The 57,671-nt window shown below is 42.8% G+C and carries 57 protein-coding genes, 1 tRNA gene and 1 pseudogene (1 of these 59 running past the window's edge); 40 read left to right on the forward strand and 19 right to left on the reverse strand.

What is annotated here, in order from left to right:
• Positions 1-253: 253 nt before the first annotated feature.
• Entirely contained in the window at positions 254-1,159 is a 906-nt protein-coding gene (locus tag G493_RS0116320) for a DMT family transporter (RefSeq protein WP_205623702.1), read from the reverse strand.
• A gap of 241 nt (positions 1,160-1,400) precedes the next feature.
• Positions 1,401-1,910 (reverse strand): pantetheine-phosphate adenylyltransferase, encoded by a 510-nt coding sequence (gene coaD / locus G493_RS0116325; protein WP_028581256.1) that lies wholly within the window; start codon positions 1,908-1,910, stop codon positions 1,401-1,403.
• Positions 1,911-2,205: 295 nt separating this feature from the next.
• Between coaD and G493_RS0116330 the strand changes: the two genes are divergently transcribed.
• The 6 genes from G493_RS0116330 (at position 2,206) to G493_RS0116355 (ending at position 7,216) form a co-directional block, all read left to right on the forward strand.
• Positions 2,206-2,394: a hypothetical protein gene (locus G493_RS0116330; RefSeq protein ID WP_028581257.1), complete on the forward strand. Its 189-nt coding sequence runs from the start codon at positions 2,206-2,208 to the stop codon at positions 2,392-2,394.
• Between the two features lie 378 nt (positions 2,395-2,772).
• Positions 2,773-3,540, forward strand: coding sequence for a M15 family metallopeptidase (locus tag G493_RS32370; protein ID WP_084813619.1), 768 nt, complete (start codon positions 2,773-2,775; stop codon positions 3,538-3,540).
• Positions 3,541-3,937: 397 nt separating this feature from the next.
• The gene (gene thiD / locus G493_RS0116340) at positions 3,938-4,747 is read left to right on the forward strand and encodes a bifunctional hydroxymethylpyrimidine kinase/phosphomethylpyrimidine kinase (protein ID WP_028581258.1); all 810 of its coding nucleotides are present in this window, start codon (positions 3,938-3,940) and stop codon (positions 4,745-4,747) included.
• 32 nt (positions 4,748-4,779) lie between these two features.
• Positions 4,780-5,520, forward strand: a complete 741-nt coding sequence (locus G493_RS0116345) for an ABC transporter ATP-binding protein (RefSeq protein ID WP_028581259.1) — start codon at positions 4,780-4,782, stop codon at positions 5,518-5,520.
• Positions 5,517-6,269, forward strand: coding sequence for an ABC transporter permease (locus tag G493_RS0116350; RefSeq protein ID WP_028581260.1), 753 nt, complete (start codon positions 5,517-5,519; stop codon positions 6,267-6,269). Before G493_RS0116345 ends, G493_RS0116350 begins: the two co-directional genes overlap by 4 nt.
• Entirely contained in the window at positions 6,266-7,216 is a 951-nt protein-coding gene (locus G493_RS0116355) for an ABC transporter substrate-binding protein (protein ID WP_028581261.1), read from the forward strand. The genes G493_RS0116350 and G493_RS0116355 overlap by 4 nt, the downstream gene beginning before the upstream one ends.
• A 176-nt stretch (positions 7,217-7,392) precedes the next feature.
• Here the strand turns inward: G493_RS0116355 and G493_RS0116360 are convergent, their stop codons facing one another.
• Positions 7,393-8,250: a hypothetical protein gene (locus tag G493_RS0116360; protein WP_028581262.1), complete on the reverse strand. Its 858-nt coding sequence runs from the start codon at positions 8,248-8,250 to the stop codon at positions 7,393-7,395.
• A gap of 252 nt (positions 8,251-8,502) precedes the next feature.
• Here G493_RS0116360 and G493_RS29690 point away from each other — a divergent pair, with 252 nt between their 5' ends.
• The 3 genes from G493_RS29690 to G493_RS29695 are packed head-to-tail and all read left to right on the forward strand — an operon-like array spanning position 8,503 to position 10,439.
• A complete protein-coding gene (locus G493_RS29690; protein WP_051309393.1) occupies positions 8,503-9,156 on the forward strand; it encodes a 3'-5' exonuclease in 654 nt (217 codons plus the stop codon).
• 13 nt (positions 9,157-9,169) lie between these two features.
• On the forward strand, positions 9,170-9,487 hold the full coding sequence (locus G493_RS35005) for a hypothetical protein (protein ID WP_028581263.1): 318 nt from the start codon (positions 9,170-9,172) through the stop codon (positions 9,485-9,487).
• Between the two features lie 34 nt (positions 9,488-9,521).
• Complete coding sequence (locus G493_RS29695; protein ID WP_232363781.1) at positions 9,522-10,439, forward strand: AEC family transporter; 918 nt, start codon at positions 9,522-9,524, stop codon at positions 10,437-10,439.
• 26 nt (positions 10,440-10,465) lie between these two features.
• Here G493_RS29695 and G493_RS0116380 read toward each other — a convergent pair whose 3' ends face one another.
• Both G493_RS0116380 and G493_RS0116385 read right to left on the reverse strand, forming a co-directional pair.
• A complete protein-coding gene (locus tag G493_RS0116380; protein WP_028581264.1) occupies positions 10,466-11,428 on the reverse strand; it encodes an NADPH:quinone reductase in 963 nt (320 codons plus the stop codon).
• Positions 11,429-11,521: 93 nt separating this feature from the next.
• Complete coding sequence (locus G493_RS0116385) at positions 11,522-11,908, reverse strand: RidA family protein (RefSeq protein WP_028581265.1); 387 nt, start codon at positions 11,906-11,908, stop codon at positions 11,522-11,524.
• A 204-nt stretch (positions 11,909-12,112) separates the two neighbouring features.
• On the opposite strand from G493_RS0116385, the gene G493_RS0116390 reads away from it, so the two are divergent.
• From G493_RS0116390 to G493_RS0116405, 4 genes are all read left to right on the forward strand, one after another.
• Positions 12,113-12,694: an isochorismatase family protein gene (locus G493_RS0116390; protein ID WP_028581266.1), complete on the forward strand. Its 582-nt coding sequence runs from the start codon at positions 12,113-12,115 to the stop codon at positions 12,692-12,694.
• Positions 12,694-14,028, forward strand: a complete 1,335-nt coding sequence (locus G493_RS0116395; RefSeq protein ID WP_028581267.1) for a nicotinate phosphoribosyltransferase — start codon at positions 12,694-12,696, stop codon at positions 14,026-14,028. The genes G493_RS0116390 and G493_RS0116395 overlap by 1 nt, the downstream gene beginning before the upstream one ends.
• Before the next feature lie 790 nt (positions 14,029-14,818).
• Positions 14,819-16,546: a hypothetical protein gene (locus G493_RS0116400; protein ID WP_028581268.1), complete on the forward strand. Its 1,728-nt coding sequence runs from the start codon at positions 14,819-14,821 to the stop codon at positions 16,544-16,546.
• 407 nt (positions 16,547-16,953) lie between these two features.
• Positions 16,954-17,202 (forward strand): hypothetical protein, encoded by a 249-nt coding sequence (locus G493_RS0116405; protein ID WP_153306553.1) that lies wholly within the window; start codon positions 16,954-16,956, stop codon positions 17,200-17,202.
• 171 nt (positions 17,203-17,373) lie between these two features.
• On the opposite strand, the gene G493_RS0116410 is transcribed toward G493_RS0116405, so the two are convergent.
• The 4 genes from G493_RS0116410 to G493_RS0116425 all read right to left on the reverse strand — a co-directional run bounded on the left by G493_RS0116410 (position 17,374) and on the right by G493_RS0116425 (position 21,414).
• Positions 17,374-18,348 carry a ParB/RepB/Spo0J family partition protein gene (locus G493_RS0116410; protein WP_028581270.1) on the reverse strand — a complete coding sequence of 325 codons (975 nt, stop codon included), beginning with the start codon at positions 18,346-18,348 and terminating at the stop codon, positions 17,374-17,376.
• Positions 18,349-18,393: 45 nt separating this feature from the next.
• Positions 18,394-18,684 (reverse strand): integration host factor subunit alpha, encoded by a 291-nt coding sequence (locus G493_RS0116415; protein ID WP_028581271.1) that lies wholly within the window; start codon positions 18,682-18,684, stop codon positions 18,394-18,396.
• Between the two features lie 81 nt (positions 18,685-18,765).
• Positions 18,766-20,061 (reverse strand): phosphopyruvate hydratase, encoded by a 1,296-nt coding sequence (gene eno / locus G493_RS0116420; protein ID WP_028581272.1) that lies wholly within the window; start codon positions 20,059-20,061, stop codon positions 18,766-18,768.
• Between the two features lie 141 nt (positions 20,062-20,202).
• Positions 20,203-21,414 (reverse strand): type II secretion system F family protein, encoded by a 1,212-nt coding sequence (locus tag G493_RS0116425; protein ID WP_028581273.1) that lies wholly within the window; start codon positions 21,412-21,414, stop codon positions 20,203-20,205.
• Between the two features lie 134 nt (positions 21,415-21,548).
• On the opposite strand from G493_RS0116425, the gene G493_RS0116430 reads away from it, so the two are divergent.
• Positions 21,549-21,854, forward strand: a complete 306-nt coding sequence (locus G493_RS0116430) for a PxxKW family cysteine-rich protein (RefSeq protein WP_232363782.1) — start codon at positions 21,549-21,551, stop codon at positions 21,852-21,854.
• A 630-nt stretch (positions 21,855-22,484) separates the two neighbouring features.
• On the opposite strand, the gene G493_RS0116435 is transcribed toward G493_RS0116430, so the two are convergent.
• Genes G493_RS0116435 through G493_RS0116445 form a run of 3 tightly spaced genes read right to left on the reverse strand, consistent with a single transcriptional unit; the run spans position 22,485 to position 25,315 of the window.
• Positions 22,485-23,795 carry a UDP-glucose dehydrogenase family protein gene (locus G493_RS0116435; protein WP_028581275.1) on the reverse strand — a complete coding sequence of 437 codons (1,311 nt, stop codon included), beginning with the start codon at positions 23,793-23,795 and terminating at the stop codon, positions 22,485-22,487.
• A 10-nt stretch (positions 23,796-23,805) separates the two neighbouring features.
• Complete coding sequence (locus tag G493_RS0116440; RefSeq protein ID WP_084813620.1) at positions 23,806-24,495, reverse strand: YggS family pyridoxal phosphate-dependent enzyme; 690 nt, start codon at positions 24,493-24,495, stop codon at positions 23,806-23,808.
• Positions 24,496-24,505: 10 nt separating this feature from the next.
• Positions 24,506-25,315 (reverse strand): TatD family hydrolase, encoded by an 810-nt coding sequence (locus G493_RS0116445; protein ID WP_028581277.1) that lies wholly within the window; start codon positions 25,313-25,315, stop codon positions 24,506-24,508.
• Between the two features lie 375 nt (positions 25,316-25,690).
• Here G493_RS0116445 and G493_RS29700 point away from each other — a divergent pair, with 375 nt between their 5' ends.
• The 3 genes from G493_RS29700 (at position 25,691) to G493_RS32375 (ending at position 28,102) form a co-directional block, all read left to right on the forward strand.
• Positions 25,691-26,185 (forward strand): hypothetical protein, encoded by a 495-nt coding sequence (locus G493_RS29700; RefSeq protein WP_028581278.1) that lies wholly within the window; start codon positions 25,691-25,693, stop codon positions 26,183-26,185.
• 56 nt (positions 26,186-26,241) lie between these two features.
• Entirely contained in the window at positions 26,242-27,462 is a 1,221-nt protein-coding gene (gene coaBC / locus G493_RS0116455; protein ID WP_028581279.1) for a bifunctional phosphopantothenoylcysteine decarboxylase/phosphopantothenate--cysteine ligase CoaBC, read from the forward strand.
• Positions 27,463-27,571: 109 nt separating this feature from the next.
• Entirely contained in the window at positions 27,572-28,102 is a 531-nt protein-coding gene (locus G493_RS32375) for a DarP family protein (protein WP_028581280.1), read from the forward strand.
• Between the two features lie 34 nt (positions 28,103-28,136).
• Here the strand turns inward: G493_RS32375 and G493_RS0116465 are convergent, their stop codons facing one another.
• The gene (locus G493_RS0116465; protein ID WP_028581281.1) at positions 28,137-29,054 is read right to left on the reverse strand and encodes an NAD(P)/FAD-dependent oxidoreductase; all 918 of its coding nucleotides are present in this window, start codon (positions 29,052-29,054) and stop codon (positions 28,137-28,139) included.
• A gap of 663 nt (positions 29,055-29,717) precedes the next feature.
• Here G493_RS0116465 and tolQ point away from each other — a divergent pair.
• From tolQ to G493_RS0116500, 7 genes are all read left to right on the forward strand, one after another.
• Positions 29,718-30,410 carry a protein TolQ gene (gene tolQ, locus G493_RS0116470; protein WP_028581282.1) on the forward strand — a complete coding sequence of 231 codons (693 nt, stop codon included), beginning with the start codon at positions 29,718-29,720 and terminating at the stop codon, positions 30,408-30,410.
• Between the two features lie 5 nt (positions 30,411-30,415).
• The gene (tolR, locus tag G493_RS0116475; RefSeq protein WP_028581283.1) at positions 30,416-30,844 is read left to right on the forward strand and encodes a protein TolR; all 429 of its coding nucleotides are present in this window, start codon (positions 30,416-30,418) and stop codon (positions 30,842-30,844) included.
• A gap of 4 nt (positions 30,845-30,848) precedes the next feature.
• Positions 30,849-31,841 carry a cell envelope integrity protein TolA gene (locus tag G493_RS0116480; RefSeq protein ID WP_028581284.1) on the forward strand — a complete coding sequence of 331 codons (993 nt, stop codon included), beginning with the start codon at positions 30,849-30,851 and terminating at the stop codon, positions 31,839-31,841.
• 31 nt (positions 31,842-31,872) lie between these two features.
• Entirely contained in the window at positions 31,873-33,159 is a 1,287-nt protein-coding gene (tolB, locus tag G493_RS0116485; RefSeq protein ID WP_035274847.1) for a Tol-Pal system beta propeller repeat protein TolB, read from the forward strand.
• A 133-nt stretch (positions 33,160-33,292) separates the two neighbouring features.
• Entirely contained in the window at positions 33,293-34,387 is a 1,095-nt protein-coding gene (locus G493_RS32380; protein WP_161629841.1) for a tetratricopeptide repeat protein, read from the forward strand.
• A gap of 295 nt (positions 34,388-34,682) precedes the next feature.
• Entirely contained in the window at positions 34,683-35,435 is a 753-nt protein-coding gene (locus G493_RS0116495; RefSeq protein ID WP_028581287.1) for a TlyA family RNA methyltransferase, read from the forward strand.
• Positions 35,436-35,465: 30 nt separating this feature from the next.
• Positions 35,466-35,924 (forward strand): SH3 domain-containing protein, encoded by a 459-nt coding sequence (locus G493_RS0116500; protein ID WP_051309396.1) that lies wholly within the window; start codon positions 35,466-35,468, stop codon positions 35,922-35,924.
• Positions 35,925-36,249: 325 nt separating this feature from the next.
• Here the strand turns inward: G493_RS0116500 and G493_RS29715 are convergent, their stop codons facing one another.
• Complete coding sequence (locus tag G493_RS29715) at positions 36,250-39,180, reverse strand: DEAD/DEAH box helicase (RefSeq protein ID WP_051309398.1); 2,931 nt, start codon at positions 39,178-39,180, stop codon at positions 36,250-36,252.
• A 148-nt stretch (positions 39,181-39,328) separates the two neighbouring features.
• Here G493_RS29715 and G493_RS0116510 point away from each other — a divergent pair, with 148 nt between their 5' ends.
• From G493_RS0116510 to G493_RS0116520, 3 genes are all read left to right on the forward strand, one after another.
• Complete coding sequence (locus tag G493_RS0116510; RefSeq protein ID WP_028581289.1) at positions 39,329-41,011, forward strand: prephenate dehydratase domain-containing protein; 1,683 nt, start codon at positions 39,329-39,331, stop codon at positions 41,009-41,011.
• Positions 41,012-41,331: 320 nt separating this feature from the next.
• The gene (locus tag G493_RS0116515) at positions 41,332-41,982 is read left to right on the forward strand and encodes a zinc ribbon domain-containing protein (RefSeq protein ID WP_028581290.1); all 651 of its coding nucleotides are present in this window, start codon (positions 41,332-41,334) and stop codon (positions 41,980-41,982) included.
• A gap of 60 nt (positions 41,983-42,042) precedes the next feature.
• Positions 42,043-42,119: transfer RNA gene (locus G493_RS0116520), tRNA-His, on the forward strand.
• An 899-nt stretch (positions 42,120-43,018) separates the two neighbouring features.
• Here the strand turns inward: G493_RS0116520 and G493_RS0116525 are convergent.
• Positions 43,019-43,219, reverse strand: a complete 201-nt coding sequence (locus G493_RS0116525; RefSeq protein WP_028581291.1) for a hypothetical protein — start codon at positions 43,217-43,219, stop codon at positions 43,019-43,021.
• 234 nt (positions 43,220-43,453) lie between these two features.
• Between G493_RS0116525 and G493_RS0116530 the strand changes: the two genes are divergently transcribed.
• Positions 43,454-44,236: an SIR2 family NAD-dependent protein deacylase gene (locus G493_RS0116530; protein WP_051309399.1), complete on the forward strand. Its 783-nt coding sequence runs from the start codon at positions 43,454-43,456 to the stop codon at positions 44,234-44,236.
• A 128-nt stretch (positions 44,237-44,364) separates the two neighbouring features.
• On the opposite strand, the gene G493_RS0116535 is transcribed toward G493_RS0116530, so the two are convergent.
• Positions 44,365-45,291: an ATP-binding protein gene (locus G493_RS0116535; RefSeq protein ID WP_028581293.1), complete on the reverse strand. Its 927-nt coding sequence runs from the start codon at positions 45,289-45,291 to the stop codon at positions 44,365-44,367.
• Positions 45,292-45,645: 354 nt separating this feature from the next.
• On the opposite strand from G493_RS0116535, the gene G493_RS0116540 reads away from it, so the two are divergent.
• On the forward strand, positions 45,646-46,806 hold the full coding sequence (locus tag G493_RS0116540; RefSeq protein WP_028581294.1) for an ABC transporter substrate-binding protein: 1,161 nt from the start codon (positions 45,646-45,648) through the stop codon (positions 46,804-46,806).
• A 208-nt stretch (positions 46,807-47,014) separates the two neighbouring features.
• A complete protein-coding gene (gene ndk, locus G493_RS0116550; RefSeq protein WP_028581295.1) occupies positions 47,015-47,431 on the forward strand; it encodes a nucleoside-diphosphate kinase in 417 nt (138 codons plus the stop codon).
• Between the two features lie 351 nt (positions 47,432-47,782).
• Here ndk and G493_RS0116555 read toward each other — a convergent pair whose 3' ends face one another.
• Positions 47,783-47,965, reverse strand: a complete 183-nt coding sequence (locus tag G493_RS0116555; RefSeq protein WP_028581296.1) for a hypothetical protein — start codon at positions 47,963-47,965, stop codon at positions 47,783-47,785.
• A gap of 34 nt (positions 47,966-47,999) precedes the next feature.
• Here G493_RS0116555 and G493_RS32385 point away from each other — a divergent pair, with 34 nt between their 5' ends.
• The 7 genes from G493_RS32385 to G493_RS0116595 all read left to right on the forward strand — a co-directional run bounded on the left by G493_RS32385 (position 48,000) and on the right by G493_RS0116595 (position 54,271).
• On the forward strand, positions 48,000-50,126 hold the full coding sequence (locus G493_RS32385; protein ID WP_332308221.1) for an ATP-binding protein: 2,127 nt from the start codon (positions 48,000-48,002) through the stop codon (positions 50,124-50,126).
• Positions 50,116-51,420: a response regulator gene (locus G493_RS32390; protein WP_051309403.1), complete on the forward strand. Its 1,305-nt coding sequence runs from the start codon at positions 50,116-50,118 to the stop codon at positions 51,418-51,420. Before G493_RS32385 ends, G493_RS32390 begins: the two co-directional genes overlap by 11 nt.
• A 194-nt stretch (positions 51,421-51,614) precedes the next feature.
• Entirely contained in the window at positions 51,615-52,097 is a 483-nt protein-coding gene (locus G493_RS0116575) for a hypothetical protein (RefSeq protein ID WP_028581298.1), read from the forward strand.
• 118 nt (positions 52,098-52,215) lie between these two features.
• Positions 52,216-52,740 carry an Hsp20/alpha crystallin family protein gene (locus tag G493_RS32395; RefSeq protein WP_051309405.1) on the forward strand — a complete coding sequence of 175 codons (525 nt, stop codon included), beginning with the start codon at positions 52,216-52,218 and terminating at the stop codon, positions 52,738-52,740.
• Positions 52,741-53,061: 321 nt separating this feature from the next.
• A complete protein-coding gene (locus G493_RS0116585) occupies positions 53,062-53,613 on the forward strand; it encodes a response regulator (protein ID WP_028581299.1) in 552 nt (183 codons plus the stop codon).
• A 105-nt stretch (positions 53,614-53,718) separates the two neighbouring features.
• Positions 53,719-53,904 (forward strand): indolepyruvate ferredoxin oxidoreductase subunit alpha, encoded by a 186-nt coding sequence (locus G493_RS0116590; protein WP_028581300.1) that lies wholly within the window; start codon positions 53,719-53,721, stop codon positions 53,902-53,904.
• Positions 53,905-54,064: 160 nt separating this feature from the next.
• Positions 54,065-54,271, forward strand: coding sequence for a cold-shock protein (locus G493_RS0116595; protein ID WP_028581301.1), 207 nt, complete (start codon positions 54,065-54,067; stop codon positions 54,269-54,271).
• Between the two features lie 61 nt (positions 54,272-54,332).
• On the opposite strand, the gene G493_RS0116600 is transcribed toward G493_RS0116595, so the two are convergent.
• On the reverse strand, positions 54,333-54,527 hold the full coding sequence (locus G493_RS0116600; RefSeq protein WP_161629843.1) for a KTSC domain-containing protein: 195 nt from the start codon (positions 54,525-54,527) through the stop codon (positions 54,333-54,335).
• Positions 54,528-54,921: 394 nt separating this feature from the next.
• On the opposite strand from G493_RS0116600, the gene G493_RS0116605 reads away from it, so the two are divergent.
• Positions 54,922-55,671, forward strand: a complete 750-nt coding sequence (locus G493_RS0116605) for an SAM-dependent methyltransferase (protein ID WP_028581303.1) — start codon at positions 54,922-54,924, stop codon at positions 55,669-55,671.
• 80 nt (positions 55,672-55,751) lie between these two features.
• Here the strand turns inward: G493_RS0116605 and G493_RS34390 are convergent.
• A pseudogene (locus G493_RS34390) lies at positions 55,752-56,012 on the reverse strand (IS5/IS1182 family transposase); the annotation flags it as partial.
• Between the two features lie 524 nt (positions 56,013-56,536).
• Between G493_RS34390 and G493_RS0116615 the strand changes: the two are divergent.
• Both G493_RS0116615 and G493_RS0116620 read left to right on the forward strand, forming a co-directional pair.
• A complete protein-coding gene (locus G493_RS0116615) occupies positions 56,537-56,977 on the forward strand; it encodes an acetyltransferase (protein WP_028581305.1) in 441 nt (146 codons plus the stop codon).
• A gap of 69 nt (positions 56,978-57,046) precedes the next feature.
• A protein-coding gene (locus G493_RS0116620) for a hypothetical protein (protein WP_028581306.1) crosses the window boundary here: on the forward strand, positions 57,047-57,671 show its 5' portion. Its footprint extends 74 nt past the window's final position; the window shows 625 of its 699 coding nt (coding positions 1-625); its start codon is at positions 57,047-57,049; its stop codon lies off the right edge, out of view.

Consider the following 57,671-nt stretch of genomic DNA (forward strand, 5'->3'; position numbering starts at 1 on the left):
GCATTGAGTGAGGATTTTCAATCGATTTGCCCGTTACCGAGGCAAAAGACGCAAAAATCTTTTGTCAGAACACTGCTACGCATGGTCGCGTAGGGGAATCTACTCATAGGTGAGACGAATAAGCTTGGAGATTTACTGCATTTGTAACTGGTACAGGGTGCCTGAAGTTTTTGCAAACAGGCTGGCTACGTATTGGGTCATATGTAAAGCCAGGCTGATCGCGGAAAGGTCTTTGCGCTGTGAGCAGTTACGTTTAATCAATAGATCTTGAATGAGTAGATGCTCCTTTGGCATAAAGAAGCAATCCCAATGAGCATCCCAATATGCCTATACCTTCGTGCAGGATAAGTGGTTCCTGCAGAAATATCCAGGCAAGTATTGATGTCATAACCGGTACTGTGGACATAAAGAGTGCTACAGTCATAGTACCGAGGTGACGGATGGCATAGGCCACGCAAGTTAACGCGATTATATTGACTAAAATTCCCTGATACAGAGATTGGCAGATGATATCGTTAATGTTGGCAGTGGTGAGAGATGTTGGCAGAAAAAACCATATCGGCAGAAAAAGGCCTACATTAATTACCGGCACGACAAGAAGAACATCTTTCCAGGTAAAATGCCAAAGTCTTACGCCTGTCATATGTATCGTATAGATTGAGGCTGCACCAAGGAGGAATACAATACCCGTGAGATGGTCCCTGGAAAAGATATCTGAACCGGCCATGATAAGATTGGCCAGGCATATTAATACAACCGCTGCCCACTGCCTGATGTATAGCTTTTGTCGAAATATACACCATGCAACTATTGCTCCCATAACAGGTAACATCCCGTTAACAAGTACGCCCGCATGGGCGGCCTTTATTTTCTGTAAACCATAAAATGATAACATGGTATACGGAAAGCCCACCCCCACTCCAACGAACAGGTATTGGTAAAAACGAAATTTTGCCCATGGATACGTCAACAGCCAGGGTGAAACACAGAGTAGTGCTGTACAATATCGGAGTAAAGTGATATCAGCCGGTAGCAGGTTGGTATGAACACCATAGCGTGAAATGGTAATCCAGCCAGACCAGATGCATACCACAAGGGTGGCTGCTAAATACGGAATTGCCTTATTTGTATTTTGATGGAAAGGGTACAGGGAAATCACATGGTATGTTTGGGTGGAATTTTTTCGTGTCTAGTTTGTACATGGGAGAGTCTGGAATAAACTGCCGTTCATAGAGCGATTCTCCGGTGATAGAAAAAATGTGCTTGAAATCAGAAGATGTATTTGTGATCAACTGCTGAGTGATGAGTTATCGTTTGTCTGCTGGAAGGGAAACCGTCCATAGCAAGAGCAGTTTGCGGCATGAGGCAAGTTGCTATTCTTGTGCAGTAATATATATGCATCAAAAGAGATGTCTGCTTCTTTGCCCGCCAAATTTTTTTAACATACGCCGGTACACAGGTTCTGGGACATATTGTTTGATAATTTCCTCCCAGCAGTCAGCTCCGACCAATCCTTTAACCAGACTGGAACTGACTTCCACCAGATCGCGGGGTGACATCATGAATATGGTCTGAATGTTGTTATTTATGTTGCTATTCACGTAGCGCATGCCACGTTCGTATGTGTAGTCCCCCTCGTTGCGAATACCTCTGAAAATATAATCTGCACCTACCGATTCGGCGTATTTTACTAAAAACTTATTTTCAATGGTCACTACTGTTACATTGGTGTGTCCCTCACACAGTTCCATAATCATTTCAAGACGTTCGTCTAAAGTAAATGAATAGTGTTTGTGTGCATTTTCTCCTACGGCGATGAAAAATTTATCAAACAGTTTCATCCCCTGTTCGAACATCCACAGGTGTCCATTGGTAGGAGGATCATAACTACCAGCGTAAATACCAATCATATCTGCGCCTGATCAAAATTTTTTTACTGAACAGATTTTCCCACTTCCCCAGGTGAGCCTTTTAGATGGTGAGCGAACCTACTCAGTGTTTTCACAGCTGTCAATGTTTACCCGGATATGTTGTGATTTTTTTAAAGTCATCTCAATGACAGGATCAAATATGAGAGTCTTTTGACTTGGGAAGAGGGAAGACGTACAATGTTATTGAGTGGGTTTTCGTCTTTGTCATTCTATCTGCTTTGTCTTTGTAAAAGGCAAAGATTCTCTTGGATCGTCGCTATATTGAGAACGTTCTATGGAAAAACCAGACTATCTCACCAATGAACACCTTGTCTACTTTGATAACCTGTTGGATGAAGCCAAAATGTCTTCATTTACGGCTAGTCAACTCTTTATGCACCGTTTTCCGACCTTGAGCCTTGACCAGGTCAATACCATCCTTACATATTGGCTCTATAGCTATTCAGAAAGAAAACATTTTTGATGTGCCTTTTTTAGGGAAGTGGCAAAAAATACTTGTCATATTTTGTCGGGTTCTCAACTCATTCTTGTAACTGTTTCAAAGGCTTACTGCAGTCAGTATGTAATCATTGCGGCAGTCATGCGAATGAGCCAGTATCTTGTGCACTTTTTTTGGATAATTAAGTTTTTCTGCAACTCTTAAAATCGGGAAAATTATGTTAGTTCTCTGGAACTTATGAAAAATATTATGTAAATTGGGTGGAGCCTAACTGGCCGAAGTAAAGAAGGTTATTGCTCCTTTGTGCATGGAGTTTTTTTGACATCGAGTATGTAAGATCTATCTTGGCATGTAGTAATGCCCTGGTGACTGACATTGTTTCGTAACATTCGGATTACCTATATGTTCTATTTATTAGTTTTTCTTGATCGGAAGCTAACGCATTTGTTTAGCCTATTTTTCCCTCTTTTATTGCTGTCTTGTACAGGTAGTCTGCAGCAATCCACCTCTCAGTCGGCATCAAAAGTTGTGCCCGAAATACAAGCACAGACCATTAAAAGGCAAGCTCCTCAACATGAAGAATTAACCAAGGAAACAATTCCTGAACTGGATTCTAGCACGGTTAAAAATGTTGCATCCGGAACAGACACGAAAGAACACCTCCTGCTTAGAGGGCAGGAATATGAAATTCCTAGGCAGTGGATGGGCAAAAGGCTTGCTTCCCCTGTTTTTACTGCTGCTGATTTGGAGATGATTCCCAAAGATTTGACCTTTAATGGTACAAAACTCTTCTTGCTTCCTGAAGCTAATGTGGCCCTGCAAAAAATGGCAGAGGCTGCATCTGCCAATGGTTTACATCTGAAAGTACATTCTTCGTATAGGAGTGAGTGGTTTCAGCGAAAAATTTTCCTTAAAATGATGAAAGAAGGGCGTCCTTTCGAAGATATTGTCAGATACGTGGCTCCTCCTGGATATTCTGAGCATATGCTCGGGACTGTTGTAGACTTTTATCCAAGTAATTGGGAGTTTGCCCAAACAGCAGCTTACAGTTGGCTACAACAACATGCTGAGGAATTTGGTTTTTATGAGAGTTATCCTCAAGACCAACCTGAAGATATGCCCTGGGAAGCATGGCACTGGCGATGGTTTCCGTCCGATCTCAGTAATTAAGGGACGCGGGAAAAGTGAGAATGAGTTGAGAGAGCAATAGGATAGGATACATTATTTTGTCCGTGACCCTAAAGCCTCTGAATAGGCATAATTGTTAGGAGCCTGTCGGAGAAAGCTCTTTTACCTTATATTTATGTTATTTTTCAGAAAATCAATGCTTGCAATATCCAAGTATATGGCTGTGCTTGATTGATTTCCTGAAAATATCTTAATCTGAGAAAAAATAGCAATTCTCCGACAGACTCCTAGGTTTAGTATTTTAAATATATATTCAGTGTGCTATTTCCTCCCTGACACAGTAGATGATGTGGAGTAAAAAAGGGATAAAGCAAATACTCCTGAAACCTGAATACGGCTGTTTCGTGTTTTCTTTCGAATAGCAGCCATGGATCTAACCATGACAAAGACATATCGACGAGTATTGACCATAGCTGGTTCTGACAGTGGAGGCGGTGCTGGAATTCAAGCTGACTTAAAAACCATATCTGCAAACGGCTGTTACGCCATGAGTGTTATTACTGCTCTGACAGCACAAAACACTGTCGGTGTAACGGGAATTCATCCTGTCCCGGTGGATTTTGTCTGTGAGCAGCTGGACGCTGTCCTTTCCGATATAGGTGTGGATGCCATTAAGATAGGCATGCTGTTTTCTCCTGAACTTATCATCGGTATAGCTGACAAGTTACGTTCATTTGAGGTTGATACAATAGTCCTTGACCCGGTAATGGTTGCCCAGAGTGGTGACAAACTGTTGCAGGATGAAGCCATTGATGCCTTAAAGCAGCATTTGATTCCAATGGCAACACTTATTACACCCAACCTTCCAGAGGCCTCTGAACTGCTCGGGTACCGCATTACTTCTTTGGACATGCCGGATCTGGCTGCCAGGCAACTTTGTGAGCTGGGATGCCGTCACGTACTGCTTAAAGGAGGACATTTGGAGACAGAAAATAGTGACGACTGTCTGTATAACGGTCTGAATAATGAGATAACATTTTTCCCTGCTAAGCGTATTACAACCAACAACAATCATGGTACAGGTTGCACGCTGTCTTCAGCCATTGCCTCGCAGTTAGCTCTTGGGAAAACAGTAGAAAATGCGGTTGCTGAGGCAAAACAGTATGTTCATGGCGCGATCCAGGCTGGCGCCGAATATACAATAGGTCATGGACATGGTCCTGTTCATCACTTCTATCGTTTTTATTGAAATGTTTGAAGTTGAGTTCTGGAATGTACAATATGAGTGCTCCTGCGGTACGTTTTCAAAAAGTTGGCCTTGTCTTAGGCAGGCAAACAATTTTTCGAGACCTGACTCTCGATCTCCCTGCCGGTAAATGCAGTTGCCTGTTAGGTCCAAGTGGGTGCGGTAAATCAACTTTACTCAGATTGATTTCCGGAGATCCTTCGTATGCGTATAGTGGAGACCTCATCATCGGCACAGATCCACATCAGCAGCATAAGGTGGCATGGATGAGCCAGAATGATCTTTTGCTGCCGTGGATGACATTGCAGGATAATGTTTTGCTGGGCAGCAAGTTGCGGGGTGAAGTAACTGAAGAGAGGCAGGCTCTCGCTGCAGAACTTATTGAAAAAGCGGGGCTAAAGGGGTGCGAACAGGCTCTTCCCAAGCAATTGTCTGGAGGAATGAGGCAACGCGGAGCTCTGTTAAGAACACTGATGGAAGAGTGTTCCATCTTGCTGATGGATGAACCATTTTCAGCATTGGATGCATTGACCAGAGTGAAATTGCAGAATCTTTCAGCTGAAATGATTAAGGGAACGACAACGGTGCTTGTCACCCATGACCCAATGGAAGCATTACGTATGGGGCAGGTTGTTCTGGTGCTGTCAAAAGCACCCGCATCTGTGTGCAGCATTCTTGAATTGGATGGAGAACCGCCCCGTGACCCGGATGATGTGGAAATTCATAAGCACTACGGCCCATTGCTTCATCAACTGATGCAGGAAAGCGTATTGTGAAGTTAGCTCGATTCATTATTCTTGCTTTCAGCAGCCTGTTGTTGTGGCAGGTCTTGGTTTGGAGCACGGGCATCCCCGTTTACATTCTGCCTGGCCCATGGGTAGTATACAAGGCAATTATTAGTCACTGGTCACCATTAATCCAGCATTTGGGCACCACTTTTATGGAAATTGTGCTTGGTCTGGTCTTTGGTATTGTTTTAGGCAGTTGTTCTGCACTTGCCATGACACTGCTGCCGGGGTTGCGAAGGTGGATGCTTCCAATGTTGGTAGTCAGTCAGGCTGTACCTGTGTTTGCCCTGGCGCCAATTTTAGTGTTGTGGCTTGGGTATGGCATGGGATCCAAAGTGGCCATGGCTGTGCTCATTATCTATTTTCCGGTCACCTCTTCTTTCTTTTATGGGATGCAGCGTACAAATCCTGACCTTCTGGAACTTGCCAGGGTTATGGAGGCCAAACAGCTTGCTGTTTTTCGCTTTATTATTATTCCTGCTGCAATGCCTGCCTTTGCATCAGGGGTCAGGGTTGCTGCAGCTGTTGCCCCTATTGGTGCCATTGTGGGAGAGTGGGTGGGATCCAGTTCCGGGCTAGGGTTTTATATGCTGCATGCCAATGCCCGAATGCAGGTTGATGTTATGTTTGCAGCATTGACCTTGCTTGCCGCAGTTTCCTTGACTTTATATTTTAGCATTGATTTTTTACTCTCTAAAATCCTCTATTGGGAATCAAAACAGGGATATATGATATGAAAAAATCCTTAATTGTATTTGTTTGCGGTATCTGGGCGCTGTGTACGATGAGTATGCCTGTACATGCACAAGAGAAGGTAACTGTTCTTCTCGACTGGTTTGTTAATCCTGATCATGCCCCACTTTTTATTGCTTTGGAACAAGGTTATTTTAAAGAGAAAGGCCTTGATGTCGAGCTCATTTCACCGTCAAACCCTAATGATCCTCCTAAGCTTGTAGCGGCTGGTAAGGCAGATATTGCTGTTTCCTATCAGCATCAGCATCAGATGCAGGTTGATCAGGGGCTCCCGTTGGTTAGAATTGCCACGTTGATAGCGACTCCACTAAATTCTCTGGTAGTGTTAGATGACGGCCCCATTAAAACCATTGCAGACCTCAAAGGTAAAACCATAGGGTATTCTGTAGGTGGTTTTGAAACTGTGTTGCTCAAAGTTATGCTGGAGAAACATAATTTGACCTTGGATGATGTCACTCTGGTGAATGTGAATTTTTCGCTTTCTCCGAGCCTGTTCACCGGTCAAGCTGATGGAGTCATTGGGGCTTTCAGAAACTTTGAGATTAACCAAATGGCGATAGAAAAGCGACCAGGGCGAGCATTTTATGTAGAAGAATATGGTATCCCTGCATATGACGAGCTTATTCTCGTGGCCAATAAGAAATCACTGGCTGATCCTAAATTGCGTAAATTTGTTGATGCTCTGGAGCAAGGCGTGCAGTATCTGGTCAACCATCCTCAGCAAAGTTGGCAGCTATTTATCAAGGGAAATCGTTCGGATCTGGATGACGAATTAAATAGACTGGCCTGGAAAGATACGTTACCGCGTTTTGCGCTGCGCCCTGGCGCACTTGATAAAAAACGGTATAAACGTTTTGCTGAGTTTATGCTTCAACAGCAGACAGTTAAAAATGTTCCTCCCATGGAAGAATGGGCAGTGGAACTCGATTGATGAATGGACAGAAAGGCAGAGATTTATCTGTTTTTCCTTTTTGAATTGTTTTTGTTTGTACCGCGTTTGAAAAGATTTCGGGCATAAAGTCATAGCTGCCATACTGCTGCTTTATGCCCGGATGAAGGTCAGGTTTTTGAGGTCTTTTTTTTAAGGTCATGAGAAAACTTGGGATGTTAAGAAGTGACCATGGCCTCAAAACAGTTTTTACAATGCTCTTCCATGTTCAGAATACACGCACGAAGGCCTTGTTGTATCGTGGTAAAATCATCATATTTCTGGCAAGATAATAACAACCCATACATACGGAGGACATTTTTTTCACCTAACCACTGGTCTAGAATTTGAACGGGGTAGTCTTCATCGATGGAAGATGGTGCAGGTTGATTCTGATAAAAGGCAAGTTCTCCCAAATAGGAGGCCAGGTCATTGAAGAGCTCCCATAGATTTTCACGCAAGGCCGGACTGTCTGTTGTTTTTGTTAACTGCTCCAGGCGGTTAAGTACAGGTGTTGTTTGAATATTGATTCCACTGAATGTGTAGTGACCATCTTTTGGTGATTCCTCTCCATGTGTTTCGTGCCAGTTCATCAGCAAGTATGTTCGTGTACTGATTTTACGTGCCTGAAATTTTGTCCATAAAAGAAATTCAAAATAATAGGTCTGGATGAGTTTATCTTGATTAAAGGTGTAGAGATGCCCGTGATCTTTGAAAAAACGAAGGAAGTTATACAGGTGAATGAGCTCTTTGCTCAATGAGTAAACATATGAGATGCCCTGGATAAGTTCTTTGTTAAGAATGATTTTATGTTTTGCTGTGCGGTTGTTAGGAAAAATTACCACCCCACGATCATTTTCTGTGCCCAGAATACGTTCCGGGTCAATAAACTCTTCGCATTCTGATTGAAAATTTTCTGTTCTAATGACAGGCAGATCTGTGGGAAGCGAAAAAATATCGAGCTCTTCTTGGGTAATAAACCGTAACGCCTTTTGAATCTTCTTTTTTTCTTGACTGGAAAAATTAAAAAACTCCATGTTCTTCCTCGTTAGTGGGTATCGATCCTGAGATGAGGGATACAATCTTGATTTTCAGAGGCTAAAGATGCCTTCTCTTAAGCAAGAGTCCTCATTATGGGCAGACTTGTATCTACAGGATTTAAAAATACTGCATTCACTGAAAAATTACACTGTCTTATTGAGAGGCTTGAGTTTGGCGCATTATAAGTTGTTTATGGTACAATTCGACATGATATTTACAATGTAACAGCTCTATGGATTGCTAATATAATGAAAACAGAATCGGTTATTGTCTTTGATTTTGAGACCACCGGTGGATCGATTTCTGGGGGTGACCGCCCCATTGAAATCGGTGCGGTACGAATTGAAAAAGAATGTATTGTGGAACGGTTTCAAAATATTATGAATCCGGGGTTCCCTATCACTTCGTTTATCGAATCCCTGACCGGAATTTCCAGTCAGGCTGTGGAAGAGGCTCCTGATTGCGAAGTGGTTATGGAAAAATTCGCCCGTTTTATTGGAGATCATCCTTTAGTGGCGCATAATGCCTCCTTTGATATAAAATTTCTCGATAATGAGATGTCATACCTGCAGCAATACAGGCAAAATGAATTTGCCTGCTCAATGCTTGTGGCAAGACGTATTTATCCGGATGCTCTCAACCATAAACTTCGATCCCTTGTTGAACACTGTGGAATACAGACTGATGACGTGTATCATCGTGCATTGGCAGATGCTGAGAAAACAGGTCTTCTCTGGATTGCTATGGTCAACTATCTGAAACAGATGTATGGTCTTCAAGATGTTCCATTCCATCTAATGCAAAAGGTTAGTAAGGTGTCCAGGCGTAAATTGGATTCTCTGATGGATACGTATAAGCAACAGGAAAAGCACACTGCGCTGTCCCTCTTTCCCAACAACTGATAGTACTATTGATATGAAACAGGTCCCTGTTGAGAGAAATCAAACAGTTCGTCAGCAGCTTCTGACATTATTAGAGGAAGATGTTCTCGGTGTTCGGGAGCTTTCACAACATCTTCAAATTACAGAAAAAGAGGTTTACAGCCATCTCGAACATATAGAACGAGGGGTGAAGGCAAGTGGCAAAAGACTCAGGGTAGAACCTGCCCGCTGCCTGTACTGTGATTTTGTTTTTGAAGACAGAACCCGTAAAAAAACACCTGGAAAATGTCCCGTCTGTCGAAAGACGAGAATTCAAAGACCACAATTCACCATTGTTAGTAGTAGTACATAATTCTTAAAATGATCTGTCAATCAAAAGGCATATTATGGTTCTGAACGCACTGTTTCCTGTATTTGCCCTGATTCTCACAGGTATACTCCTTCGTCGCATTGGAATCGTAGAAAAAACCTTTTTTAGAAACAGTGACCGACTTGTGTATTACGTTCTTTTTCCGGTCATGTTGTTTTGGAAAATTGGCGCTGCATCACTGGCGCAAGGGAGCGAGTGGCACTACCTGATTGCCTCGCTATGTGCTGTAACAGCAGTTTTTTTTCTCAGTCTCCTATTCATTCGCTTGACCAGGATGAATGCATATAAAGCTGGAACCTTCAGCCAAAGTTGTTATCGCTTTAATACATACATCGGTATGGCTGTGGTTATTAACCTGTTTGGGGAAAAAGGAGTTCAACTGTTTGCAATTTTGGTTGGAGTTCTCATTCCAATAATTAATGTCATGAGTGTGGGAGTTCTTGTCTGGCACGATAGCAGTGCAGAAAAGGTATCGTCTCGTTTGGCATCAACAATGAAGACGTTGATGACCAATCCCTTAATCCTGGGTTGCCTGGCCGGGATAGGCTATGCGCATTACATCGGAGGATTTCCACAATACATCGATAATTTTCTTCGGCTGCTTTCTTCTACCACTCTTCCTCTAGCTCTTTTCTCCATAGGTGGTGCACTTTCGTTTCAGAGTGCACGTGATAATGCCATTCTGGCTGGTTTGGGTGCTGTAATCAAACTGGTTTTTCTCCCATTAACAGGGTGGTTTTCTCTTTACCTTTTTCATGTGCAGGGGATAACCTGGCAGGTGAGTATGCTCTTTTTTTCTTTACCTGCTTCCACTGCCATATATGTGCTTTCTGCACAGTTGCATTCAGACACCGAGCTTGCTTCTGCTGCTATAGTTCTTTCTACCCTCAGTGCATTTTTTACCATGTCTGTTCTTATCACCTGGATCACATAGACAGATCCCTGTCAGCAGACATTTGGCTATGGAGTGAGGAGAATTTTACCACACTTACCGTTCGCCATAACCTGTTGATGTGCTTTACAGGCATCCTCAAGGGAGAAAACCCGGGCAATCACCGGTTTCAGGGTACCTGTTGTCAGAGCAGCCTGAATTCCTGCCTGTGCTTGTTTCAATTCCTCACCTGTACTGTTAAACAATGATAAGCCACGAATATCGAGTTCCGGTCCCATGGTAGATCTGGGGTCGAACGTAATTGTTCCGCGGCTGCCAATAACCACTACTCGACCACGTGGGGCAAGTAATTCCATGTCTCTAGAAAGGTTGACATTGGCAAGCATTTCCAGGATGAGGTTGAATCGATTATTTTGTAGTTCTTTCTGTAATGTACTTAAATATTCCTGTTCTCTATGATTCCATACGCCAGATATGCCAAGGCTTTTCAATCTGTCTATTCCTGCCTTAGTACCAGCTGTGCCGTAAACTTTTAGCCCTGCGGCTCTAGCCATCTGCACAGCGCACATGCCCACAGAACTGCTGGCGCCATGAATAAATACTTTTTCTCCCGCTTGGGCACAGCCCCTGATAAATAAGGCTCGCCAGGCAGTTGTGGCTGGTACACCCAGGGAAGCGCCTTCCTGAAAACTGATTCCATCCGGTAAATGAAAAACCTGGGATGTTTTGGCGGTTACCCGTTGCGCGTATCCACCGGAGATGGTTCCGCAGGTATATACACGAGTTCCACAGGTGAAAGACGGTTCTTGCGATCCACATTGCTCTATTATACCTGCAACATCGGATCCGGGAATGTACGGTAGACTTGGGAGCACAGGGTACTTTCCGCTACGTATATAGGTGTCAACAGGATTGACGCCTATTGCCTTAACCTTGATCAATACTTCGTCTATTGCAGGAGTCGGCCTGTCAATGTCTGTGTATTGTAGCACTTCTGGTTGGCCAAATTTAGAGACTTGAATTGCCTTCATCGGACCCTCCTTGATAATAGGAATTCTTCTCTTGAGAGAGGATCATTTATTTGCAAGAGACTGTTGATAAGACTATCCACGGATAGCCAAAGTTCATACTGTAAGAACGGCAATAGCTTCGATTTCTACCATCACATCTTTTGGCAGGCGGGAGACCTCTACACAGGATCGTGAGGGTGGATTGGAGTCAAAATATTTTCCATAAACTTCGTTAAATTCAGCGAAGTCATCCATGTTTTTCAAAAAGCAGGTTGTTTTAACGATGTTTGATAGATTCCCACCGGCATTTTCTACAATTGTTCGCAGATTTTTCATAACCTGTCTGGTTTGCTCTGTAATGGAAGTTCCTACAATTTCCATGGTTGCTGGATCAAGAGGAATCTGTCCCGATGTATAAAGAAAGTTAGTAACCAGTACTGCCTGTGAGTATGGGCCAATTGCAGCAGGTGCTGCATCTGTGGCCAGTATTTTTTTTTCCATGGTGAAACCTTATAGTACCTGATGGGTGATGGTGAGAGAATGGTTATTGTCAGAGTAACACTGAATTGTCTTCTGTACAAATACCAGTATGGTGGAGAACGGTTTTGAGTTCTCAGCAAAAGAGCTATTGGAAATTCTGTCTTATCGGGATACGTTAATTCCTGGTTTAAGTTTGTAAACCTTATAGCCTGAAAGGAGATAATTATGACAGGTACAACAGGTCCGAAAGATGCTTTACTTCTTGTCGACCTCCAAAATGATTTTTTTGAGCAGGGGCGTCTGGCTGTTCCCGGTTCGAATGCTTGTATTTCTACGATTAATTCTTACATAGATTTATTTACAACAAATCAGCTTCCTATCATAGCCACTCGTGATTGGCATCCTGCAGACCATTGTTCATTTGTTAGCCAGGGAGGAATTTGGCCGGAGCATTGCATAGCTGGTAGTTCTGGAGCAGCATTTCACGCAGAGCTCAATATTCCCTGTTCCATACACATCATTTCCAAAGCAACCAAAAAAGACGCCGATGCCTATTCTGGGTTTGAGGGAACAGATCTCAAAGACTACCTAAGTTCTCAGGGGATTCGACGACTGTTTATTTGCGGTTTGGCAACAGACTACTGCGTATTGGCGACTGTCAAAGATGCCTTGGCCAACAGGTTGCATGTTGTGGTGCTTGTGGATGCAATCAAAGCGGTAAACGTACAACCTGACGATGGTGATCATGCCTTACAAAGTATGCAGGAGCTCGGCGCTGAGCTGATTAGACGAGAGGAGCTGTTTTGATGGGGATTGAGTCGCCTTTGCTAACAGATTTATACCAGTTGACGATGATGCAGGCCTATCTTGATCATGGAATGCAAGACACTGCAGCTTTTGAATTTTTTGTGAGACGCCTGCCAAATGAAAGAAATGTTCTTGTTGCAGCTGGCCTGGAGCAGGTCATCGAATATCTGCAAGAGTTGCATTTTTCAAGTGAAGAGTTGGCGTATCTGGGCTCAACAGGTTTTTTTCATGAACGTTTTCTGGAGTATCTTCAAGGGCTGCGGTTTACAGGTGATGTGGATGCCATGGCTGAAGGGACCTTATTTTTTGCCGATGAACCAATTATACGTATAACGGCTCCTTTGCCTCTGGCTCAGCTTGTTGAAACCAGAATTATCAATCTGTTACAATTTCAAACAATGATTGCTTCCAAGGCCTTGCGTATGCAGCTTGCTGCTCCAGAAAAGCTGCTTGTTGATTTTGGGTTGCGACGGAGCCATGGCGCAGAGGCAGGGCTTTTAGCTGCGCGGGCTGGTTATATTGCGGGTCTTCACGGAACCGCCACTGTTCTGGCAGGTATGCGTTTTGATATTCCTATCTATGGGACCATGGCCCATTCCTATATCCAGGCACATCAATCTGAACAAGATGCCTTTCGAAATTTTGCAAACAGTCATCCTGACAATGTTGTTTTATTAATTGACACATATGATACTCTTCAGGGGATACAACGTGTCATTGAGTTAGCCCCGGCACTTGCGAAACAAGGCATTGCAGTCAAGGGGGTACGGATTGACAGTGGCGATCTTGCTCTTTTGAGTAAGCAGGTACGGCGGGCACTCGATGATTCAGGGCTTGACAAGGTTAAGATAATGGCGAGCAACAGCCTTGATGAGTATGCCTTACGGCAGCTCGAACAGCAAAATGCCCCAATAGATGGATATGGAATAGGGACCCGTCTGATTACTTCCTCAGACGCACCATATCTCGATTGTGCGTATAAAATGGTTGAATACAAAGGTCAGGGGAAAAGAAAAAAATCTGCAAGTAAGACAACTTGGCCAGGTCGTAAGCAGGTATATCGTTATTATGACGAAGACGGTTTCATGCAGACAGATACCCTGGATCTTGATACGGAAAGTCAATCTGGCAAGCCATTACTTGCACCGGTTATGCGTCAGGGCAAGGTAGTTGAGCAACAACCAGAACTTACAGAAATTCGTGATTATGTAAGCAAACAGATATCCACTATGCCAAAGGATATGCTGGCATTGGATAAAAGCACTGCCTATCCTGTTTGTGTTGCAGAAAATCTCCAAAGATTGGCAGCTCAGGTTGATCAGGAAATTGTATGAAGTTTTAACGGAAGTCCAATGCTTTGGTTGTGTTCACCTGATGGCCTGATAAATAGTGTCTGTCCACACATGGTATTCTGGACCAATTTTGGCATTATGCTCACAGTTTTTCAAAGGTAAGCGTAGGCTCCGATATGAGATATATGACTGCGGTAACATTTTTCATTTGCCTCGGAGGCTACGTTTACCTCAACTTAAGGGTCACGGAAAAAATAAATTATCCAATCTTGTTTGTCTCTCGACTCGGTAACGTAGTCGCGTCAATGGCTCAATACGGCCAACATGGAACCTTTGACGCTACGACGTTACCAAACCGATATCCTACGCAATTTTTGTATATTTATTATTTTCCGCGCCCCTAGGTAAACCATCTTTATTGTGGGCTCTGGCTAACTCTTTGTAATTCTATTTTTTTATCTTTTCCGCGCCCAACATATGGATTTTTGATTGCCCATAAAAATAACAATATGTTGCGATAAATGGCTGTGCTCCATCAGTATAATTGATCCCACTGTAGTTCGGTACAGTTGCATGCTGTGAAGCTATCAAGTTACAGCAAGATATACTGAAAAAGTCAGTGCTCTTTTCTCTGCCCCCCCTCCCATTATGATTTCACCAGTGTGTCAAGAGATTGCAATAATAAATAACCAACGGAAATATAACAAATTGTTAACAAGCGTTGGCTATGTAGTACAATATAAAGAGCCATTTCTTCCTGTAATATAATCTTATTTACTGCATAGAGTTACGCCTTTAACCATCATAATTTTCGTTAACAATCATATTTTGCATGGATATATTTCTCATAGATGCCATAGGTCCTTTTTTCAAAGGGTATAATAAGAAAAGGATTAATTGGTCAAAAATTCCCTTTCATTATTTGGATCTCCAGGATCCGCAAACACGGCAGGAACATTTTAAAAATATAAGAGAAGAGCTCAACAGATTTTCTGCAGCCGTGAGTCAGGAGGGCTATAATTATCTCAGCCTTGATGATGTCGCTCATCTTGCACCTGACAGGTTTCATAGCAGGGAAATTAACAGCCTTATAGGCATGTACCAGCAAGAATATGATCATTTGTTTGAGATCATTTACAAGTATGAACTGGGCTGCTTTCTGACTATGGACATTCTTTCCTTTTCATTAGACCTTCAAAAACAACTAGGGCATTCTTTTGAACTGCAACTGGAGTACATTTGCAGGCAAATTCATTCAATCTTTCTTCGTTTTCCATGCATATCTGGTGTTATCCTGCGGGTAGGAGAAAGTGATGGTACTGATGTTCAGGGTGTATTCAGAAGCGAACTTATTCTTAAAAAGCCAAGTCAGGTGAACAGGCTGCTACATCGTCTGCTACCTGTATTCGAACATTATGATAAACTCCTCATCTTAAGAACATGGACCGTTGGTGCGTATAAACTTGGAGATTTTATCTGGCACCGGCGAACCACCGCAAAGGTACTTGAGGGAATAGTCAGTCCTTGCTTTATTCTTTCAATGAAATTTGGAGAAACTGACTTTTTTCGATACCTTCCTCTAAATAAGCATTTTTTCAGGTTACCCCATGTCCAAAAGATGATTGAATTTCAGGCTCGTCGAGAATACGAAGGTTGTGGAGAATACCCCTCTTTCATCGGGTGGGATTACCATGATTATGCCGTGCAGTTACAGGAAGCAGAAAATCTCGCAGGCATCTGCGTCTGGTGTCAAACTGGTGGTTGGGTACCTTTTCGTCGATTGACTTATCTTGAACCTGAAGGGTTTTGGAATGAATTAAACAGCCACGTTACTGTACAGATTTTTAGATATGGTACATCTGTTGAGGCTGCTATTAGAAGTTTCTGTGTAAAAAAACAGATAACACAAGTAGAAGAATTTACACGTCTGCTACAACTTGATGATCTAGTTATTAAAGATTTGCTGTACATACGCGAGCTGGCTGGAAGAAAATTTTTTTTTCGCAGAATTCGTATTCCACCTCTTCTCTCTGTGTTCTGGAATACAATATTTATCAATCATTCTATCCGGAAGATTTTACAAGCACTGACAGTTTGTCCTCAACAATGCCTGATCGAGGCGGAGCAGGCGTTGCAAAATCTGGAAGAAATGGAGATTTGTGCAGAAAGGGCAGGAGTGTCAGTGGAAGATATCCTTTTTATGAAAGATACTTTTGCAATTTTAGCCCTGGCCCGGAGATATTATTATGAACCATATTCTGAGGATATCCGTGTACAGGTAAAAGAAGCAAAAAAAGCTTATAAGCGTAAATATCCTAAAAGCAGGCGGTATAGATACCGCATCAAAACGAATTATACCCCATTTCCTCTCCAGGGCAGGTATTTGAAGCTGCTGTTAAAATTAGCATTAAGAAAAAAACGGGGATACAGGCTCCTTGATCATTTGGTGATGTTACATTTTTTAGCTCTTCTTTTCCGCATACTCATTATGCATCGGCCAAAAATGATACCCAAATTTGCTCGTAAACATGCAATGGGGATTGAAACTATCTTTAAGTAATACTGTCTTTCAGTATGGAGAGTTCATGGTCGAAAGGAGTATTTGTAGCATGGGAAGGGTAGCTAAAAATACACTCGCATGAATTCACATACAGTATATATTATCAGACCATTTTGAAGACATTGTCGCAGATAATAAAAAAAAGATCACTTTTTTTTAAGCTTTGTCTGAAGCAACGAGCGTGTTGGCAATGCTCAATAATATAGTTTTTGTCTATGATGTTTTGGGGAGTCATTCCATTGATCATACGATTCTTTGTTTACAACAAAGCCATGATTTGATAGGGATATAGCGCGTTGCGCATCGCTTGGTTGACGTAACCTGAGGATAGTGAATTTTTTTAAAGTAAAAAAATAAATAAAGCAAACTGTCTCCAGGTAGATGTAAAAGGAAAAAAGGAGGAATGTATGAATATCAAATCACTTGCAGGCTATTCAATAATCTTGATTACTACGGTTGTTTTCATTGGTTGCAGTGTATCTGTTGCTGCGGATTGCAAAGGGCTGGAACAAGGAAAATGCGAGGATAGCAGTAGTTGCACGTGGGTTAACAGTTATACAACTCAATCCGGAAAGACAGTGTCTGCATATTGCCGGAAAAAAGGAGGCAAAAGCAATACTTCGACTGCTGGTAAAACATCAACTGATAAGAGTTAAGCGTTGTCTCCTGTTATGGAAAAAATATTGAATAATTACAAAAATATAGCTGTTTGAGTAAGGCGAGTGTCGTGTTTGTCGTATGCTGAACAGTGAATTTGTCATTTTCAATTTTCATAAATGCGGGCTGAGAATATATCGTTCATTATGCTTGGCCCGCACCTCATTTTATTACTTTGCGATCAAGGTTTTAGCCAGTTCTAAGTTTTTAATTAATTTTTTGCGATTTGCAAATTGTATCATTAAAGAGCAGCTGTCATTTTCAAATGATTGACAAGGGGACAGGTGCATGCCTGGCGGCAAATGAAGGCCATCCGCAAAGGCTTCAAATTCTTTTGTAGCTTCATAAAGATGAGGAGTATGGCGTTTTTCGATATATTCCAAAAATCTTTTGGCTAGTTGCGGAGTGTTTTTGGGATCAGTTTTCTTGGCAGTTTCTTCCCACTCTTGACATAGAATTTCAGCAGAAGTGTTTTCACGTCTGATCAAATCCATCATTCTACGTATCATTTGCTTTTGTTTTGAGCCGGAAAGAGTGTATTGCTCAATGTAGTGAATGAGTATAGAGGAGTTTGCTAAAGAAAGTGTACATAATTGCAGCGCAGAATGTGTAGAAAGTGTTCCGCTGTGGAGAGGGCGGAGAATCTGCCTGCCTGCAGAAGCGAGGGTCAAAAAATTTTTCAGCGTTCCTTTGCCTGGTTTGTACCCCATGGCAACCATCAATTGGTCAATTTCTTCTTTGTCTAGATGACGTGAAGCGTCTTGCAAAAGTAGTGCTTCCATAGCCGGAGTCAGCCCACGTTCTTTGAATATATGACAGAGAAACAAGTAATACTGTACTGGTATAAGTGAAGATGCAATGATGGCACACGGCAGCATCTGCAATCCTAATTCCTGTGTGGCTAAAAGTATTTCAAGGCCAAAGACGAGTTCATATTGGTTATGATTTGTTTCGCGAACCAGTGGCGGGTTGATAACTCCAAACTGAGCAATGCTATTTTGAACGTCTTTGGAAGGAGCATCAGGTATGAGCTGTGCAAAAATACAGGGCTCAACTGTAATTTTATTTAATGATAAATGTGTATAGTGCAACATTGATTGCAAAAATGTTAGTGTAGAAAAAAGAAAACAGGATCCATTTATCATGAACCCTGTTCATTACAGACAATAAAAATAGTGAAGAGTGTTTACTCAGGAAGAACCATTTATACGAGTTCGTAAAATACCTGATGGCTTAAAGGTTACCACTCTTCTGGCATCAAGAATAAGTTCGTTGCCTGTTTGAGGATTTCGTCCTCTTCTTGATTTTTTGTCTTTGATGTTAAATTTTCCAAAGCCACTTAGTAGCAGATCCTGTCCTTTTATCAAAGAGCTCTTGGAAAGATTGAGAAAAGTTTCAACAGAGTCAGTTGATTGTGACTTCGTGAGTGTAGGGTGCTTTTTGTACACTTGCTGCACTAAGTCAGCTTTTGTTAGCGTCATGGCTTGCCTCCAAATGAAACGACCAGCTAATAGTTCTCTTGTTAACTATATGATATGTCGTAAAGAGAGAACTTGTCAAATTCATTTGGTAAGAAAATGGAAGGCTTCAGCACCTGCATATTTAGCGGCATCACCAAGCTCCTCTTCGATACGGAGTAGTTGGTTGTATTTTGCTACTCTATCACTGCGAGAAGGTGCACCTGTTTTAATCTGTCCGGTGTTGAGAGCAACAGCAAGATCAGCGATGGTTGCATCTTCAGTCTCACCTGATCTATGAGAAATCACAGCAGTATAACCAGCTCTGTGAGCCATGTCGACAGCATCAAGAGTTTCTGTAACTGAACCTATCTGGTTGAGTTTTACCAGAATTGAGTTCGCTACCTCTCGTTGAATACCTTTTTTAAGGATTTCGGTATTGGTAACGAAAATATCGTCACCTACGAGTTGAATTTTTTTGCCAAGTTTTTTGGTCAGTTTTTCCCAACCTTTCCAGTCAGATTCGTCAAGACCGTCTTCAATGGTAATGAGAGGGTACTTTTTTACCCAGTCCTGATAGAATTCTATCATTTCCTCAGCGCTTTTTTCTGGTTTCTTTTCTGCATTCAGAATGTAAGTTTTTTTCTCTTCAGAGTAAAACTCACTGGAGGCAGCATCGATTCCTATGCATATATCTTTTCCAGGTTTATAACCAGCCTGAGTAATACCCTCAAGGATAGCCTCCATGGCCTCCTCATTTGAACGTAAATTTGGGGCGAAACCGCCTTCGTCACCGACCGCGGTCTGCAGCCCGCGATTTTTAAGAACTGCCTTTAAGGCATGAAATGTTTCAGTGCCCATACATAAAGCTTCTGCAAACGATTGTGCACCCACAGGCAGAATCATAAACTCCTGAATATCAACGTTATTATCTGCATGAGCTCCGCCGTTGAGGATATTCATCATGGGTACGGGGAGAACCTTCGCGTTTATGCCTCCTATATAATTATATAGGGGCAATTCAAGTTCTGCAGCAGTTGCTTTGGCGACAGCCATGGATACACCTAGAATGGCATTGGCTCCCAGTTTCTTTTTGTTCTTGGAGCCGTCAAGCTGCAACATGATATTATCAATAGCCACCTGCTGTGAAGACTCAAAACCGAGAATAGCAGGTGCAATGATTTCATTAACATTTTGAACTGCCTGTTGAACGCCTTTCCCACCATAACGTTTTTTACGTGTGTCTCGCAGCTCTAGAGCTTCCCTTTTTCCCGTCGAGGCTCCTGAAGGAACAGCTGCCCTGCCCACGGCACCGGTTTCAAGGTAGATTTCAACTTCTACGGTGGGATTTCCGCGGGAATCAAGAATTTCCCTGCCGACAATATCTATTATTTCGCCCATGACAATGGTTCTCCAATGTATAAAAGTAACAGCTATTAAGTGTGGAATTGTTTATCGGCCTTACGTATTTGATGCCAGAAAACAGATTTCCATTACTTGATTTTGGCTGGATAATTTGCCCAGCCGTGGTGATCGACTATTTTATCCGCCAACAACAGATGCCATCTTGAAAATTGGCAAATACATAGATATCACTAGTCCCCCAATCATACCGCCTAAAAATACCATCATAAAAGGCTCTATCATGGCAGTCAGATTTTCAACGGCCTGGTCAACTTCCTCATCATAAAAATCAGCAATTTTTTCCAGCATGGTATCCAATGCACCAACTGATTCACCGACATTGATCATCTGCACAACCATGGAGGGGAAAACGCCTGACTCCTCCAAAGGTTCGGCGATGGGTCGACCTTCGGCGATGGCATCAGCCGTTCGGAAAACGGCCCTTTCTATTACCTTATTTCCTGCAGTTTTGCCAACAACTTGTAGGGCATCTAGAATAGGGACACCACTTTGTAGCATGGTGCTCAGTGTTCGAGTGAACTTGGCAACAGCAATACGACGGGTAAGCGGGCCGATGACTGGAGCTTTCAGCATCAAGGCATCTATCTTCAATTTTCCTTTTTCCGTCGCATATATCTTTTTGATTATCCAAACCAATGCAAAGCCTGTAAGAAAGAACCAGAACCAGTTGGATTTGAAGCTGTTACTCATATTCACAACGATCTGAGTAGGAACCGGCAGAGCATTGCCAAAATCCTTAAACATTTTGTCAAAAACAGGGATTACAAAGAGAAGGATGACAACCAAGATGATGAGACTGATACCCAAACAGATGGCCGGGTAGGTCATGGCTCCCTTGATGCGTTTCTGAAGAGCCATTGATTTTTCCTTAAAAACCGCCAGGCGTGAAAGAATGGTATCGAGGATACCTCCAAGCTCACCAGCTTCAATCATATTTGAATAGAGATTGTCAAAGGCTTTTGGATGTTTACGCATGGAGTCTGCTAGGGTGGTTCCCGTTTCAACATCCACCTGGATTTCTGTTAGAATATTTTTAAAGGTTTTATTATCTTGTTGTTTGCCAAGTATCTGCAAGCATTGGACCAGGGGAAGCCCCGCATCAATCATGGTCGATAGCTGCCTGGTAAAAATGACAAGATCCTTTCCTGTAACCTTTGGTTTAAAAAATGTAACGTTTTCAAGAAGATCTTTCGGTTTTTCCTTGATAACAGGGTCATCTATTCGCAATCGCCTGAGTTGAGCTCTGGCCGATGATTCGTCTACTGCTTCGATTTCACCCTTGCGCTTTTCACCGAAACTATTTTTTCCTTTCCATACGTAAATTGGCATGCAGTATTCTCCAGACAGCAATAAAGATATTTTTGATCTAGGCCGAGTAAAGTGTTGACAGATCGCGTAATTGCTTATATAAAACCATTCCTTATTCTGTTTGAAGCAGACAGATTCGCAATCTGTAATATTGTATGGAAGTTTTTTTCTTGGTTCAAGAAAAAGTTTATATTTTTTCAGGAGTTGGCGTTATGCAAGTAGACAATGTAGAGAAGTTTTCTGAAGGCGGTTTTGAGCCCATTTCAGAGAAGTGTGAAGGGTGCGAAAGAATCGTAGAAGTAGCAGATGCAAAGTATTGTAATACTTATGTTAAACCTGATGCAAAATGGCGCCTTGGAATATGCAATTTCGCGACACATGCCAAGCCGGAGGTTAAAGTGGTGAAAGTCCGCGTTAACCCATTGAAAGCAGCAAAAAGGGCTTCAAAGCGTAAATCTTGATCATGTAGCTTTTAAGTACACGTCCTTGAAGGCATTGGGTGTGTAAGATAGACTTGTTTGCGTTTTAAACATCTCAGGGCTTCGAGCGTTTTTTTCAAAACAATGCGTTGCGTTGACAAGCGAGCGGCAACTGATTGTGTTGGATAGGTAGTCCTATCCTTCAACGGTGTAAGCAGTTCGTGAAGACGCTCTGTTTTGTCAAAAAAGGACTCATGCAGATATACCTGAAAAATACTGATTGTAGAGAAGCCAATTACCGGCTCCCTTATACGGGTGCCGGTTTTTTTTGTGTTACCTCGTAACCTTCATCGATAAACCTGTAACAATACAATATAGGCTCCACCCTTCATCTGCGTGCAGGTTGGCTGCCGTGATTAGATGGTTTCTCACCATAAATAAGGATGTCACTCAAGTTTAGGCAAGCGTAAATTCCAAGGCACAATATATCACAGACACAGCGTTGAGGTAGGAGAGGCGTCTGCGCTATCCTCTGAAGGTCTCATGGAGAGTAGAAGGCAAGAATTGGGTAAAAAGAGCGTTTGTGGTCGGCCTCCTGATCAATGCCCGGCAAGGTAACAGCTCCCTCATTCTCAATGAAGAAACCCGTGTACCTTGCCGGAAATATATTTTTCAGCAGGTTCCTACGCCTGTATATGTAAAACCTTGTTGGTTCATTTTATCAGGTTCGTAGACATTGCGAAGATCTATGAATATTGGCGAGGCCATGCTGTTGCGAATGCGCTCAAGATCCAGGGCGCGATATTGGTTCCATTCTGTCATAAGCACCACGCAGTCAGCGTTTTCAGCAGCTTCGTAGGCATTTTGCACGTATTCGATTTCCTCAGGTAAATAGCGTTTGGCCTCCTCCATCCCCTTGGGGTCATGGGCTTTTATTTTCGCCCCTTTTTCAAGGAGAGCAGGTAGGATCGTTATTGCCGGTGCATCCCTCATGTCATCTGTTTCTGGCTTAAAGGTTAGGCCGAATACACCAATTTTTTTACCGGCAATGGATCCGCCAAGGGCTTCACGTATTTTTTTGACCATGCGAGCTTTTTGGGCAGCATTGACTTCAACCGCTGCTTCAACGATACGCACATTTTCTCCATGCTCCTGAACTATGCGCAGCAGGGCCAGAGTATCTTTTGGAAAACAGGATCCACCATAACCTGGTCCTGGGTGAAGAAATTTATTCCCGATACGACCATCCATGCCGATAGCTTTTGCAATATCTGTAACATTTGCACCTACAGCCTCGCAGACATTTGCAATTTCATTGATAAAGCTGATTTTCACTGCTAAAAATGCATTTGCAGCATATTTTGCAAGTTCAGCGGATTCAATGGTTGTACAGACAATCGGTGTATCCCGGAGGTATAAAGGCTTGTAGATTTCTCTGAGAAGTTCCTCTGCTCGTTCATCTTCAACACCAATGACAACACGGTCAGGTCTCATGAAGTCGTTGATAGCTGCGCCTTCTCGTAAAAATTCAGGATTGGATGCTACGTTGAATTCTGCCTGAGGATTGGTCTCTGCTATAATTCGTCGTACTTGGCGGGCTGTTCCTACAGGAACAGTACTTTTATCCACCACGACCGTGTATCCCTTAAGATATTGGGCGATAGATTTGGCTGCTTCGTAAAGGTATGTTAAATCCGCATATCCGTCACCACGCCTGGAGCTAGGGGTCCCAACTGCAAGAAATACTGCATCGGCATCCGGTATGGATTCTGCAAGATCAGTTGTGAAATGCAGCCTGGCTTCTGTGGTATTTTTTTTCACCAGGACATCCAATCCGGGCTCATATATTGGAATTTGCCCTTTTTTAAGATCTTCTATTTTTTGCGTATTAGTATCAACACACGTTACAGTGTGACCGAACTCTGCAAAACAGGTACCGGTGACAAGACCTACGTAACCAGTGCCTATCATGTTGATTTTCATATAATATTCCTCAATACGTTCTGGCACCGAACAGTGCGGTGCCCACTCTGATTATAGTCGCGCCTTCTTCAATGGCGACTTCGAAATCTTGGGACATGCCCATGGACAATTCAACTCTTTCATTGTCGTAAAAGAGATTCTGCGCAGCAAAGCTCTGGCTGAGTTTTTTGAGTTCTCTGAAATATGGTCTGGATTTTTCAGGATCCTGGTTATAAGGTGGAATAATCATCAGCCCCTTAGCGCGCAGTTGAGGCATATCCTTGATGGCTTCAAGTAAAGCCGTTGCAGCTTCAGGGGCTATACCTGATTTTTGTTGTTCAGCCCCTATATTGATTTGTATCAAAACATCGAGTGTCCTGCTACATGCTGCAGCGTGGGTATCCAGTAGTCTGGCAAGTTTAACCCGGTCAACGGTTTCAATGACAGTAAAATGTTCTGCAGCCAGCTTGGCCTTGTTACTCTGAAGATGACCTATGAAATGCCACGTAATGTCTTTGGGTAGAAGTTGTGTTTTTGTGATAGCCTCTTGGAGGTAGTTTTCTCCGAATATTCTTTGACCAGCTTGATAGGCTTCAAGAATATTTTGATCAGTTTTTTTTTTGGAAACGGCAACCAGGCTGATCTCGTTGCTTTGCCTATCACATCTTGCAGCAGCTGCCACTATACGTTTGTTCAGGTTAGAAATATTTTCTGATATCATTAGGCTCATGTTAGGGGAGCTTGAAAAGATTTTTTGCGTTTACAGTTGTTGCTGTTGCGACTTCCGTCAAGGGAATATCTCGGAGCTCTGCTATTTTTTCCGCTGTATAAAGCAGTAGGGAAGGGGTGTTTCTTTTTCCTCTGTATGGAACAGGCGCAAGAAATGGGCCATCAGTTTCGATGACCAGCCTTTCAAGTGGAACCTGCCGGGCAACTTGTTGTAGAGTCGTAGCATTTTTAAAGGTAACAATACCAGGGATTGATACATAAAAACCCAGTTTTAAAATTTCCTCGGCAAATTGCCAGTCACCGGAAAAACAATGCATAACCCCGCCAGCAGGAAATGGAGCATGTTCTTTCAGCAGGGTTAGAATGTCTTCATGTGCGTCGCGGTCGTGGATAACAACCGGCAAATTCAATGCTTTGGCGAGCTGGAGTTGAGCTCTACATGCGGTTTTCTGAATATCGACAGGAGCATAAGCCTTGGCATAATCAAGCCCAATTTCACCGTAACCTACCACTTTGGGATTTGCGGCAAGTACGTTCAATTTATCTAGCGTCTCTTTTGTTGCAGTTTTTGCTTCATGGGGATGAATGCCTACTGTAGCATAAATTCTATCATGGGCCTGTGCCAGTTCAATCGCACGGGCTGAACTTTGCAGGTCAATGCCTATTGTGATGATAGTTGAAATATGCGACTCGTGAGCTAGCCGAATAACGGCGTCCAGGTCATCTGCATAATCTGACATGTCCAGATGACAGTGGGTATCTGTAAAGACAACGGACGGGCTTTGAGGGACAGGTAGTGGTTTTTTTTTCACTGGAATGGATACGACGAGTTAAAGGTTAAATAAATGAGAGCGGTTTGCCTGTGGAGGTTTATCACCTGTGAAAAATCGTTTCTTTGTAACAGGAGAATCTACTATGTTATACATTCGCGAATGTCATGTCTTCAGGAGCAAGACAGCATACCCTGTCGGTTTGCCTGGTAAGAAAGAAAAAACCATTCGTATGGTGTCCGCTCTATCATAGTGAATGTTTATTGACATTGAAACCTTAATTTTTTACAACCATAAAATTGATATTTTATCAGAGAGTTGGGAGGGGCAAGGCTGTCTTGTCTGTTTGTCATTCGACTTTACAAGATCGGATCGCACTCAATTATACTCAATTAAATCGCATGGAGGATCTGCCTGATGAAAAAAAATATCCTGTCTACAGTTACTTGTGTTGCAATGGTTGTGCTGGCATTAACCATGAGCAGCTGTACGATGAACAAAGGCTCTCTGTCATCATCGCCTGGAGACGCTGAAGGGCTTGCTCCCATACCTGGTAACGCTGGTGATATCCTTGATATTAATGTACCGGCAGAAATGGAGATGGATCGAACAAAAACCATGGGGATAAAAACCGAATCGTTTCGCGGCGGTGTGTATGTTTATAAAGGCAATGTGTCCATGCTTTCATTGAAAGATTATATGGTGCAGTCAATGCAGGGAAATAAATGGAAACAGGTTGGAGAGACTTCAGCCAAAGATATCATGCTTGCCTTTGTCAAGCCCAGCAAGACCTGTATGATGATTATCAGTGAAGGGGGCCCCTTGAGTAAAACCTCCCTTGCGTTCTATGTCACCATAGACCAGACAGCAGCTACTTCTCTCAATCCATTTGGTGAGGCGGTTACGCAATAGTACCGTTTTTAAAGTCATGCGTATATCGAGTATAAAAGGGTTCAACAGGTGCATATATGAATGACCTGACCGGAGTCCGCATCCTTTTAGGGACGAGCGGTTCTGTTGCCGTGTATAAGGCTGCCGAATGGGCCAGGGAATTAGTCAAGGAAGAGGCGATTGTCACAACTCTTATGACAGCTGCTGCTCAGCAATTTGTCACGCCTCTAACCTTTGCGGCACTGACCGGTAATTCTGTATATTCAAATATGTTTTCTATTGACCCTGACGGGGTCATGGCACATATCAACCTCTCCAGGGAAAACGATGTACTTTTGGTCGCACCAGCAACAGCTCAGACTATTTCTCGTTTGGCAACGGGCAGTGCCGAGGACTTGCTTTCTGCTGTAGTTTTGGCTGCAAAAATTCCGGTCGTAATCTGTCCGGCTATGAATACCAACATGTACACACATCCTGCGACTCAGGAGAACCTGCATAAACTTATCGGTTTTGGCTACCGTATTGTCAAGCCTGATTCTGGAAGTCTTGCTTGTGGGGAAACGGGTGAAGGGCGTCTTGCCGGTTGGGATACAGTTCGTGAATTACTGCTTTCCCTGTTAACTCCACAGGATCTCCTGGGGCAGAAGATTGTAATAACAGCAGGTCCAACACAAGAACCCATTGACCCGGCCCGTTATATCACCAATCGATCCAGTGGGAAGATGGGATATGCTTTAGCTCGCGTTGCTCAAAGACGTGGTGCAGAGGTGACGTTGATTACAGGCCCTGTTCATCTTCCTCCTCCTCCTGGGATCACGTGTGTTCACATTCTGAGCGCAGAGGATATGGAAAACGCTGTCATGGATGTTGCCGATAAGGCAACAGTCATTATTAAAGCTGCCGCAGTTGCTGATTATCGGCCCGCCGAGATCCATCAACAGAAAATGAAGAAATACAAAGAGCATTTTTCTCTGGAACTCGACAAAAATAATGATATTCTCGCTGAATTGGGCAAGCGTAAAAAAGATGAGCAGGTGCTGGTAGGATTTGCGGCGGAAAGTCAGAATCATGACCAGGAAGGGAGGCGTAAACTGCGTGAGAAGAACCTTGATCTCATTGCTGTTAATGACATATTGGGGAAAACTACCGGATTTGATGTCGATACGAATCAGGTCCTTCTAATTGATCGAGAGGATTCTACTTCTCTCCCCCTTATGAGTAAGGAAAATACAGCGTCTCACATTTTGAATAAAATTGTCGACCTGCTGAATCGGAAAGGTATGCTTGCAACTCTTTGATTTTTCTTGACAAAGTGTATCTTTCCCTGTGGTTGGAAGACTTCGGGCTCGCTTGATATTGGCGGGCCTTTGCTTTCTAAGGAATATAAAGTGTTTAAAGGTGGTTTTCATGCAGTTAAGCCGATCTGAACAGAAACGCCGTATCAAACAGGTGGAAAAACTCGTCCAGGAGTTGTCAACCCTTTCTCCGCAGGTAATTCGGCAATTACCATGTGACAGTGAAACGCAGGAGTTGTTGTCCGAGCTTGACGCATTGAAAGGCGGCGCCAAGAAACGACAGTTGAAATATGTTACGAAGCTACTCCGTGATCAACCTCTTGAAGAATTGTATGCCTTCATATCTGCACGTCGAGGTGAGCGGTTGCGGAAAAATAAACACATTCATGATGTCGAATACATGCGCGATCAGCTTATAGACGAGTGTCTGGCTAAGAAAAAATATGTTGAAGAAGAAGGTGGTGAGTGGAGTGAACAGTGGCCAAGTGAGGTTGTGGAAATGATTGCCAGGGAAATGCCCGGCATAGAAAAACCTTCTCTGCTGAGATTGGCCTATCTTTTTGCTCAGACAAGAAATCCCAGGCACAGCAGGGAGATGTACAGGTATCTTTTGGCACAGAAAGAACAGGAGCAATACCGTTAGAGCACTGCTCCCCTGCCTGTTTTTTTGCCGACTGTTACTGTGATTCAGATTTCCTTTTTTTTCTCGCATAGGTAGCTGCCTCCATGCCGGCAACACATCCTTCGCCTACTGCCTTGGCCATCTGATACGGAGGTCCGACAATATCTCCAGCTGCATAGATACCCTCTATGTTGGTTTCTTGTTTTTTGTTTGTCTGGATATATTTAAAAGACTCACTGTCCAGCATAACTCCAATCAGGGTGGCCAATTGCAATGCACCTTTGGAGCCAAGCTCGATAAACAGTCCTTCGGACTCTATGTGTTTACCGTTGGCAAGCTGGAGGGATTGTACGGCATTCTCTCCTTTAACAGCTACTATTTCACTTGCTATATACTCTACATTGCTGTTGTGAAGTTTGTTGCGAAGTTCTTCTGATACATCAAGGTTTTGAGCAATAAGGTAGACGTGAGATGCATAATCAAGCAAGGTCAATGCTCCGTCAACGGCCGCACTGCGATTTCCAGTGACAGAAACAACAGCACCCCGGTAAAAGTTAGCATCGCAATCCACACAATAACTGACTCCGCGGCCGGATAATTCCTTTTCTCCTGGTACGCCGAGTTTGGTTTTTGAAACTCCCATACTGAAGATGATGGTTCGTGATTGAATTTGGCGACCATTTTCCAGTAACAGTTCAAAGAGAGTGTCTGTTTGTGATATTTTTAATACATCTTCCGGGGAGTATTCTGCGCCAAAGTGTCTGGCTTGCTCAAGTCCGGTTTCCAAAAGATCCTTACCATTGGAAACACCTTTTATGCAGGCATAATTTTCGATATGTGCACCATATAATGCAGAATTTTCTATACGGCCTAGCATTATAACCCGGGTTTTTCTTCGAGAAGCATGAATTGCTGCCTGGATTCCAGCCGGACCAGATCCGATTATAACCACATCGTAAAGTGAATCGCTCATAGCGTACCTCGAGAAAGATTTCGAAAAGGGGTAAAACCCGACACACAGCCCCTCAGGTGCCGGATAATTTTTGTCAATATTTGTACACCATACCTAGATCGAGGTCGACAGATTTATTGATTTCATTTATAGTCACATAACATATATTGGACAAGCTACCACGGGATGTTGGACAGTTTATTGTGCTGTATGGTTAAGTGCTCTTTACCAAATCATTATTTCGTGAAGAGCTTTTCTATCCCTGCTACAAGAGTATTGGGCCAGATTTTCTGGTGTAAAGGGGCTACAGCTCTGCTGCTTCCAAAAGGTCCACTATACAGGCATCTCTACACTTGTTCGGATTACTCACCTGTCCAAAAGCATATTTTTTTTATTGCGGCGCGCAAATTGCTTGCTCTCTGTGTTGCTCAAATGAGATAGTGCCTGTCCATAACTGAGGCTTTTTGCTCAAATTCAAGTCCTGCGATACATTGTATTGCAGGCATATAGATGATATCGGAGCCTACGGTTTATCTTTGGAGATGTTTTCAGATTTAACGAAGATATGGGTGGGAATAACATTATCGAACAGCTTCCTGGTTATGCGTTATCTCTGCCTTAGGGTGTAGGCTTGTTATTTGTCAGCTTTTTCATTTACTTTATAATTTCGTAGAAAGGTATATTGTGACTCTCTCAATTATTGAAATGATTTTTAATGCAGGAATGATGGTAAAGGCCGTCATGCTTACCCTGTTTTTTTTCTCACTCATATCCTGGTCCATTGTCATTACCAAATATTTAATGTTTAGAAGATCTTCAAAGGCTTCACGTATTTTTCTTGATGTCTTTTGGAGATGCAAAAATTTAAACGAGGCATTTTCCGCTGCGCAACAATACACGCAAAGCCCTGAAGCTGCGGTGTTTGTAACAGGATACAATGAATTGAAAAAACTGAATGCCAGTAGAGCGGGCGGGGAATCACAGCCTCCTCTTGAAATGCAGTTGGCAACCATGGAAAATCTGAAGAGATCTGTTCGTAAAGCCCAATTGTTGGAAAGCGACAGGATGTCGAAATCCCTGGGCTTCCTTGCTACCACAGGTAGTTCCACGCCCTTTATAGGATTGTTTGGAACTGTTTGGGGAATCATGACTTCTTTCCAGGACATCGGGGTCCGTGGATCTGCATCCTTGGCTGTTGTAGCGCCAGGTATATCCGAAGCCCTTGTAGCAACTGCAGCAGGCCTTGCCGTAGCTATCCCAGCTGTCATCTTTTTCAATCATTTCTCCAATACAGTAGCCGGGTGGGAATCTGATATTGACAACTTCAGTTCAGATTTTCTTAATCTCATTGAACGGGATATTCTTTCACGGGCTTGAATGTTATGGGACCATTAGGAGGACGAAATAAAAAAGGACTGGTTGCGGAAATCAATGTCACACCACTGGTTGATGTTATGCTCGTACTGCTCATCATCTTCATGGTAACTGCACCTATGATGACTCAGGGGCTGGAGGTCGACCTGCCAAAAACAACTGCCAAGGCTCTTCGCCAGCATGAAGAACCCATTGTAATAACCATAAAACAAAGCGGTGAGGTTATGCTTGGTCAAATACAGGTTAGTGCCTCTCTTCTCAGGCAACAATTGGGAACGCTGTCTGAAGAAAAGAAGAAAGAGCCTGTGTATCTCCGTGCTGATGAAAAGGTGCCCTATGGTGTAGTGGTCGCAACCATGGCAGATATTCGGGCATCGGGTTTTGAAAAAGTGGGGATGATTACCCTGCCGTCTGATAAGGAAAAACAGGGGCAATAGTATTGTGTCGTACAGAAATTTTTCTGAAAAGGATTTTCTCCTTCAACAGGAATACGAAGACAATAAGTGGAAATTAGCCATAGTCCTGGCACTTGTGTTCCATTTCATGGTGCTGCTCTCATCTTTGTATATGCCTAAATTTTTTGATTCCAAGCCCCTCATTGAAAATGTGATGACGGTTGATCTCGTCTCTGTGACTGAACTGGAGAGTGATTCTGCGCCTGAACCTTCTTCTCTTCCAAAGCAAGTGGAGCCAGAGACTGTTAAAGTTACGCCTCCTCCACCTGAATCTGAGGAAATACCGGTTCCGGTACAGGAAGAAATCAGTATTCCCCAGTCAGAACCTGAAGTAGCTGTAGAAGCAAAACCTGTTTCAGTATCCCCATTAAAACGAAAGGTAAAAAAAGCCAGCGATACACGGTTAGCTGAAGAAAGAGAACGGGAAAAACTGGCAGAACAGAATAGAGAAAGGCTGCGAGAGGAGCGCATTCGTCAGCAACAGCAACAGGAACAACTAGAGAAACAGGAACAACGCAGACGCCAGCAGCAGTTACGCCAGGCTCAACGCAGAGCAGACGAGGCTGCTCAGCGTGCCCGGGAAGAATTGGCAGCTATGATTCGTGAGCAACGTGCCATGCAGAACAGCCCTTCTCCTCAAAGAAGTGGGCAAAGATCAGGTTCAGCATCCTCACAGGTTACCTCTGCGGTGGTAAAACAGTACTATGCTATACTTTACCAGCAGGTACAATCATACTGGATTTTACCGGAAATGAAGAAGTGGGATAAAAATCTCGAAGCTATCGTGGTGGTAACCATAGATCGGAGCGGGCGTGTCCTGAATACCTCTTTTGAGAGGAAATCCAGCGATCCGTTTTTTGACCAGTTTGTTATAAAAACCATAAACAATGCCGCGCCAATGCCGAGTTTTCCTAATCTTATGAAGGAGTCAACCCTGGAAGTAGGACTTCGTTTCCGCCCTGGTCAATTGGTAATGTAACCCTCAGGTTTAACTTTTGTGCAAAAGGAGCATGATGTTTAGTAAATATATTTTAGCTTTATTCGTCTATGTCGTGTCGGTGAGTTGCTGCTGGGTATCTTCTGCACAGGCCGATAGAGTTTATCTTGATTTTTCTGCACAAGATGTCAGGAAAATTGTTGTTGCTGTTCCTTCATTTACAACAGAAGGCGTGCAGAATAAAACAGGACGTAATATCGCTGATTTACTTGGCAAAGCGATTGAGTTACACGGATTTGTTGATATTGTTGAAGCAGCAAAATATGGAGATCTGCAAAATGGTAACTGGCAGGCTCTTGGAGTAGACTATGTGGTTGTCGGACAATATTCACTTGACGGTACCAATATCACTGTTGAGGGGCGATTATTGAATGTTGCCGAAAACAGACTGCTCGCTGGGCGTAGATACAAAGGCAATGAAGCTCAGCAAGATGACATGACCCTGCGGTTAGCTGATGCACTGATTGAAGAGTTTACCGGTGAACTTGGCGTCAGCAGAACTTCCATTGCTTATATTTCTGATGCAACAGGAAGGAAGGAAGTATATATAAGTGATATACTTGGTCGTAATCAGCGACAGGTGACACGACATAAACATCTCTGCGTTTCACCTCGCTATACACCTGATGGAAACAGTTTGGCATACAGTACCTATCACCGTGGAAATCAAGACCTTTACATCACTGACCTGCGACAATCTCAGATTACCCGATCTTTGTCTCGGCATAAAGGTATGAACCTCGCCCCTGCATTTTCTCCGGATGGCAAGCGAATGATACTTACCCTGAGCAAAGGAGGTAGCCCTGATCTGTATCTTATGACCAGTGAAGGCAAAATTATCGAACAGTTAACCCGCAACGCGGGGATAAATGTTTCTGCAGATTACTCTCCTGACGGGCGTTTGATAGTCTTTGTATCTGACAGAAGTGGTAAACCGCAACTTTATACCATGGACCTTAGCAGCAAAAATGTTAAACGTTTGACCTTTAAACGGTCTGAAAACAGTGAACCTGCGTGGTCCCCAAAAGGCGATCAAATTGCCTTTACCGGGATGGTTGATGGACATTACCAGATTTTTGTTATGGATACCGAAGGAAAGAATGCCAGACAATTAAGTGATGGATGGGGAGATTTTGAATCGCCTAATTGGTCACCTGATGGGAAAATGCTCGTTTTTACCCGGAAAAGAAATGGTAAATCAGATATTTGTATTGTCGGCGCCAATGGTAAAAATATGAGGGTGCTTTTTACATTCAAGGGGAATCAGTCCTACCCTCAATGGTCACCGAGACCACAGTGACAATAAATTCAATAAATACAAGTACGTTGTCTTTACATGATTAGGCTGTATCCATTATGATACAGGACAAGCAACTCTACGTGTACACGGAGAACTGTTTCATCGGTTTTCATCGAAATATATGGGAGCGTATATGAATAAAATTCGTCATCTCGCTTTAGCAGGCTGTTCATTGGTTTTGCTCACGCAGTGTGCAACACAAGATGAAGTGCGTGAGTTGAGGTATCAATTACGTGCTGTGAATCAAAAACTTGAAGACGTTAAAAGTAATACCGTCAATAAGATGCAGCAACGTCAGGCAAGTTCTGTGAACAAGCTCGAACAGATAGAATCAGAGACATTGCGGTTGAAATCTCTCATCGAAGAGAGTGCTCACCAGTCAAGCCAAATGCGGGAGCAGGCTAAAGAAGACATTGCCAATCTGCAAACTACTATTTCTGCCATGACCCAGGAGTCCCAGGCTAAACTTGAAGAGCTGAATCAAAAATTAGCTCTGTTTGAAAATCAATTGGCCGGTGTAAGCAGTAGTTACGAACGTCTCCAGAGAGCACGGGTGGAGGAGGCTGAGCGCCGGGCACGAGAAGCGGCGGAACGCGCCGCTGCTCAGAGAGCTGAGCAGGCAGCCAGGGAAAAAAAGAGACAAGCAGCGGCTATTTCTGCATCGACAGCAGTTCGTCCAGAGGTAAAAAAAAGAAAAATCGGCGATGCATCTGTGGTAGATGGGGCATCCCAGCCAAAATCGGCTGAGACTGAAACGGTGGTTCCTGATAGAGAAGAGCGTACTCCAGTAGTATCTTCCATACCTCCTGAGAAACCATCAAGTCAGCCATCAAATGAAGTGACAACGGTACCGGCAGATTCTCCATCATCAGATTTGGCTAAGGCTATAAGCCTATATAATGCACAAAAATATCAAGAGGCATACCGAAGCCTGGAAGATATCGTAGCATCTGATGTTCAAGGGCATAAGCTTGCTGAAACACTGTTTTATATGGGAGAATGTTTATTTTCCCAAGGTGAGTATGATCTAGCAATTTTGGACTACCAGAAGGTAATCTCCAATCACTCTAAAGATAGTCTTGCCCCAAAGGCTCTTCTAAAACAGGGAATGTCATTTGAAAAACTGACAGATATTGAGACAGCCAAAATCATATACAGTAAGCTCCTCAATGATTATTCGAACAGTCAGGAAGCTGCAACAGCAAAACAAAAACTTGATACCCTCTAAACGATCACGTTGTATTATGAAACGGTGGTGATTGGAGGTTTCTGATCAGAGAGTGAGACTAAACTTCATTTCAGATTTTTTGAGTTGTGATTGTATCCCTGCAATCACTTATCTCTGCAGATGATTTGGTTGCCATGCACAGCCAAGCTATTATAGTATAGCTTGCCAGTTGACTTGTACATATATGAAACACTGGCAATCGCTAACAATAAAGAGGTTATGCCGACATTTTCAGACGTTGGTGAACGACTGCAATGACTTTTGCCGACAACGATTTTTTTTTTGAGTTTGTATAGTGGTTAAGAAAAAACGGCTGGATAAGCTTCTGGTGGAGCGGAAAATTACGGCAACCCTTGAAGATGCGAGAGCTTTGATAGAAAAAGGGCAGATAACCGTTAACGGTATTGTTCGCAACAAGGTCAACAGTCAGTACCAAGAGCATGTTTCCATAGCCCAGCAGGCTACTCATAAGAAATTTGTCAGTCGTGGCGGGTATAAGCTTGAGGCAGCACTGCAAGCTTTTTCATTTTCTCCAGAGGGATACATATGCTTGGATATAGGGTGTTCGACCGGAGGATTCAGTGATTGTCTTCTGCAACACGGTGCCAAAAAAATTTACTGCGTTGACGTCGGTTATGGAGTGCTTGACTGGAAAATCCGCAGACAGAGTAACGTGGTAGTCTTGGAGCGTACAAATGCCCGTTTCCTCACAAGCAAAGAGATTCCAGAACTTGTTCAGCTTTGCGTGATTGATGCGTCGTTTATTTCTTTGACAAAGTTACTGGAACCGGTGTTGCCGTTTTTTGGTGATACTGTTGCCATCATCGCATTGGTAAAGCCTCAGTTTCAACTCGACCGAAACAAAATAGGAGAGGGTGGAATAGTTTCAGACCCTCGGTTGCACCAGGAAGCAATTGACATGGTGAGCAGGTATGCCGAAAGCCTTGGCTTACAAACCGAAGGAGTGATCCCTGCACCGATACAGGGGAAAAAAGGCAACCAGGAATTTTTAATACTCCTCAAGGGAGATCGCAGAAGCTCTCAATGAAGCACCCAAAAGGTATAAAAGGAGAAGCATATGGAAGTAAAATCAGTAAAAAAGTGGATAGTAACGAGTTTGACAACAGCCGCCTTTCTTGGCGTAGCTGCTTTGAGTTCCTCTGCTGCTGAATATAAAAGTGTGTCCAAGGACGGTATCAATATGCGTTCCGGTCCTGGTACTAATTATGAAATTATTTATCAACTCCCTGAAGGATATCCCTTAAAGGTTTTATCTGTTAAAGACCAGTGGTACAAGGTGGAAGATTATGAGGGCGATAAAGGCTGGATTTACGGAACGTTACTAAGTGATACTCCGTATGTTATAGTCAAAGTCAATGAAGGAAATGTCCGCACTGGCCCAAGTACCAATGACAGTAAGGTTGGCAGTGTAGCAAGAGATGTTATTTTAAAAGAGGTTGATAAAAAAGGTGATTGGTTGAAAGTCAGTCACCCGCAAATTGAAGGCTGGGTACATAGGAGCCTGATCTGGCCGTAGTCCGGAATCCTTATGAGTATAATTACGCAGTAGATGCGCGGTGCCTGACATTCACCAGGTGTGAGTTAGGAGTCTGTCGGAGAAAGCTCTTTATCCCCCATATTTGTGTTATTTTCAGAAAATCAATGTTTGCAATATCTACTATATGGCTGTACTTGATTTCCTGAAAATGCCTTAATCTGAGAAAAAAAGCAATTCTCCGACAGACTCCTGGCAAAATCTATTCTTGCCTGAAAAACGCTGTGTTTTTCCGGTATATTCCATAGAACTCTTATTCCAGTCATTCAACATGTACTCAAACAACGTCAAGGGAAATGTGGCCGGATTAGTTTTTTTGACGTTGCAAAATGTTACGTATAGCATCATGAATGTTCACCGGAAGCCGAACTGTATTTCCAGCCTTATTTTGAAATAGCAGATGGTGCTTCCGGTATGCAAAGAGAAACAGATTTTTTGTTATCTTCACATCCTGTAAACAGTACGCACTAAGTTTTTTCATCTCTCCTTTCCTATACCATTCAAGGGCCTGAAGACCGTTTCCTGATTTCTTAATTCCCAATGTCTTTTCAGCCAATCGATCCAGGCTCAATCGATATCCTAATTGCGTGTGAATAACCTCCAGAAGGTCCAGTGAAGGGAAGGTCGAAAGAGGTATGTCCGTATATGCTGATAGCACCTTGTTGTCAAAGCGTTTATTATTAAAGCCAACAACCAGGTCAAAGCCAGCGAGGTGTTCCAGGAATTTTTCGATATTATTTTCTTCATAAGAAAAGTATCTGTCTTGGACGCTGTCGTAGAGCACTGCAACGCTGATACCCATGAGATGGCATCGGTGCCAGCCGCCGACCTCCTGAGCACTTTTTTGCGTTTCCAGATCAAAAACTCCGAATCGCAGATTTACAAGAATGCTATCCTCCTGTGCATCAGGGATGTTTGAAGGAGAGAGGCTTGTTACCCCTTGTTTTTTGATATCTGGAGATCCACTTGGCCTCAGTATGCTGGCCAGAATGTTTGTACAGGCCTGTTTATCTATGGGGCGATTTCCAGATCCACATTTAGGAGAATGTACACAACTGGGACATCCCGTATGGCATGAGCAGTTTTTTACAGCCTTCAGTGTTTCTGGGAGGAGCTTTTCCAGAGAGGCGAAACCTTCACGTGTTAGTCCCATACCACCGGCATATCCATCGTATACAAAGACCGCTGATGCATTGAGTTGTTGATTCCAGGGAAATGATATCCCGCCAATATCGTTTCTGTCGCAGAGAACAAAAAGAGGTAAAAGCCCAATTATTGCGTGTTCCATGGCATGGATGCCACCCATGTAATGCAACTGTTCAGCATCTATTTCGTGTTTCAAGGTATCTGGAAAGACTATCCAAAAGCCCTCTGTTTCATAAATAGTTGCAGGAAGGTCCAAGGGGGTTTTACCTATAACTCGTTGGTTTCCATGAAGAATGCGCAGGTATGAGGTTACCTGCTCACTTACACGAAGCATACCAAAACAGACAGTGGCTCCAGGAAGTTCTTTCTGATCATAAATCTGAAGAATCTCTGTGTTTTTTTCAGTCAGCGCTTTAGTGTAATATCCTCCTTTGAAAGGAGATAGGAGAACATTTTGATTTTCCAGATCGAGATGATTAACAAGATATTGCTTCGCCATATGTAAATATACCGCACCTGTATGGCATTCTGTATACACTCTGTGTCCATCCACATCGCCAAAAGATTTTTTCTCACCTTTTTTGTACAAATTGAAGTGTGCCCCACCGCCACGAAGATGTACATGTCGTTGCGGGAATTTTCGAGCTGCATACCAGATATCTCCGTTAGCTGACTGGAGCAGATCTCCAGAGAGGGTGAGTTCCGTCAACACCGTGAGATGTTCATCCAGAGTTAGGATTTCTTCCCCTTCACGCAGAGGTATTTCTGCCGCAGCACAAACCAGGTGTTGTCTGGTTATAGTCTGATTGCGTGGGTTAATTATGACAGGTTCAACCGGGCGGGTATAGAATTCTTCCGGATTGCGCATAAAATATTGATCCAGAGCGTCTTCATGTCCTATGAGAATAACCAGTGATTTCTGACCTGACCGGCCAACACGTCCTGCCCTTTGCCAGGTAGCCATCATGCTGCCAGGGTAGCCGACAAGAATGCATATATCCAGATTGCCGATATCGATACCAAGTTCCAGTGCGGAAGTGGAAATAACTGCAAGCAGATCTCCTGAAGCCAGTCTGTGCTCTATGTCTCTACGGTCTTCAGGAAGAAAGCCTGCTCTATAAGATGCTGTGAGATGCTTTTCAGCTGGCATCCTTCTTCCTATCCACATGGCGATAAGTTCTGTCATTTTACGGGATTGAGTATATACAATGGTCCTGAGCTTTCTCCTGATCGCAGATTCTACAAGTGCAGTTGCAGCACCGGCTGCCGAATCTATCGGGTTAAGAAGCGTTATATGTTTGGGAGCAGTTTTCGCGCCTGATTCAGATATGGCGACAAAATTCAACCCTGTTAGTTCTCTGGCCAGTTCCTGAGGATTGCCTACCGTGGCGGATGCGAGAATAAATATTGGTTGAACAGCGTAATATTCACATATTCTACGAAGTCGTTTTAAAAGCCATGAAACATGAGATCCGAAGATCCCTTTGAAAGTGTGCACTTCATCGATGACAATATAGCGTAATTTGGAAAAAAAATGTGCCCATTGTTCATGATATGGTAACAGTGCAAGATGCAGCATATCCGGGTTGGTTATGAGAACCCTTGGAGAATTCTTTCGTATCTTGCTCCTTTTGTATGCCGATGTGTCGCCATCATATATTTCGGCAAATGGAATATTTTGTGGGATGTTATCTCTAAGCTTGGCCGCCATTGTTGTCAGTGATCTATGTTGATCCTGGGCCAGAGCTTTGAGTGGAAAAAGATAGAGAGCCTTATGCTGTATTTCATCCTGCAAGGCGTGGAGAAGGACCGGGAGATTGTATACCAGACTTTTTCCGGAAGAGGTCTGGGTCGAAATAATGATATTTTTACCAGCAAGGATGTTTTCGATACTCTTGTATTGATGAGAGTAAAGAGAATGCAGGCCAATCTTTTCAAGGATTTGCTGGAGGGTATGGTGAAGAGAAATGGCAGAGACCGTCTGCTCTCTATTTCCAGAAATGAGTTTATGGGCAATAAGCTGCTGGCTGAACCTCTCTGAATTCTTCATTGCTTGAAGATATTCGTCGACATTTTCCTGTATGCTGGACATTCGCTGGTATTTTTATTAACGTTCTGCGGATTTTTCTGGAAGATCACGTGGGATACAGAGGATCTGCCGGAATGGGTTATAACGATGTCGTTTACCATACTCCTTTTCGTTTAGCCCGATTTTCTCCTTTACAGCAAGGTTTTTCAATATGTTTACAATAGCCACTTTGGGGCCCGAGGGCTCTCCTGCCTGGGCCGCCGCCAAACAGTTCGATCAGCAGGCATCCATTCAAACCTGTACCAGTATTGCGGAAATACTCAGAGCATTTAACCAAAAAGAGATCGATTGTATCCTTCTCCCTGTATATAACACACGTGAAGGTGACAATAAGCAATATTTCCGATTGTTTGAGATGCTTAAGCACGGTTATTGGATCGATAATGTCATTATACATGCTGATCTGTCACTCGGTGTGCTTGATGCGTCGATAGATATAGCTGATATTAGATTACTTGTCGGACGCGGGGAAACCTTTAGCCAGGGAGCAGATTATATTGATCTTCATTTTTCCGACATTCCACAGATGCATGTCAGCAATGTGCAAGATGAGATTGAAAAATTTCGTGAGCAAGGTGACATGTCTATAGGATTTATAGAGTCTTTAGAGACGTTGCAAAACGAAAAACTGTCCATTCTTGAAAGGGGTATAGCTACACATAATAGGACAAGATTTGCTGTTTTTGCACATAAACTTGCTAAGCCCTCAGGATATGATGCTACTACTTTTGTTACTGTTCCTCTAGATGATAGGGTCGGACTATTGGTTGATATCCTTCGGGAATTTTCTAACCGTGGAATCAATATCGTCGATATGAGAACGGAAAATCATGTCGCCACCCAGAAATTGCAGATATATATTGAGGCTGAGGGGCATATTCAACAGAAGCAGATGCAGGATGCCATTACCCATGTGGAAACTCAAGTCATTCAGCAAAAGGGAGCAATTCGCGTACTGGGAAGTTTTCCACGTATTGATATGCGTACCAAGCATATCAGGTCTTTCGGTTTTATTGGCACCGGAGATATGAGTAAATGGTTTGCCGACAGACTGGAAAGTGAAGGGTATGATGTATTCCTTACCGGTCGCAGTACTCCTTTGCGCCCTGAAGAAATGGTCCGTCACGTTGATGTGGTGGTTATTTGTGTGCCAATTTCTGTAACAGCCAGGACCATTGCCAGTATCGGCCCTTTGTTGGCAAGTAATAAAGCTCTTATTATCTTGGCTGGAGAATCTGAACAGAGTATTAATACAGCATTATCGGTTACCAATGATGATGTAGAGGTGATGTTAGTTCATAATCTGTGGGGACCACAGGCCGCCACTATGAAAGACAAAAATGCTATTATTGTCAAAACATCACGAAGTGGTTTGCTCTGTGCCGAGTTCGAAGCGTTTCTATACAAGCATGGTGCCGATATTTATCAGGATTCTGCGCAAAAGCATGATTTGCTAATGGGGGTAGGGCAGAAATTGCCAACAGCCATTTCTGTGGCATTGGCTCTGACGTTGCATGAAAATAATATCACCAGTGAAGATTTGGCCAGCCATTCAACGCTGACATCTCTGTATCCTATTCTTGCCATGGCGCGGGTTCATTCACAGAATCCTCGTACTTATGCTGAGATATTGTCCACATCTGGAGATGGTCGGAAGATTGTTGTCGATTTTATACGTAATTTTGAAAAAATCATGCAAATAGCCGGACAAGCTGATATTGACAGTCTGTCTGCTCTCATTCAGCAAAATGCGGAACAATTTGATGATGCATTTTTAGAAGCACGGATGGTACAGGCCAAAGCTGTGGATAACGTTCTTGGCAAGATGATGTGAAGACAGAAGAGTAATCGTTGACCTTCAATATTTAGATGGTTACCTGTAATAGGATGATGCTCTCTGCTAGTTGTGTGCGTCGAGCATTTTATCGCATGCATCAATAGCTTACTTCGGTCTCAGATTTTTTATTTTAAACGCGAACTTTTCAGATTGTTCGCCAACATCTCGATGGCCGTGAAAAAATGTTTACAGGGCACATCTCCGTTGGATGCTTGCCTGCATTTGAATGAAACTTTCAGTCCTTGTAGGACACAACGATAATTCTAAACCTGTGGGCCAAAGGCGTTCCGGGTTTTGAGAAGAGGAGAATTCCATTTATGTTGTCCACTGCTTTAAGATACATGGAAGAAGAACATACCTGCCCCCATTGTGGTGAAGATCTTAAACTCTGTCATGCGCCTCCTATGCATGTGGGAGATGGTCTTGGCTGGGGCTCTGAATACCTTTTTGTTTGTCTGAATGACGATTGTCCTCTCTTCGTAAAGGGGTGGAAGTATATTGAAGATCAATATGGTCATGTTGGATCGTATAGGCATATGGAGCTTCCCAACTCAAACGAACAGATTAACATGATGGTTGCCGGTAAGGATGCTTTCAAGGGGAGCGTTGTTCAAATTGATGAGCTGAAAGCTCAAAATGAGCGTTACCAGAAGGAGAAAAAAGCGATTCAGGCTTTGGATACCTGTGTGGAAACTAACGATCTTGCATCAGTACTCTATTTGCTTACCAGTGAGCATCCCTCCCTTGAAGTGAAAAAGCGGGCCTCTACGTACCTGCTGCCCTTAAATAGTATAGATTGTATTGAACCACTACGCAACTACACCTTTAAAGACGAACACCTGGCAATGGAAGTCAATCTTGCCATTAAAGCAATTTTAGAAAATCACTTTCTCAAAGAGTGTCCGTACTGCTCGGAATTGGTAAAAAGCAGAGCTAAATTATGTAAACATTGCCAAAAAGAGTTATGATGTTAAATTTTTGCTTGCAAAACACGCGATATAGGTGTATATAGCGCGGGCACTTTCGTGGTGAGCGTAGCTCAGCTGGTGGTAGCACCGGGTTGTGGCCTCGGAGGTCGTGGGTTCAAGTCCCATCGCTCACCCCATTGAATATGTCAAGGCGGTTCAAACGTTAAGTTTGAACCGCCTTTTTTGTTTTAATCGAACGGACGAGCGGCTCTGCTCGCCTTATGATTTCTCATAATTTTATAATATATAGTTAACGAATTGAAATAGTGAGGCTCGTCGGGTTTTCCTGTAAAATAAGGGGCAGAAAAGTCCCTCTACAGAACAAGCAGATTATGTAGCATTGGTTACCGCACGCCCGCTGGCAAGAATAGGTTTTGATAGCTCTATAGTTGTATGTTTGGTGCCTTGTATCTACGGCAAGATACAGTTGCAAAAACTCGGTCTGTACATTTCCAAGCATGTTTTTTTCTTGGCTCGGTTAATACAGAAAATCTATGTCTACAATAAGCTACTACAAGACTATGACATAAGATAGCGCTAGAAGGGGTACGGTGTGAAATAGTGCGCAGATGTTAGCGCGGCTATGGGGAGGCGCCGTGATGTACAAAGGGGACAGGCAAAAAACCCTCTTTTTTCCAGTTTGGTGGTATCTCTTAAAATAGTGCTCGTAATATAGCAAATATGGCTGTATCTCTTCTAAACAGTCTGTATCAAGAAGATAATTCCCGTATCTGATTACGGGTGCCTCAGATTTGTGCAAGCGCGGTTTTTCGCAGGTAAGGCGAAGACTCCGTTAGGGCTATCTATGTGGGAAACCGCGATGGTGTAAAAAGGTAAGCGACCAGCGGGAGACTCAGTGGAGTACCTGTTATCAGTTACTAATTCCCCTTTTCAGAATCCCTCCTTGGAGGCCTTTTGAAAAGAGGAATTATCGTTCATATCTAGGTGAATCTGAAAAGTACCACCGGCATGTATTTGAAATTTCGAGGATAATTTTTTTTGAAATAACTCTATATGCTTTCGAAAAGATTTGTTGCTAGTTCTGACGAACAACTTGGTTGTACAGGGGAACGTATTCTTCACCTACACCCAGTTTTTTACAAAAACCATGTGCATCCAGTTGCTGAAGGCGAGGTGAAAGAATGCGACAGGCAGCTTTGAATAACATTGGTTTTTGGGCTTCCTCTGACTTGTCAAGAAGCTCTTTAAAATAGGGGATACATGCTGTAACAATCATAAGTCAAACTTCCTGTAATATTGTTATTGATCTTTTCTGTAAGTGTTTCTTGCACACGGTATGCCTTTTTTTAGAAAAAAATAATAAATAGCGTGTTATCAGCAGTATATATCTTTGTTTCGGGGCCTTCTCCTTCAAGCAACAACATCTTCTTCGTCTAATAAACAGGAAAAGCTATATGTTAGAGTCGTTTTTCCGGAATTTTTTATTTTGAAACTCTCAAGTTGTCACACTATGCATACCGTTGATTGTCAGAAAAATATTGCTTGGCCACAACGTTTAGCAAATTGTTTGCAACAGGCTCGTTATCCTGTAGCATTAACCGGAGCAGGTATTTCCGTTGCTTCCGGCATTCCGGATTTTCGTTCTGTTGGAGGGTTATGGTCCATGTTTCCTCCTCAGGAATACGCGACGTTACGCGTTTTTCAAAAGAGTCCTAAAAAAGCATGGTGTCTCTATAGAGCTCTTGGAAAAATGTTACAGGGGGCAAAACCCAATAAAGCCCACAAGGCGATTGCCCAACTACAGCAGATGCAATGGCTGAAAGGGCTTATTACCCAGAATATTGACGGATTACATCAGGAAGCAGGTTCGAACGACTGTCTTGAGATTCACGGAAATCACCACATGTTGCATTGTTTGAGGTGTATGTACAGCAGACATTTTCAAGCATCTGACCTTCTTTGCACGCCATATCCCTTCTGCCCGCAGTGTAAACAACCCCTGAAGCCACATATCGTACTCTTTGGTGAGGCAGTGCACGCGCTGGATGATGTTGCTAGAATTGCCGATCAGGCTGATCTACTTTTAGTTATTGGTACGTCATGTTCTGTATATCCCGCAGCGGATATTCCACATGTAGTGCACCGAAATGGAGGAATGATACTGGAGTTTAATGTTGAGCCTGTATTGGGATGTGGAGACTTGTCAAAACTCACAGATTTTTATTTTCCAGGGAAGGTAACAGAGACTTTGCCATATTTTGTGACACAAGTACAGCCTGTTGGCAGGATTTAAGTTCCCTTGGCTGGCTTTTCTCATGTTTGTTTTTAATAAATGATGTACTGATTGAAATAATAATGTTTTCCAGGAGCATCCGGAAAACAGAGTGTTTTTCAGGATATAAAAATAGTCTGCTTGTTACATCAGGATGTGAGTTTTTGTACCTCCAGAGGCGTTCCTCTGTGCATATCCCGTTTCAACTCAAGTGCTTTATGGGGGCACTTGCTAATGCATACACCGCAACCCATACATTTTTCTCTGTCAATTTGAATATTATCTTCTAAAAGGTACAGCGCATTAAATTGGCATACAGGTACACATAGCCCACACATCAAACAACGTTCTTGTACTCGATCAACCACATACCCTGATGAGGCAAGCATGGGCGTGTTGTGGTTCCAGGCTTGAATGGCACCACAGCAGCATGAACAACAGTTGCAAATCGCATAAAACCTATTAAGCATCGCGTCTTTAAAAAATGCGTGATGTACATGGCCACGTTGGTGCTCTTGCTCTAGAATCTTTATTGCCTCGTGACCTGTTATAGCTCGGCAATTTTCAGGATGATGATCAAGGACAAACGAAGCAAAAGGTTCACCAATGATGAGGCAGACGTCCACAGGGAAACAGGGATTGGGGCTGGTGACTCTGCATGGACAATCCAGTACTACGATATGGTCGGGATTTTTTAAAATAATACTCCGAGCTCGTTCATAAGGAATGACTTGCTCGAGGTCTTCAATGGTAATCGGAATATTCACTGTCACCAGTTTTTTTGCTTCTCCGAGAGCAATAACTTTACCGTGATAGGTGTTGCTGAATTCAATTTTTGCAGTTGATCTTCGTGAATTTGTATTTTTTTTGCAGGTGAGCCTGTGTAGCGTTGAGTAGAGGCGTGTAATAATTGGGGCAAGGGCGTGGCGGCCAGTCCCTATTTTGATGTATGCGTATGTCCATCTTGCGTACATGTATCCATGAAGCCACTGACTAAATGAGTAGGACGGCGTTTTCCAGGCTTCCCGGATGAATTTTCGTGTTGATGCTCTGGGCCAAAAAAATAGAAATCGCATGAAAACACCAGGGGGTCGTTGGTATTTGAAAATTGGCTTAATATAATACCCACGTTCAATTCTGTCAGCAAGGTGCAGGTGTATTTGCTTGGTAAAAAAGATCATTGCCAGCCACTGGTTATGCGTAGATTGCGACAAATTGTTGACGAAACATCACGTGTTGAATAACATGGCGTGTTTACAGCCTCATGGGGGGAGTAACACGTGTTTTGAGATGTATCTTCCTGAAAAGTAAGCATTTTTTTAAAGGTTTACTGAGGGTGCCTTTGCCGGGAATGTATTTGGGTGAATCAGCAGTGATTGCTTTTTTTTGTGGAATAACAGAAAATTGAGAGTTTAATTGAGGAGGAGAATATGAAGATACAACTAGGTTGTATACACATGTGGGTATGGTCCCTTGCGCTGTTTGTTTTTATGGCCTGTGCGGGAACGGTCGTTGCCGGGACTATTAAAATTGGAGCTATCCTCGCGGAAACCGGACCTGCATCATTTCTTGGCGCTCCTGAAAGCAGATCTCTCATGATGCTTGTTGAGCAAATTAACGAGCAGGGGGGAATTAACGGGAACTCCATAGAGTTGATTGTCAAAGATTCTCAGGGTAGTCCTGAAAAAGCAATCAGTTTTGCCAGGCAGTTGATAGAGGAAGAAAAGGTTTTTGCCATTATAGGTCCGTCTACTAGTGGTGAATCGTTAAAAATCAAGAAAATTTGCCAGGACGGCAAAACGATTCTCATTTCCTGTTCAGCCGCAGAACTTATTGTTAACCCTGTCGCACCATATGTGTTTAAAACTGCTCCCAGTGACAGTTTCGCAGCACGGCAGATTTACTCCACCATGAAAACAAGGGGAATTTCAAAAATTGCAGTGCTTGCAGGAAATACCGGGTTTGGCAAAGCAGGGAAGAAACAGTTGGAAAAATATGCAGATGAGTATGGGGTGACCATTCTTGCTGAGGAAGTTTACGATAAACAATCTACCGATCTTTCAGCTGTTGTTGCCAAGCTACAGGCTAATCCCGAAATTCAGGCCGTTGTCAATTGGTCTGTAGTCCCGGCCCAATCGATTCTGGCTAAAAATATACGTCAGGCCGGCTGGAATGTACCTCTGTTTCAGAGTCATGGGTTTGCAAACATCAAATATGTTGTTGCTGCCGGAGCTGCTGCTGAAGGAATCATGTTTCCTGCCAGCAGGCTTCTAGTTGCAGAAGAACTTGAAGAAAGTCCTGTAAAGCAATTCTTGCTGAATTACAAAAATAGTTATGAAAAACGGTTTAAAGAGGAGGCGTCCACCTTTGGAGGGCATACCTATGATGCCATGACCATTCTTGCCAAAGCCATTGAAACAGCGGGGACGGATAAAGAAAAAGTCCGGCAGGCCATAGAATCGACCACCGGCTTGATTGGCACAGCAGGAGAATTCAATTTTTCCACACAGGACCACAACGGTCTTGATATGGATACCTTTGTCATGCTGACAGTTAAGGATGGCAAATTTACACTTTTGCATAACAAGTAAAACCACTACCTGGTGTCAGTCCGTAAAAGGAAATTTTTGTTCGTAAGTGACGCATCTTCAAAATTAAGCCACAGGCATATGGTTGATATTGCTTTCCAGGCTTACCTCTGGGGTAAAACAATTGAAGTTGAAACAGCTAATGGGCGAAAAGGTCATTATCAATGGACAGACGATACCAGGATAAACCACAGGGAGAAAAGATAGTATCATGGAAAAAACATTTGCAATCATCAAACCCAACGCCTTTGCTGCTGGAAATGCAGGAAAAATCCTTGCCAGAATTTACAGTGAAGGTTTTGCAGTTGTTGGGCTGAAGAAGTTGTACATGAGCAAGAAAGAAGCTGAGGGCTTCTATCACGTGCATAAAGAGAGGCCATTTTTTGGTGAATTAACAGACTTTATGAGTAGCGGTCCATGCATAGTTATGGTACTGGAAGCAGATGGGGCAATAAAAAAATGGCGTGACTTAATGGGGGCAACCAATCCTGCAGAAGCTGCCGAAGGCACTTTGCGTAAAGAATTTGGAGATTCTCTGGAGGCCAATGCCACCCATGGATCAGATGCTCCTGAAACAGCTGCATTCGAAATCAGCTATTTCTTCTCTGGCTTAGAAATGCTTATGTAAAGCGTCTATTTTTTGATATAGTGCATGACGAGGGCGGCTATCCAGCCGCCCTTTGCTATTGGATGATTCCATCCTTCTCGCAATATTATTTATCATCCTGAATTTTCTCGATATATTATCTCGTAAAAGCAATTAGGCCTGTTTATTTTGTAGTTTCAGTGATTCTCTCTGAAACTTGCCAGTTCAGTAAGCATTTGCTCTCAATTGGCTTAGCTCCTCTGATGTGTCCATAGGCTTATTCACTGGTGCATGGATGAGATGCGATCAAGATAGCAATCCAAATAGGGAATATCTGTGAAGATAATCGGCTTAAAAGAATTGAAACTGCAAGATAATTCTGTTTATGTGCAATTAGTCTGATATCTGGATTGTTTGCTGTCGGACCACATTAAAGCCAATAGGGTGGACGCTGATTTTTACTCCAGCACCGCCTTTATCTGCTGGCCGGGGTGTTTGCGCAAACATTTGAGGCAATTTTTTAAGGGCATACCCTTCCCTTGGGTTGAAGTGTTCTATGAATTTGATATAATTCATAATAAATATCATAAACCGTCAAATAACTATGCCTATGCCGCTCGATCAGGATTTTTTTAATACCGTTTACATCCGGTCTCCTGTAGCAACTCTGGTCGTGAACAAGTTGCACAAGATCATATCAGCGAATCAGGCCGCTGCTGATCTGTTTGAAGCAAACGATCTGGTTGGATCTGTTATCGATACCTATATTTCTCCTGAACATAGTAATTATTTTCACTCCACCCTTGATAATGCGCTTATTACAGGGAAATCCATGTTTGGGGAATTTCTTCTGTATACTTCCAAAAAACTTACCCTTTCTGCCTGGGGCGAACTAGGGGCTTTTCCTGTTTCAGGGGAAGAGCCGGTAGCAGTTCTACATTTTGTTCACATTCACAAAGGGGGCACTTTTCGTCAACGTCTCGACAGGCAGAGATCCTACGTCTTTACTGAGAGTGGTTCAGATCAAAAACGATGGCTTTTTGAAGCTGCAGAGCATCAGAGAGCCAGACAGGAAGCTGAAGAGCTGGCCCATCAGCAGTTGGTTCTTAATGCATTGTTAAAACTTTCCTTGCAGGACCAGAGTATAGATCAAATGCTCAGTCATTTTTTGGAAATCCTGCTTTCTTTTCCCTGGATAGGTTTGAAAACAAAGGGATGTATTTTTCTCTGTCAAAATAAGCAAGTCGTGCTCAAGGCATATCAGGGGATTGAACAACGAATTCTCGAGAGGTGCGGGCGAATAGAGTTGGGAAGTTGTCTCTGTGGTCGAGTGGCGAAAGATGGAGTTTCTCTCTATGCATCCTCCAAAGATCCCCGGCATATCAAAGGTGATCCATTTCTTCCATATCATACGCATTATTGCATTCCCTTAAAGACAAAATCCGGTGAAGTGCTTGGTGTGGTTACTCTGTTCTCAGAAAACAGTGGACAGTATAATCCCAATACTCTGGTACTTCTTGAGAATTCTGCAAGTATCCTGGCTGCTGCGCTGGTCAGAAAAAAAACAGAGAATCAACTCCGTGACAGGACGGAAATACTCAGTTCAATCTATAAAGCTGCAGATAGCATAGGTCTGGTAATTGTGTCTTTAGGCGAGCAGGACGCTACTATTATAAGCTTCAGTCCAGGTGCGGAAAAAATATTTGGCTACAAAGAAAATGAGATACTTGGCAAATCCGTAGCTGCATTATATCCGAAATCAGCATTGCATAATTTCAGTGAACAGGTCACTCATTTAATGGAAGGGGAGAGTATAGCTCTTAATGACATAGAATTGTGTCGAAAGGACGGAAGTAAGGTTTCTTCGGTTGTTTCGGTTCATCCATTTGGCTGGGGAGAAAATCGTTCTTCTAAAGCTGTGGGGGTATTTACAGAAATTACTGAATTAAAACAGGCTCAGGCCAGGTTGGAGCAAGCCAATGATGTTTTGGAGCAACGTGTTTTAGAGCGCAGTATGGAACTCAAGACCGCCCAGCAACAGGTGCTGCATGCTGAAAAACTTGCTGCTATAGGGCAATTGTCCGCTTCAATCGCCCACGAGTTTAATAATCCTTTACAGGGGGTTATGACTGTGCTGAAAGGTGTGGCCAAACGTGCTCGCCTTGAAGCGGAAGATGAACAGCTTGTCCAGTTCGCTTTACAGGAATGCAATCGCATGACCGGGCTGATTAAAGGGCTTCAGGATTTTAACCGACCGACTAGCGGGCGATATGCAATGGTTGATATCCACCAGATGCTTGAATCGCTGTTTCTCCTGTATACCAATGAATTGAGGAAAAAAAATATACAATTACTTACTGAATACGCTTCCCAAATGCCTCTACTTCATATTGTTCATGATCAATTGCAGCAGGTGGTAATGAACCTGATGAATAATGCCACAGATGCCTGCGAGAATGGCGGAACCATCACTGTGCGTACACGGTATGTTGATGGCTATGTTGAGTTGGATGTTGAAGATACAGGAGTTGGAATTGCTTCCGAGAATGTATCAAGGTTGTTTGATCCGTTCTTTACTACTAAATCTGCAGCAAAAGGTACAGGTTTGGGGTTGGCTGTCTGCTATGGTATTGTTAAAAATCACAAAGGATTGATTATGGTTGATTCTGAAACTGATAAAGGAACCTGTTTTACTGTGAGATTGCCTTTGTCTGGTGTTAAGTACAATGAAAGATAATAGAATCCTCATTGTAGATGATGAACCTGTTATTCGTGCAACACTTGTTCGAGAACTTCAGGTCGCCGGTTATGACGTGAGCAGCTGTGGTGCTGGACAGGAAGCTATTGAGCTCTTACAAACCGATAATTTTGATGTGTTGATAACCGATTTGCTCCTACCTGATATGGATGGTATTTCTTTGTTGAAAATCAGTAAGGCACAAAATATCTCCATTTTAGTTATTATTCTCACCGGTTATGGTGATATGGCTTCAGCAATAGACGCACTTCGTTTGGGCGCTGATGATTATCTGACCAAGCCATGTGACACAGATGAAATTATTCATCGTATTCAGTTCTGCATCGAAAAACAGAAATTGCTTTCACAGGCAACTTATCATCAACTGAAGCTCGCAGGTGAGATAGAGAGGAGGCGTCAGGCCGAACACGATCTTAACCTCAATGAGCAGCGGTTGCAACTTGCTTTGGACGCAGCCTCAGACGGCGTCTGGGATCGCAATCTTTTAACACATCAATCATATTATGGTGAAAATTGGCACCGGTCGCTGGGCTATAGCGATGAAGAGGCTATTTTTGATGATGCCAGCTGGGAAGCGCTTCTGCATCCGGACGACAAAGAAAAGGTTTTACGGGCTAGAAAAGAGCACAGTGAAGGGATGGTGGATAAGTATGAAATCCAATATAGAATGCGAAACAAACAGGGGAATTGGCAGTGGATTTTATCCAGGGGCAAAGTTATCGCCAGGGATAAGCGTGGAAAACCCCTTCGTATAATTGGTACACACACTAACATTACCCCACTTAAGGAGGTACAGACTGAACTTGAAGAAGCTCGTAGCGAACTTGAAAATCGTGTACGTGAGAGAACCGCGGAACTCGAGGAGATTAATGTTGCACTTAACACTCTATTGAAAAAAAGAGAAAAAGACAGACAGGTTGTACAACAACAGGTTCTTGATAATATTAATACGCTGGTCCAGCCTTATGTCGAGAAATTGAGAACCATTCTTGCGACACCAGAGCAACACATGTACCTTAATATTCTGGAAGCTAATCTCGGAGAGCTTTCATCATCAATGGCTCATACAATATCTATCAAATTCTCGAGGCTGACTCCAACTGAAATACAGGTTGCGAACCTGGTGAAAATGGGAAAGAGAAGTAAAGAAATCGCAGATGTTCTTAATTTGTCTCCCGGAACAATTAATATACACCGCAAAAACATACGCAAAAAATTGGAAATCACCAATACCCGGGTTAACCTCCAGACAGTTCTTTCCACCCTATCTTGATTTTGTATTTCCTTGACCTGTTACCGTAAGCGTAACTTTGTCTTTTTCTTCGTTTTTTATGATAGATTGTGTATCCATTTTGTATACTTTTAATATCTGTTGCGCTTTGTGAGAGAAGTATGCACAATACACTACATGTTTAAGGAGCCAATGCTCTCGAAAACATTGTAATTTCATAGTTCATAGGAGGGCACGTGAAATTTGTCGGGGCTCCATCCATAGCAAGAAAGGTATTGATTCTCGAGTGGGCAGCCATTGTCTTGATAATCTCAATTTTGTGGATTGATGAAATTCTTGACATTCCCTATGTGCTCCTGGGAGGAACAGAGACGCCTATTAATTGGCGAGAGTCGCTTTTTGAAAGCATTATTATTTTATGTTTGGGACTTTTCTTCATACGTTTGTCGCAACAACTTCTTGCAAGATTAGACCATCTTGCCCGTCTTGTACCGGTCTGCGCATCATGTAATAAAGTATGTGATGAAAAAGAGTTTTGGGAAATTATCGAGAAGAGTGTTGAAGAATATACAAAGAGAGAATTTGTGTATGGGATGTGTCCAGAATGTGTTGAAAAGTATTATCCAGAATTCTACAACGAAGAAGCGTTGATCAAAGAAAAGGAAAGAGTACCTAGCATTGGAGACGAGCATAAAGCTAGGAACAGAAAAAATCTTTAACCTGCAAGTATTTTTCCCTTATTGTGGGGCAGGCTGTTTATCCGTATGAAAACCGCAGATATCGTATTTTGCGGAATCTACAGGGTTTCTTTTAACAATGTGCATGGGGAGGTGTGCAATGAAAAAAGATAAAAAAGCAGCAGGGGATAGTGTCGTCACACAAAATTCTCAAGGAAAAACACCGTTGTCAAGACCTCGCGAAATTGATTTGCTTGATGAAATGCAACGTTTTTTTGAGACCAGTTTTGCAACGCCTTGGTGGTATCCGTTTTCTGTGCCGAAATTAATGACTAAAAACTGGAATACCGATTTAACCGAGAAAATTCCTTCTGTTAACGTGGTAGAGCACGACGATCTCATTGAAGTCACCGCAGAACTTCCCGGCGTTGACAAAAAAGATCTGTCCCTTTCTCTGGCGAACAATGTCTTGACAATCAGTGCTGAGACAAGTCGTGAAAAGAAAGAAGATAGGGAAGGCGAGTATCATCATCGTGAGATCAGTATGGGCGTATATAAAAGAAGCCTTGTTCTTCCTGCGGAGGTAAAAGAGGAGGAAATAACAGCCACATTGAATAATGGAGTGTTGACTATTCAACTACCCAAGCTTGCAAAAGCGAAGCGAACACAAATAGAAGTGCAGTAATGGCATAGGACAATTGATCAAGACCGAAAGAACTGATCATAGCGATTCGATGAAGGGTGCAGCCGGTCTATATTAAAAAACCACTTTTCTATCTGACTATAATTGCGAAATTTTGAAAAAGGCATTTTCAACAATTTGTCAAAAATGGCGATTTTTGGCATTAAAACACAATTATTGACAAATCATGGAAAAATGATGTTGTGTATCATGCTAATTTTCCTTATTTTCTTTTTTCCCTGTTTTTTTAGGAAGACCGGCTACACCCTTCGATGAACCAGGGGAACAAAACTACATCACCTGGAAGAACCATGGACAGGGGTAATGGTAAAGAAAACACTGCTGCTTGTGGATGACGAACCCTTTATTCTTGATTCCCTAAAGCGTGAAATGGAAGTTGAGCCCTTTGATGTCGTGCTTGCGCATGGAGGAGTGCAGGCTGTGGAATTGCTCCAAAACAGGACTTTTAACTTGGTTATTACCGATGTCTACATGCATGGAGTTGATGGTTTTAAAGTTCTGCGGGCAGCCAAAAGCACTATGCCTTCACCCATGGTTATTGTGTTGAGCGGAGATGGTAATGCCCAAACGGTCATTAAAGCCTTACGACAGGGGGCTGATGACTTTTTATTGAAGCCATGTGATGTGGATGAATTGATTTTTCGAGCCAATAATGTCCTGCAGAAACAAGAATTGCAGGCTCTGGTCGAGAAATATAGTTCTATGCTGCCGGTGTGCATGAAATGCCGCAGGATTCGCTGCATCAATAGCGCGGATAATACAGAGCAGTGGTTTACTGTTGAAGAGTATTTTGCACAGATGGGCCAAAGTGGTGTCACTCGGAGTTGCTGCCCTGAGTGTATAGAAAAGTTTTGATGTCTTTATAATCAGGTGAGACTGTGATCTGGTTACAGAGATGTTTAAAATGTCCTGCATGTTAAGGTGGTGAAAAAACGATATCTTTAATGAATGGAGGTTGTAATGTGGCAAGTAGATGTTGATAAAGAAAAATGCACTGGTTGTGAAGAATGTGTTGGTTCCTGTCCAGCCAGTGTATTTGAGATTGTCGATGGTAAGTCCGAGCCGACAGCTATGGATGAGTGTCTCGGATGTGAAACCTGTGTGGAAGTTTGTCCGGAAGAAGCTATTACAGTTACTGAATCATAATTGTTGTGTGTTAATCCCCGAGCCTTTGTCGGTCGGGGGTTAGTAAAAGGAGGTAACTCTGAGGTTTTCGAGTTTATGATAGCGAAAACAACAGAGTTTTGGGTGGGTGTTGGGCTGTGAAGGACCAGCAAAAACCAGCAATGAAAGCAGGAGCAATTGTATGTACGAAGGAAAAGTGAAATGGTTTAATGCGACAAAAGGGTATGGATTTATTCAAATGGAGAATGAAACAAAAGATGTTTTTGTCCATCACAGTGCCATAGAGATGGAGGGCTATCGGTCACTTCAAGATGGTGATCGGGTGAGCTTTTCTGTTGTACAGGGAAAAAAAGGTCTTGCCGCTGAAGGTGTGAAGGTCCTAAAGTAGGGATGTGAAACCATCTTTTTATGAAGCCTGGCTTGTCAATATTGTGATGTGCCAGGCTTCACTAACAGGCATATTTACCACGAATATTGGCCTCAAAATATTCTTTTTTTGAAGTAGCTTCGAGTAGTCCTTCAAATACCTCCGGCGGAACAGAACAGTAGGTAAGGATTCTCTGCATTGAGAATTCTATTTTCATAGTTCGGTTCGATGCATCATACCCCGCAGCACGAATGGTCAGCGATCTTAACCTGTTCATTTTCATTATTTTTTTCTCCTGGTAATAACGAGAATCGTCTCGACAACTGTATTGTTTTATTGTAACTACTCACCTTCTCCAGGTTGAACTTCTGACACATCATCCGCTAAAGCCAACTGGATTGCTACCTGGAGATTAACCCTCTGGCTTGCCATTGTCTGAAGATAACTTGAAATTCTACAATAGGCCTAAGCATATTGTTTACGTTGAAAATAGCTTGATTTTTTCAGCTTTACCTTTGTCATGCATAGATCCCCTTTTACTCTGTTATTAGTAAAAATCATAGGGCCCTTTAGCGAGTGTGTGGCCATAAACGAAGATTTTTACTCAAGTTTAAGGCATGCCTTAATTAACTTGATGTCGCCTTTGCCAAATTCACCAGGAAAGCTTTACAATGGACATTCCACGGATATTTACTATTCTCGAGAGCGCTCACCGCATCCATAACCCGTTCACCGTCGACAAGTATGCCACTCTTGGTGCGGCGCTGCGTCTGGAGCCTGGGGCACGAATACTTGATCTCGGCAGCGGCTCCGGTGAGATGCTGTGTACCTGGGCACGTGACTACGGCGTCATTGGTACCGGTGTCGATATGAGCCAATTGTTCAGTGAGCAGGCCAGATTTCGTGCCGAAGAACTTGGCGTGGCAGAACAAGTCAGATTCATCCATGGCGACGCAGCAGGCTATGTCTCTGAGGAGAAGGTCGATGTGGCGGCCTGTGTGGGCGCAACTTGGATCGCCGGGGGTGTTGCCGGCACCATTGAGCTTTTAGCACAGAGCCTGCATCCTGACGGCATTATCCTTATCGGTGAGCCCTATTGGCGGCAGTTACCGCCAACGGAAGAGGTTGCTAAGGGGTGTCTTGCCAACTCCATCTCTGACTTTCTCCTGCTTCCTGAATTTATAGCCTCTTTTGGTCGCCTTGGCTATGACGTCGTTGAAATGGTTCTGGCAAACCAAGATGGCTGGGATAGATACGAGGCTGCTAAATGGCTCACGATGCGTCGATGGCTTGAAGCCAATTCCGACGACGAGTTCGCGAAAGATATCCGAGCCCAACTGACTACGGAACCAAAACGCTATGTCACATACACCCGCGAGTATTTGGGCTGGGGTGTGTTCGCGTTGATGTCGCGGTTTTGACTCAAGTATACCTAGATAGTGTCGTCACTAGATATTACACCAAAGAGCAATGTATCTGATATATACAGCAGTAAGAAAAGTCTGAATTTATAAAGATCCTTGTCGTACGATCGCTGCAAAGTCCGATTTACCTCGGGCGGAATGACCGTGCCAAAACTTTGATCTATCGGCAAGCTGGTATTCGGCATCTATGCCGTTTATCAAGAGAGAAGCCTGCGAACAACCTGCTCTGATACCTTTCGCGAAAATAACTCTGGCCGGCATACCGTGCGCATCTACGGCCAGATGTATCTGGTTGTTTGGCCACCTTTTCTGTGAGACATATCCTGATTGGCGCCTTCCCAACATATGAGATCTTGATCGACGTCATGGGAAACTATTTCAAAAATCAGCAACTCGATCTAGGGTAGATCGGGCAGGCTAACCGAAGAAACTCTGTGATGACTTATGGGCCAGCTTGTACAGTTGGCACTCTGGCAGAGATTCGAATCGTTTTATTTCTGCTTTGTTCATGGTATACTCCTTTGCAAATAATTTGAAAATCAGACTGTTACAGAAGTATACACGCTTTTCTGCCGCATAGCGGTTCTTTCCGGTAACCAGTTTGTGCAGATAAGTTGCTGAACTGAAGTGTTTTATTTGTAACAGATCATAGCTACTCCACGGAGTCTCCCACTGGTCGCTTATCTCTTTGTACGATCGCGGATTCCCGCATAGATAGCCTACCGGAGTCTTCGCTTACCTGCGAAAAAACGCGCTTGTACAAATCTGAGGCAACTGTGACCAGTTATGACTCAAAACTAATTGAAATATCAGTGTTGTTAACACCGCGATCATTTATTTATATTTTGTATGATGAATACTGATGAAGATTTATACTATTAATCCAAGCGATTACAAAGAATTAATTGAGATTTGGGAAGCATCTGTTCGCGCCACACATGATTTTTTGAAAGAAGAAGATGTATTGTTTTTTAAAACGTTGATACTTGAACAATATTTTGACGCTGTTGATTTGCATTGTGCTAAAGATGAACATGGGAAAATACTTGGATTTATTGGTGTTGCAGACGATAATATCGAAATGCTCTTTATCTCTCCAGATTGTAGAAGGCAAGGTGTTGGCAGGGTCTTAATAGACTATGCGATCAATTGTCAAGGTGCAATTCAGGTTGATGTAAATGAACAAAATCCTCAAGCAATTGGTTTTTATAAACATATTGGATTTAAGGTTGTTGGTAGATCAGCTACAGACAGTCAAGGAAAACCTTTTCCTCTTCTGCACATGACCTTGAATACGATTTAATAGCCACTTACAAACGGATCGAAAATAATTCTGTGTGTTCCTTGCTCCTTTTTATGTGAAGCGCACGTTATGAGACAACATATAAATAAATGGCTAAAAAAATATTTATATATTTTTGTTTACACTTTTTTATTTGTTTTTTCATCGTATGATTATCTCTTATCCAAAGAAGAGTCTATACTTACAGAAAAATGCTACATTGATAATAATTACGTTTTATTATACAAAATAATTAATTGGTGGAATGATAGCAGCTCTGATGAAGATAATATTGTATGTGGGGACACTCTGAGGTATGTTGTTACAGGTGTCTCAATAATACATTACGATAATAAAAAAGAACTTCTAACAATAAGTACCAATAGCTATCTCGAAGATTTGGTATCTCTTTTTAAAGAGTGCAGAGAATGCGAAGGTCCTTCTTATTTTAAATGCTCATATATTAATGAAAAATATTTTGGAAAAACTCAGATAGAAAATGCTTTAGATGTACATGGAACAATTAATGCTGTTAGATTCAAAAGTATAACAAATAAACAGGCTCAGTTCTTGATTGAAAATGAAAAATATATTGCTATTACTTTAGAAGGTGTTGTAGGCGGTTTGATTTTGGAGAATGGTAAAATAGCTTTGCATCACAGTGGTAATTTTTTAAAATCATGTCCGCAATCACGTAAAGGATCAGTGAAAAAAT

It is taken from the genome of Desulfogranum japonicum DSM 18378, assembly GCF_000429945.1.
Taxonomy (GTDB): domain Bacteria; phylum Desulfobacterota; class Desulfobulbia; order Desulfobulbales; family Desulfobulbaceae; genus Desulfogranum; species Desulfogranum japonicum.

Coding starts and splice junctions, on each gene's coding strand:
- coaD (WP_028581256.1), bottom strand. CDS start 1,910: ATGATTGGTATTTACGCTGGTAGTTATGATCCTCCTACCAATGGACAC.
- G493_RS0116330 (WP_028581257.1), top strand. CDS start 2,206: ATGGAAAAACCAGACTATCTCACCAATGAACACCTTGTCTACTTTGAT.
- G493_RS32370 (WP_084813619.1), top strand. CDS start 2,773: ATGTTCTATTTATTAGTTTTTCTTGATCGGAAGCTAACGCATTTGTTT.
- thiD (WP_028581258.1), top strand. CDS start 3,938: ATGACAAAGACATATCGACGAGTATTGACCATAGCTGGTTCTGACAGT.
- G493_RS0116345 (WP_028581259.1), top strand. CDS start 4,780: ATGAGTGCTCCTGCGGTACGTTTTCAAAAAGTTGGCCTTGTCTTAGGC.
- G493_RS0116355 (WP_028581261.1), top strand. CDS start 6,266: ATGAAAAAATCCTTAATTGTATTTGTTTGCGGTATCTGGGCGCTGTGT.
- G493_RS0116360 (WP_028581262.1), bottom strand. CDS start 8,250: ATGGAGTTTTTTAATTTTTCCAGTCAAGAAAAAAAGAAGATTCAAAAG.
- G493_RS29690 (WP_051309393.1), top strand. CDS start 8,503: ATGAAAACAGAATCGGTTATTGTCTTTGATTTTGAGACCACCGGTGGA.
- G493_RS35005 (WP_028581263.1), top strand. CDS start 9,170: ATGAAACAGGTCCCTGTTGAGAGAAATCAAACAGTTCGTCAGCAGCTT.
- G493_RS29695 (WP_232363781.1), top strand. CDS start 9,522: ATGGTTCTGAACGCACTGTTTCCTGTATTTGCCCTGATTCTCACAGGT.
- G493_RS0116380 (WP_028581264.1), bottom strand. CDS start 11,428: ATGAAGGCAATTCAAGTCTCTAAATTTGGCCAACCAGAAGTGCTACAA.
- G493_RS0116385 (WP_028581265.1), bottom strand. CDS start 11,908: ATGGAAAAAAAAATACTGGCCACAGATGCAGCACCTGCTGCAATTGGC.
- G493_RS0116390 (WP_028581266.1), top strand. CDS start 12,113: ATGACAGGTACAACAGGTCCGAAAGATGCTTTACTTCTTGTCGACCTC.
- G493_RS0116395 (WP_028581267.1), top strand. CDS start 12,694: ATGGGGATTGAGTCGCCTTTGCTAACAGATTTATACCAGTTGACGATG.
- G493_RS0116400 (WP_028581268.1), top strand. CDS start 14,819: ATGGATATATTTCTCATAGATGCCATAGGTCCTTTTTTCAAAGGGTAT.
- G493_RS0116405 (WP_153306553.1), top strand. CDS start 16,954: ATGAATATCAAATCACTTGCAGGCTATTCAATAATCTTGATTACTACG.
- G493_RS0116410 (WP_028581270.1), bottom strand. CDS start 18,348: ATGATAAATGGATCCTGTTTTCTTTTTTCTACACTAACATTTTTGCAA.
- G493_RS0116415 (WP_028581271.1), bottom strand. CDS start 18,684: ATGACGCTAACAAAAGCTGACTTAGTGCAGCAAGTGTACAAAAAGCAC.
- eno (WP_028581272.1), bottom strand. CDS start 20,061: ATGGGCGAAATAATAGATATTGTCGGCAGGGAAATTCTTGATTCCCGC.
- G493_RS0116425 (WP_028581273.1), bottom strand. CDS start 21,414: ATGCCAATTTACGTATGGAAAGGAAAAAATAGTTTCGGTGAAAAGCGC.
- G493_RS0116430 (WP_232363782.1), top strand. CDS start 21,549: ATGGAAGTTTTTTTCTTGGTTCAAGAAAAAGTTTATATTTTTTCAGGA.
- G493_RS0116435 (WP_028581275.1), bottom strand. CDS start 23,795: ATGAAAATCAACATGATAGGCACTGGTTACGTAGGTCTTGTCACCGGT.
- G493_RS0116440 (WP_084813620.1), bottom strand. CDS start 24,495: ATGATATCAGAAAATATTTCTAACCTGAACAAACGTATAGTGGCAGCT.
- G493_RS29700 (WP_028581278.1), top strand. CDS start 25,691: ATGAAAAAAAATATCCTGTCTACAGTTACTTGTGTTGCAATGGTTGTG.
- coaBC (WP_028581279.1), top strand. CDS start 26,242: ATGAATGACCTGACCGGAGTCCGCATCCTTTTAGGGACGAGCGGTTCT.
- G493_RS32375 (WP_028581280.1), top strand. CDS start 27,572: ATGCAGTTAAGCCGATCTGAACAGAAACGCCGTATCAAACAGGTGGAA.
- G493_RS0116465 (WP_028581281.1), bottom strand. CDS start 29,054: ATGAGCGATTCACTTTACGATGTGGTTATAATCGGATCTGGTCCGGCT.
- tolR (WP_028581283.1), top strand. CDS start 30,416: ATGGGACCATTAGGAGGACGAAATAAAAAAGGACTGGTTGCGGAAATC.
- tolB (WP_035274847.1), top strand. CDS start 31,873: ATGATGTTTAGTAAATATATTTTAGCTTTATTCGTCTATGTCGTGTCG.
- G493_RS32380 (WP_161629841.1), top strand. CDS start 33,293: ATGAATAAAATTCGTCATCTCGCTTTAGCAGGCTGTTCATTGGTTTTG.
- G493_RS0116500 (WP_051309396.1), top strand. CDS start 35,466: ATGGAAGTAAAATCAGTAAAAAAGTGGATAGTAACGAGTTTGACAACA.
- G493_RS29715 (WP_051309398.1), bottom strand. CDS start 39,180: ATGTCCAGCATACAGGAAAATGTCGACGAATATCTTCAAGCAATGAAG.
- G493_RS0116510 (WP_028581289.1), top strand. CDS start 39,329: ATGTTTACAATAGCCACTTTGGGGCCCGAGGGCTCTCCTGCCTGGGCC.
- G493_RS0116515 (WP_028581290.1), top strand. CDS start 41,332: ATGTTGTCCACTGCTTTAAGATACATGGAAGAAGAACATACCTGCCCC.
- G493_RS0116525 (WP_028581291.1), bottom strand. CDS start 43,219: ATGATTGTTACAGCATGTATCCCCTATTTTAAAGAGCTTCTTGACAAG.
- G493_RS0116530 (WP_051309399.1), top strand. CDS start 43,454: ATGCATACCGTTGATTGTCAGAAAAATATTGCTTGGCCACAACGTTTA.
- G493_RS0116535 (WP_028581293.1), bottom strand. CDS start 45,291: ATGCGATTTCTATTTTTTTGGCCCAGAGCATCAACACGAAAATTCATC.
- G493_RS0116540 (WP_028581294.1), top strand. CDS start 45,646: ATGAAGATACAACTAGGTTGTATACACATGTGGGTATGGTCCCTTGCG.
- ndk (WP_028581295.1), top strand. CDS start 47,015: ATGGAAAAAACATTTGCAATCATCAAACCCAACGCCTTTGCTGCTGGA.
- G493_RS0116555 (WP_028581296.1), bottom strand. CDS start 47,965: ATGAATTATATCAAATTCATAGAACACTTCAACCCAAGGGAAGGGTAT.
- G493_RS32385 (WP_332308221.1), top strand. CDS start 48,000: ATGCCGCTCGATCAGGATTTTTTTAATACCGTTTACATCCGGTCTCCT.
- G493_RS32390 (WP_051309403.1), top strand. CDS start 50,116: ATGAAAGATAATAGAATCCTCATTGTAGATGATGAACCTGTTATTCGT.
- G493_RS32395 (WP_051309405.1), top strand. CDS start 52,216: ATGAAAAAAGATAAAAAAGCAGCAGGGGATAGTGTCGTCACACAAAAT.
- G493_RS0116585 (WP_028581299.1), top strand. CDS start 53,062: ATGGTAAAGAAAACACTGCTGCTTGTGGATGACGAACCCTTTATTCTT.
- G493_RS0116590 (WP_028581300.1), top strand. CDS start 53,719: ATGTGGCAAGTAGATGTTGATAAAGAAAAATGCACTGGTTGTGAAGAA.
- G493_RS0116595 (WP_028581301.1), top strand. CDS start 54,065: ATGTACGAAGGAAAAGTGAAATGGTTTAATGCGACAAAAGGGTATGGA.
- G493_RS0116600 (WP_161629843.1), bottom strand. CDS start 54,527: ATGAACAGGTTAAGATCGCTGACCATTCGTGCTGCGGGGTATGATGCA.
- G493_RS0116605 (WP_028581303.1), top strand. CDS start 54,922: ATGGACATTCCACGGATATTTACTATTCTCGAGAGCGCTCACCGCATC.
- G493_RS0116615 (WP_028581305.1), top strand. CDS start 56,537: ATGAAGATTTATACTATTAATCCAAGCGATTACAAAGAATTAATTGAG.